Genomic DNA, 56,337 nt, shown 5'->3' on the forward strand with positions numbered 1-56,337 from the left:
TGGTCGGAGTGAGAGGATTCGAACCTCCGGCCTCTACGTCCCGAACGTAGCGCTCTACCAGGCTAAGCTACACTCCGTTTTACTGCCTTCAGCGCCAAGCGCCGAGGAGCAGAAATTTACTACATCCAATGCTTTCTGACAAGCTTTTTCTAATTGACTGGTCGGAGTGAGAGGATTCGAACCTCCGGCCTCTACGTCCCGAACGTAGCGCTCTACCAGGCTAAGCTACACTCCGACGACCATCTTCAAGCTTGTCCGAAAACCACCCCGCTGCTGTCTTGGCTGCGGTACAATCTGTGGCATCAGAGGACGCGCATTATGGAACAAATATGTGGTTTAGGCAACTATCTTTTTACCGTTTGAATCAAGACGACGCCCCTAACAACGAACAGCTTTCCGCCGCGCTGGAAAAGCGTCCATTCCAGCATTGCATGGGACTGGACTGGTTCAGCGAGGGCTGGGTGCCCGCCGCCGGCCATCTGGAGGCGCCGGTCTACGCCGTGCGCGGCTGCCAGATGGTGTCTTTGCGCCGCGAGGACAAAGTGCTGCCCTCCTCGGTGATCCGCGACTTCGTCGATTTGAAAGTCGCCGAGATAGAAGACAAGGAGTTGCGCAAGGTGGGCCGCAAGGAAAAGCTGGCCCTGAAAGAGCAGATCACCGACGACCTGCTCCCGCGCGCCTTCGTGCGTAGCAGCCGGATGAGCGCCTATCTGGACACCCGCCGCGGCTGGCTGATGGTGGACTCGGCAGCCGCCAGCAAGGCGGAGGCGCTGGTCTCCAAGCTGCGCGAAGCGCTGCCGCCCTTCCCCGCCGCGCTGCCGCGCACCAAGATCGCCCCGCACACCGCGATGACGGACTGGCTGGCGGCAGGCGAGGCGCCGGCCGGCTTTGAGCTGGATTCCGATTGCGAGCTCAAGGACAGCGGCGAAAACGGCGCGGTAGTGCGTTGCGCGCGCATCGACCTGACCGCGGACGAGATCCGCCAGCACATCGCCACCGGCAAGCAAGTGACCCGGGTTGGCCTGATCTGGCAGGAAAAGATCCGCTTCCAGCTGACCGATATGCTGCAGCTGAAGCGGCTGCAGTTCCTGGACCTGCTGCAAGACGAAGCCAGCCAGGCCGGCGATGACCGTGAAAGCCTGTTCGAAGCCACCTTCACCTTGATGAGCGAAGAACTGGGCGAACTGGTGGACGCGCTGGTCGCCGCGCTGGGCGGCCTGGAAGAAGCGACCAGCCCGGCGGCTGTCGCCCCGTCGCAGGACAAGCAGCCCGCCGTCGTCGACGAAAACTCGGCGGAAGTGCCCTGGGACTAAGAGAGGGTTCGATGCTCGCCGTGCGCGCCGAGGCAAAGCACGGCGAGTGCGACATGCTCTCATGCAGCGTGCGCCGCCCAACTCTTTGACCGCAAGGCCTTGTCTCACTCTGACGAGCGAGACTTGGACCGGCTCGCCGAGCCTTCCCGCCCCCGCAAGCGCTTCACGCTTGCGGGGGCGGCTCTTCATCGCTCCGTTCGCAAGCCTCATAGCAATCAGCTAAGCAGCAAGCAAAAACAATCAATTTAACAAATACAAAGCCTTGAGCGATACTCCGCATACCTTAGCAAGGGAGATCGCAATGAAAACATTCGACTGGCAAGCGCTCTGGCTGGAAGTATGGGCCGGCTTCGCCTGGCTGCAATAGCGCGGCCAACAAAGTCCTGATACCGCCTTACGGCCCCCTGACGGAGCGAAGGATTCCGCCTTTCCCCTCCGCTCCGGCCCCCGGCTTCGACGCCCCCGTTTCAAGCCTTCCGCCACAGCGGCCGCTCCTGCGCGAGCGTTTATTTTGACATTCAAACAAGAATGATTATCATTCAAATATAGGAGCGTCAAATGACCATGTATCGACAACAGCTGAGAAGGTTGAAACGGCAGCCATTGAGCGACAGGCAGAGCAAGCGCAACTGGCGGCGCATCATGGGCGTCCTCATCTTCATTGCCGGCTGTGCCATCCTGCTTGGCGGATTGAGTTAAAACCGGAGTAGGCCGTCCCTTTGCAAGACGAGCCGCCGCATCGCCAAATTGTTTCCAACGAGTAAACAATAAAGCCAATAAACTGCGGTTTATCAGAGAATCGCCGTGGCTTAAGCTGAAGCCATCTCTTGAATGAAAGCTTCAGCCATGACTGCTCGCCTACCTGCGCTGTTCATCTCGCACGGCGCCCCCACCCTGGTGCTGGAAGACAGCCCAAGCCGCCATTTCATCGCCCAGCTGGGAACGGAGTTGCCGCGCCCGCGCGCCATCGTCATCGTTTCCGCGCACTGGGAAACCCGCGGCCTGGTGGTCAACCACAAGCCAAATCCGGAAACCATCCACGACTTCTACGGCTTTCCCGAGGCCCTGTACCAGTTGAATTACCCGGCCCGCACCGATGCGCAGCTCTGCGCGCGCCTGCACGAATTGTTCGCCGCCGCCGGACTGCCGGCGCAAAGCACCGAACAACGCGGACTGGATCACGGCGCCTGGACGCCGCTGATGCTGATGTACCCGCAGGCGGATATCCCCATCGTCAATCTGTCGCTGCCGCATCAGGCGCCGGCCGCTGAACTGATGCGCATCGGCGAGGCGCTGCGCCCGCTGCGCGACGAAGGCGTCCTGATCATCGCCTCCGGCAGCTACACCCACAATCTGCGCGCGCTGGCCCCGGAAGGCTCTGCGCCGGCGCCGTGGGCGCTGGCCTTCCGCGATTGGCTGGACCAGCAGTTGCTGAACGACGCCCGGGACACGCTGGCCGACTGGCTGCAGCAAGCGCCCTATCCGCGCCACAACCATCCCAGCGACGAACACATCGCCCCGCTGTGGGTGGCTCTGGGCGCCGGCACGCCGGGCGCGCCCGCGCTCAAGCTGCACGACGACTGGCGCATGGGCAATCTGTCCATGGCCAGCTGGCGCTTCGACTAGCCGCCCGCCGCCGGCGGCGCCTTGTCGTCGTCGTCCTCGTCTTCGTCGTCCCAACCCAAGGGCTTGACCCCGGGCGGCAGATCCGGCGGCGGCTCGCGCCGGGACAGCCGGATCAGGATGCCCAGCGCCGTCGCCGCCGGCGCGGCGGCGATGAGAATCCAGAACAGGGTGGAATGCATCAAATCCATGTCCGCTCCCATGCAAAACGCCCCGGCCTTAGCCGGGGCGCGATGGCTTGTCCGCCTGCGCTCAGCGTTGGCGCAGCAAACGCGCCGCGTCCAGCGCGAAATAGGTCAGGATGCCGTCCGCTCCGGCGCGCTTGAACGCGATCAGGCTTTCCAGCATGCACTTTTCCTCGTTCAGCCAGCCGTTCTGGAAGGCGGCCTTCAACATCGCGTACTCGCCGGACACCTGATAGGCGAAGGTCGGCACCCGGAACGTGTCTTTCACTCGACGGATCACGTCCAGATAGGGCATGCCCGGCTTGATCATCACCGCGTCGGCGCCCTCTTCCAGATCCTGCGCCACTTCCTGAATCGCTTCGTCCAGATTGGCCGGGTCCATCTGGTAGTTGTTCTTGTCGGCCTTGCCCAGATTGCCGGACGAACCCAAAGCGTCGCGGAAGGGGCCGTAGAAGCCGGACGCGTACTTGGCCGAATACGCCAGAATCTTGGTGTGGATGAAGCCCTCCTCCTCGAAAGCCTCGCGGATCGCGCCGATGCGTCCGTCCATCATGTCGGACGGGCCGAACATGTCCACGCCGGCCTCCGCGTGACAGAGGCCTTGCTTGATCAGGATTTCGGTGGTTTCGTCGTTGAGCACATAGCCGCTCTCGTCCATCACCCCGTCCTGGCCGTGAATGGTGTACGGGTCCAGCGCGCCGTCGGTCATCACGCCCAGCTCGGGGAAGCGTTTTTTCAATTCGCGGACCACGGTCGGCACCAGGCCTTCGGGGTTGTAGGCCTCTTGCGCGCTATTGTCCTTGCCCGATTCGATCACCGGGAACAGCGACAGCATCGGGATGCCCAGTTCCAGCGCCTGTTCGGCGGTGTATAGCAGCTTGTCCAGCGTTTGGCGCGGCGCGCCCGGCATCGACGGCACTTCCACCACCCGGTTCTGCCCTTCCATCACGAATACCGGATAGATCAGATCGTTGGCAGTCAGCACGTTTTCACGCATCAGGCGGCGGGAGAATTCATCTTTGCGCATGCGACGCATGCGGGTGGCGGGAAAATAGCGATTGGCGAAAATCATGACAATTCCATTAGAAGGATTAGCCCGGCCATTGTACGCCTGTTGCCGCCGACCCGCAGCGGATGCCGGCCGGCAAAACAGAGTGTTCTGGATTTTGCACGCCGGCTTTGCGGACAGCGCCGGAAACCGGCCGCCGTCCGCGTTCTCCTGAGCTCAGCGCTTGCGCGGCGCCAGCTCGCCTTCCTCCGCGGCCTTGCCGGCCTGCGCCGCCAATTCCGCGGCCAGATTGTCCTCCGCGCGCCGTCCTTCCCAGTAGGCGGCGTTGACGATGCCCAGCGCTTCCGGATGGAACACCGGGTCCAGGCCGCGCGCTTTCTGCGCCTCATAGTCCCGCAGGCAGGCCAGCGCCGGTTTTTGCATCAAGACGATGGCGATGATGTTGAGCCAGGCCATCAGGCCGACGCCGATATCGCCCAGACCCCAGGCCAGATCCGCGGTCTTGACCGTGCCGTACACCGTTGCCGCCATCAAGGCGATCTTCAACACAAAGCTCAGCCAGGGCAGCTGAATCTTGCGGTTGATGTAGGCGATATTGGTTTCGGCGATGTAGTAGTAGGCGACGATGGTGGTGAAGGCGAAAAAGAACAGCGCCAGCGCCACGAAGATGGAGCCGAAGCCCGGCATGATGCTTTCCATCGCGATCTGCACATAACCCGGCCCCGCCGCCACGCCGGCGATGCCGGTGTACATGGCCTGGCCTTCCGGACCCTGCACATTGTATTGGCCGGTGATCAGCAGCATGAAGGCGGTGGCGGAGCAAACGAACAAGGTGTCGATATAGACCGAAAAGGCTTGCACCAGGCCCTGTTTGGCCGGATGCGACACCGCCGCGGCGCTGGAGGCGTGCGGGCCGGTGCCCTGGCCGGCTTCATTGGAATACACGCCGCGCTTCACCCCCCACTGGATGGCCAGGCCGAGAATGGCGCCGAAACCGGCCTCCATGCCAAACGCGCTTTTCAGCACCAGCGCCATCACGCCGGGCAGCTGCTCGATGTTCAAGGCGATGATTACGCAGGCCACGATGATGTAGCCCAAGGCCATGAAGGGCACCACCGCGCCGGCGAACAGCGCGATGCGCTTGACCCCGCCGAAGATGATGAAGCCCAGAATGATGGCCAGCACCGCCGCGGTGACGGTGGGCGCGATGCCGAAGGCGGTGTTCAGCGAGGCGGCGATGGAATTGGCCTGCACGCCCGGCAACAACACGCCGGTGGCGACGATGGTGGTGATGGCGAACAGCCAGGCGTACCACTTCAAGCCCAGACCCTTCTCGATGTAGAAAGCCGGTCCGCCGCGATACTGGCCGTCGATCTTTTCCTTGTAGACCTGGCCCAGCGTCGATTCGACGAAGGCCGAACTGGCGCCGAGGAAGGCCACCATCCACATCCAGAAGATGGCGCCCGGGCCGCCGAAAGTGATCGCGGTGGCGACGCCGGCGATATTGCCGGTGCCGACGCGGCCGGCCAGCGTCATCGCCAGCGCCTGGAACGAGGACACGCCGCTGGCGCTGCTCTCGGTATTGAACATCAGGCGCAGCATTTCCCGGAAGTGGCGCAATTGCAGGAAACGCGTGCGCACGGACAAGTAAAGACCCACGCCCAGACATAGGTAAATCAGCGCCGGGCTCCAGATGACGCCGTTGACGGCGTTGACCAAATCTTCCATGACATTCTCCTTTGAGCGAAGCCAAGCTCACCGCGCTGATGCAGGGTGGCCCGGATAATTTTTATGTTTTCGCTCCGGAGCGGGGTTCCGGAGCCCCACCAAGATAAGGCCGGATACCGGAACCCTCCAGATAATTCATTTTAAAAAATCGCTCATTACAACAAGTTACTCAAAAATAGTTGACCACCAAAAATATTTATGTTCCAACAAAAAAACGGCAAGCGCGTGCTTGCCGTTTTGTCGTCCGCGACCGCGAGGGTCGCTGAGAGACGTCTTAACCGAAGAAATCCTTCAACTTGTCCATGAAGGACTTGGAGCGCGGATTGTGAGTGGCCACGTCGCCCTGGCTGATGGCGTCGAATTCGCGCAGCAGCTCTTTCTGACGTTCGGTCAGCTTGACCGGAGTTTCCACCACCACATGGCAATGCAGATCGCCGTAATCGGTGCCACGCACCGCTTTCACGCCCTTGCCGCGCAAGCGGTAGACGCGCCCGCTCTGGGTTTCCCCCGCGATCTTGACCTTGGCCATGCCGTCCAGCGTCGGGATTTCCACTTCGCCGCCCAGCGCCGCGGTGGAGAAGGAGATCGGCATCTCGCAATGCAGGTCCATGCCGTCGCGCTGGAACACCGCGTGCGGCTTGATGTGGGTGACCACGTAAAGGTCGCCGGACGGTCCGCCGTTCTGGCCCGGCTCGCCTTCACCGGACAGACGGATGCGGTCGCCCTCGTCCACGCCGGGCGGAATCTTCACGTTCAGCGTTTTGTTGGTCTTTTTCTGGCCCGCGCCGTGGCAGCTGGTGCAGGGATCGGTAATCTGCTTGCCGGTGCCGTGGCAGGTGGGGCAAGTCTGCTGAATGGAGAAGAAGCCCTGGCTCATCCTCACCTGGCCGTGGCCGCCGCAGGTGGAGCAGGTCTTGGGCTGGGTGCCGGGCTTGGCGCCGCTGCCGTGGCAGACTTCGCATTCTTCGTGCGAAGGGATGCGGATCTGCTTCTCGCAGCCGCGGGCCGCCTCTTCCAGCGAGATTTCCATGTTGTAGCGCAGGTCCGCGCCGCGATAGACGTTGGAACGCCCGCCTCCGCCGCCGCCGGAGCGGCCACCGCCGAAGATATCGCTGAAAATGTCGGCGAAGTCGCCGAAACCGCCAAAGCCCGCGCCGCCGCCGGCGCCGGCCTGCGGATCCACGCCGGCATGGCCGAACTGGTCGTAAGCGCCTCGCTTCTGGCTGTCGGACAGAATCTCGTAGGCTTCCTTGACCTCTTTGAACTTCTCTTCCGCTTCCTTGCTGTCCGGATTACGGTCCGGGTGATACTTCATCGCCAGCTTGCGGTAAGCCTTTTTGATGTCGTCGTCGGAGGCGTCGCGGTTGACGCCCAACACATCGTAGTAATCTTTCTTGGACATGTTCCTGTCTCTCTCAAATTCAGTCGGCTCGGGAAGCAAGCCCCCTAGCGCGGCCGGCCACCATACGCCAATGACCGGTCCGGGCCGCGGAACACTCCGGCGGGCCCGGCCCGGTCATCAGGCGTCAAGACATCGGCTGGCGATTAAGCCTTGTCTTTCTTCACTTCTTCGAACTCGGCGTCGACGACGTTGCCGTCTTCCTGCTTGCCGGCCTGAGCGTCCGCGCCGCCCTGCTGGGCACCGGCTTCAGCCTGCTGAGCCTGGGCGTACATGATTTCGCCCAGTTTCTGGCTGGCCTTGGCCAGTTCTTCGGTCTTGGCTTCGATCTCGGCCTTGTCTTCGCTCTTGGCCACTTCCTCGGCCGCCTTCACCGCGTCTTCGATCTTGGCCTTCTCGGCGGCGTCGATCTTGTCGCCGTGCTCGGCCAGCGATTTCTTCACGCTGTGGATCAGACCTTCCGCCTGGTTGCGGGCGGTCACCAGCTCGTGCAGCTTCTTGTCTTCCTCGGCGTTGGCCTCGGCGTCCTTCACCATTTGCTGGATCTCGGCTTCGGACAAACCCGAGGAAGCCTGGATGGTGATGTTGGCCTGCTTGCCGGAAGCCTTGTCCTTGGCCGACACGTGCAGAATGCCGTTGGCGTCGATGTTGAATTCCACTTCGATCTGCGGAATGCCGCGCGGCGCCGGCGGAATGTCGCCCAGATTGAACTGGCCCAGGCTCTTGTTGGCGGAAGCCTTCTCGCGCTCGCCCTGCAGCACGTGGATGGTTACCGCGGTCTGGTTGTCGTCGGCGGTGGAGAACACCTGCGACGCCTTGGTCGGGATGGTGGTGTTCTTCTGGATCAGCTTGGTCATCACGCCGCCCAGGGTTTCAATGCCCAGCGACAGCGGGGTCACGTCCAAGAGCAGCACGTCCTTGCGGTCGCCGGACAGCACCGAACCCTGGATCGCGGCGCCCACGGCCACGGCTTCGTCCGGGTTCACGTCCTTGCGCGGCTCCTTGCCGAAGAACTCCTTAACTTTTTCCTGCACCTTGGGCATGCGGGTCTGGCCGCCGACCAGGATCACGTCGGAGATTTCGTTGACCGACAGGCCGGCATCCTTCAGCGCCACGCGGCACGGCTCGATGGAGCGCTCGACCAGGTCTTCCACCAGGCTTTCGAACTTGGCGCGGGTGATCTTCATCGCCAAGTGTTTCGGGCCGGTGGCGTCCATGGTGATGTAGGGCAGGTTCACTTCGGTCTGAGTCGCGCTGGACAGCTCGATCTTGGCCTTTTCCGCCGCTTCCTTCAGACGCTGCAGCGCCATCACGTCGTTCTTCAGGTCCACGCCCTGTTCGCGCTTGAACTCGGTCACGATGTAGTCGATCACGCGCTGGTCGAAATCTTCGCCGCCCAGGAAGGTGTCGCCGTTGGTCGACAGCACTTCGAACTGGTGCTCGCCGTCCACGTCGGCGATTTCAATGATGGACACGTCGAAAGTGCCGCCGCCCAGGTCGTACACCGCGATCTTGCGGTCGCCTTCCTGCTTGGACAGGCCGAAAGCCAGCGCCGCGGCGGTCGGTTCGTTGATGATGCGCTTCACTTCCAGACCGGCGATGCGGCCGGCGTCCTTGGTGGCCTGACGCTGGCTGTCGTTGAAGTAGGCCGGCACGGTGATCACCGCCTCGGTCACTTCCTCGCCCAGATAGTCTTCCGCGGCCTTCTTCATCTTGCGCAGCACTTCGGCGGAGAGTTGCGGCGGAGCCAGTTCCTGGTCGCGCACTTTGACCCAGGCGTCGCCGTTCTTGGCTTTCAGGATTTCGAAAGGCATCAGGTCGATGTCTTTCTGCACTTCCTTGTCTTCGAAGCGGCGGCCGATCAGGCGCTTGGCGGCGTAAATGGTGTTGCGCGGGTTGGTCACCGCCTGGCGTTTGGCCGGCGCGCCGACCAGGATTTCGCCATCGTCCATGTAGGCGATGATGGACGGAGTGGTGCGAGCGCCTTCGGCGTTCTCGATCACTTTGGGCGCGCCGCCCTCCACGACCGATACGCAGGAGTTGGTGGTGCCCAAGTCGATGCCAATGATTTTACCCATGTCGAAGTTCCTTTATCTCAATTCGTTTCAGCGGCCATTTGTTCGATAGCGACCGCCTGTTGTCTCAATAGGTATTGGCTATGCCCATTATTTCAAGAGGAGCACGCCGCCCTTTTTTATGCTTTTGCCTTGGCGACCACGACCATGGCCGGACGCAATACGCGATCGGAGATCTGGTAGCCTTTTTGCATCACGCGCACGATGGTGTTGGGTTCGGCGTCGGCCTCTTCCGCGCTCATCGCCTGGTGCTGATGCGGGTCCAGCTTGTCGCCGGTCTGGGGAGCGATGTCCTTGATCTGCGCCTTGTCGAAGGCGGACACCAATTGCTTCAGCGTCATGTCCACGCCCATCTTCAGGGTGTCGATCTGGCCGCTCTGGTCCAGCAGCGCCATTTCCAGATAGTCCTTCACCGACACCAGCTCGCCGGCGAACTTGGAGATTGCGTATTTGTGCGCGGCGGCCACGTCTTCCTGCCCGCGGCGGCGCTGGTTTTCCAGATCGGCGCGGGCGCGCAGCAGCGCGTCCTTCAGTTCGGCCACTTCCGCGTCCAGCGCGGCGATGCGTTGCTCCGCGCTCAGCTCTTGCTCTACGGCCTGCTCCGCCACCGTCGCGTCGATATTGTCATTGTCCACGGCGTCTGCCGCGATGTTTTGCTTGTCCTGCATGGCGATTCCTCGGATTTGGATTCAGCGGTACGAATAGTCCCGACTCAAGGTAGGGGCTTCGTCGCGGAATTCAAGCCCTGAGAACGACTGAACGGCTTCAGACCGTCATCCTAGGCGTCCCAAACCCCGATGTGCGTTTGCGGACTTTTATTTTCTAAAAGCAAACGCTTGAGCGAGTCGCAATATTCGTTTTAGGAAAGTTGCTGTTAGCTTTTGAAAATCAAACATTTTCTTTGTGCTGCACTGCACACAAGCGTTTTTATTTGTGCTAATAATTGAGCCACACCCGCAAGTGCTCCGCCCGAACAGCCGCTATCCGCAAGGCTGACACGGCGGACATGCCGAGCCGGCCCCATGAGGGCCGACCGCAAGAAAATCCGGAAAACCGGATAGCCAGATCGCTTAATGAGGACGCCGGCGTCTGCCGGCGCGCACAGAAACGTATCGAGAAGGGTTTTAGCATGACGACTCGCGAACAACGCATTGCAGCCATCCAGAAAGACTGGAACGAGAATCCCCGCTGGAAAGGCATCAAGCGCGGCTACAGCGCCGCCGATGTGGAGCGCCTGCGCGGCTCGTTGCAGATTGAGTACTCCTTGGCGCGCAACGGCGCGGACAAGCTGTGGGGCCTGCTCCACAGCGAGCCGTACATCAACTGTCTGGGCGCGCTGACCGGCGGTCAGGCCATGCAGCAGGTCAAGGCCGGCGTCAAGGCCATCTATCTGTCCGGCTGGCAAGTGGCCGCAGACAACAATGAATACTCGGCGATGTATCCGGACCAGTCGCTTTATCCGGTTGACTCGGTGCCCAAGGTGGTGGAACGCATCAACAACGCCTTCACCCGCGCCGACGAAATCCAGCATTCCAAGGGCGTGGCCCAGGGCGACGCCGGCTTCATAGACTACTTCGCCCCCATCGTGGCGGACGCCGAAGCCGGCTTCGGCGGCGTGCTGAACGCCTATGAGCTGATGAAGGCGATGATACGCGCCGGCGCCGGCGGCGTGCACTTCGAGGACCAGCTGGCCTCGGTGAAGAAGTGCGGCCACATGGGCGGCAAAGTGCTGGTGCCCACTCAGGAAGCGGTGCAGAAGCTGATCGCCGCGCGCCTGGCCGCCGACGTCTACGGCGTGCCCACCCTGGTGATCGCCCGCACCGACGCCGAAGCCGCCGATCTCTTGACCAGCGATTGCGACGAGCGCGACCGCCCCTTCCTGACCGGCGAGCGCACCGCCGAAGGCTTCTACAAGACCAAGAAGGGTCTGGAGCAGGCGATCAGCCGCGCCATCGCCTACGCCGACTACGCCGATCTGGTCTGGTGCGAGACCGGCACTCCGGATCTGGAGTTCGCGCGCAAGTTCGCCGAAGCGGTGCACGCCAAGCATCCGGGCAAGCTGCTGGCCTACAACTGCTCACCGTCCTTCAACTGGAAGAAGAATCTGGACGACGCCACCATCGCCAAATTCCAGCGCGAGCTGGGCGCGATGGGCTATAAGTACCAGTTCATCACTTTGGCCGGCATCCACAATATGTGGTACAACATGTACGACTTGGCGCAAGATTACGTTGCCCGCGGCATGTCCGCCTATGTCGAGAAAGTGCAGGAGCCGGAGTTCGCCGCTCGCGAGCGCGGCTACACCTTCGTGTCCCACCAGCAGGAAGTGGGCACCGGCTACTTCGACGACGTCACCACCGTGATCCAGGGCGGCCAGTCCAGCGTCACCGCGCTGACCGGTTCCACCGAGGAAGAGCAGTTCCACTAAACCGCCGCCGTTCACGCCGGGAAAACGCCCACATCCGTGGGCGTTTTTATTTGCCAGCTGCTGCGCTGCAAAAAAGCCACAGCCATTTCTACAATAAGTAGAATAAAATCACTCAAACACTGCAAAAATAGACGTATCGTCCAGTATTTTCCTAGAAATATTAGACCACTGCATTACAAACCCCGCTATAACAGACTTTATGTCAGCATGATTTTGAAAAGCGTCACGATGCGCCCTACCAAGAAGGAGCTTTCATGCTGATAGATCCCAGTACCCGCTATACGGCCTTTCAATCCTGGCCCCTGCCCAACCGGCAATGGCCCAACCGCCAAACCAAGCAGGCTCCGATCTGGCTCAGCACCGATCTGAGAGACGGCAATCAAGCGCTGGCAGAGCCGATGTCCATCCGGCAGAAGTTAGGCTTCTTTCATTTATTGCTGCGCTGTGGCTTCAAAGAGATTGAAGTCGCCTTCCCCGCCGCCTCGCAAACCGAATTCGACTTCGTTCGCCTGCTGATCGAAGACGGCCATGTCCCGGACGATGTCACCCTGCAGGTCATCACCCAATCCCGGCCAGACTTGATCGACCGCACCATGGCGTCCTTGCGCGGCGCTCGGCGCGCCATCGTCCATCTCTACAACGCCAGCGCGCCGATCTGGCGCGAGCAGGTCTTCGGCCTGGAACAAGAGGGGGTTATCCGCTTGGCGGTGGACGGCTGCCTTCAGATCAAGGCCTTGTGCGCGGCAAGGCCGGAAACCGAGTGGCTTTTCCAGTATTCGCCGGAAACCTTCTCCGCCACCGAACCCGACTTTGCACTGGAGATTTGCTGTGCGGTCATCGACGCCTGGCAGCCAAGTCCACAGGCCAAGATGATTCTTAACCTGCCGGCCACGGTTGAAATGTCCACGCCCAACACTTATGCAGACCAGATCGAGTGGATGAGCCGCCGTTTACCCCACCGGGACAGCTTGATTCTCAGCGTGCATCCACACAACGACCGTGGCACCGGGGTTGCCGCAGCCGAACTGGCGCTGCTGGCCGGAGCCGAGCGGGTCGAAGGCTGTTTGTTCGGCAACGGGGAGCGTACCGGCAATGTCGACCTTTTGACGCTTGCGCTCAATCTTTACAGCCAGGGCATTGCACCCCGGCTGGATTTTTCGGATATAGACAGCGTGCGTCGGCAAGTGGAGGACTTCCTCCAATTAGCCGTGCACCCTCGTCATCCTTACGCTGGCGAATTGGTCTACACCGCCTTTTCCGGCTCCCATCAGGACGCCATCAAGAAAGGATTCGCCCGGCAGCGGGCCGAAGCGCCATGGCGCGTACCCTATCTGCCTCTGGATCCAGCTGACGTCGGACGCAGCTACGAGGCGGTGATTCGCGTCAACAGCCAGTCAGGCAAGGGAGGAATCAGTTGGTTGTTGGAACGCCATTACGGTTTGCAACTGCCGCGCGCGCTGCAGCAGGACTTCAGTCAACTGGCGCAAGAAGCCGCCGACAGCAGCGGCAAAGAACTGGCTCCTCAGCAGCTTTATCGCCTGTTCCGCCAAACCTACCTCCCATCGGAACAAAGCTGGCGCTATCTGAGCCACCAATTGGAAAGCGAGTCTTCCGGCCTGGTCCGGCTCAAACTGGAGGCCGTGCATCAAGGCAAATCCTTGCGTTTGGAGGGCAGCGGCAATGGCGTGATCAGCGCCCTGCTCGCCGCCTTGCCCGAAACGCTGCAAGTACAGGACTACCATGAGCATGCTCTCGGCGCGGGAGCCAACGCCAGCGCCATTTGTTATATCCGGCTCATGTTCCAAGATGGATTCAGTCTATACGCGGCAGCCGAGGACAACGATGTGCCCCGCGCCGCCATCCGTGCGGTCATGGCCGGCCTTAACCGGGCAACGCTGAGGACAGGCCAAGCCGATGGGATTGTTTAATTCAACTAAATAATTAATTCATCCGGCGGCGCTTTTTCAATTCTTCATCATCGCCAATACTGGGCAAAGGCCTGCCGCGCGGCAGGCCTTTCTTAATTCACGGCAATATGAAAGGCCCGTCATGGCAAAAGTCGTCGTCGTTTATCACTCCGGTTACGGTCACACCCAGCAAGTGGCCCAGCATGTCGCCGCCGGCGCCAGTGCGCAGTTGCTGGCCATCGACACCGAGGGCAATCTACCCGCCGGCGCCTGGGATCTGCTGAACAGCGCCGACGCCATCATCTTCGGCTCGCCCACCTATATGGGCAGCCCGAGCTGGCAGTTCAAGAAATTCGCCGACGCCAGTTCCAAGGTCTGGTTCACCCGCGGCTGGCAGGACAAGGTGTTCGGGGGCTTCACCAATAGCGCCAGCCTGAACGGCGACAAGCAGGTTTCGCTGATCTATCTGCAAACCCTGGCGTCCCAGCACGGCGGTCTGTGGGTCAGCCTGGGCCTGCTGCCCAGCAACGCCAAGAACGCCAGCCGCGAGGACATCAACAATCTGGGCGGCTCGGTGGGCCTGCTGGTGCAATCCCCGTCCGACGCCAGCGTCGACGAAATCCCGCAAGGCGATCTGGACACCGCCAAGGCCTACGGCCAGCGCGTGGCCGGCATCGCCGCCAAATTGCGCGGTTAAGAGCTCGTTCAGACAAGTCAAAGGGGGCCAAGCGGCCCCCTTTTTTCTTGCCCGCGCCCCACGCTCAGCCGCACGCGGCCAGTTGCTCCAGCAGCTTCTGGTGAATGCCGCCGAAGCCGCCGTTGCTCATCACCAGCACATGGTCGCCGGGGCGGGCCGCGGCGGCCACCGCTTGCAGCAACGCGTCGAAATCGTTGAAGGTCTGCGCGCGCTCGCCCAGCTCGGCCAAGGCCTCGCCGGGATTCCAGCCCAGATTGGCGGCGGAGCAGAACACCAGATCGGCGTCGGCCAGAGAGGCCGGCAGCGCCGCCTTCATCGTGCCCAGCTTCATGGTGTTGGAGCGCGGCTCCAGCACCGCCAAGATGCGCTCGCCGCCCACCTTGTGACGCAAGCCGGCCAGGGTGGTGGCGATGGCGGTGGGATGATGGGCGAAGTCGTCGTACACCGTGACGCCGGCCGCCACGCCGCGCACTTCCATACGCCGCTTGACGTTCTGGAAGCGCGACAGCGCGTCGATGGCGCTGCTCACCGCCACGCCGACATGGCGGGCGGCGGCAATCGCCGCCAGCGCGTTCAGACGATTGTGTTCGCCCATCAGATCCCAGCGCACCCGGCCCTGAAGCCGGCCGTCGAGCAGCACGTCGAAGTGGCCGTTGGCCTCCGCCACGCCCAGCTGCCAGCCGGCGTCCGCGCCGAAGCGCTCCACCGGCGTCCAGCAGCCGCGCTCCAGCACTCGATCCAGGCTGGCCTCGCGGCCGTTGCTGACGATCAGGCCCTGGCCCGGCACCGTGCGCACCAGGTGATGAAACTGGGTTTCTATCGCCGCCAGGTCGGCGAAGATGTCGGCGTGGTCGAACTCCAGATTGTTCAGCACCGCGGTGCGCGGCCGGTAATGAACGAATTTGGAGCGCTTGTCGAAGAAGGCGGTATCGTATTCGTCGGCCTCGATCACAAAGAAGGGGCTGACGCTGGCCGCGTCCTGGCGCGGCGCGCCGGGCAGGCGCGCCGACACGCCGAAGTTCTGCGGAATACCGCCGATCAAGAAGCCCGGCGCCAGGCCGGCATCCTCCAGTATCCAGGCCAGCATCGAGCTGGTGGTGGTCTTGCCGTGAGTGCCGGCCACCGCCAGCACCCACAAATCCTTGAGCACGTTTTCCGCCAGCCACTGCGGGCCGGAAATATACGGCAGCCCGCGGTTGAGGATTTCCTCCATCAGCGGCTTGCCGCGCGTCACCACATTGCCCACCACGAAGATGTCCGCGCCGATATCGGCCTGCTCCGCGCCGAAGCCCTGAATCAGCTCGATGCCAATGGCTTCCAGCTGGGTGCTCATCGGCGGGTAAACATTGGCGTCGCAGCCGGTGACCTTGTGACCGGCCTGTTTGGCGATAGCGGCGATGCCCCCCATGAAGGTGCCGCAAATGCCCAGGATATGGATGTGCATAGTTCGGTTCAGCGTATTGAAACGGCAAAACGGCAAGCATACCGGAAAGCGGCCGCCGCCGACATCCAGGCTCGCCAGCCGGGGCGCGGCCGGCCGCGCCTGTCCTTCGGATCAGGCCCGTCCGACAAAACATGACATTCAGCTTAAACGGCGTCAATCTAGAACTAGGCTGAATTGGCCGCCCTGCAACTGTTCATGGGCAAACACGCCAATTCGGAGACCAAGATGAATATGCTCAAAGCTCGCTTCGCTCCCTTTCCGCTGGGCCTCGCCGCGCTGCTGCTCGCGGCGCCCGGCCATGGCGAAGACCTCCCGCAGATAGACAACCCGCCGCGGCTGCTGGCTATCCCGACCGCTCAGCCCGCCGGCGCGCTCAATACCGCCGCCCTGCTCCGCGCGCCGCTGGAGCTTGACCAGCCGCAGGCCGCCCCGCGCGAAGTCGCCTACGATCTGGACATCCGCTATCGCTACGGCTGGATTCGCAATCCTTCGCTGGAACGCCCCGGGCAGATCCATTACGACAAGGTCGCACTGCGCAGCTACCTGCCCGGCGCGCTCAGCCCGGTCGCAACGCCGGCATCCTCTCAGCCCAGCGCCACGCCCTTCATCGCCCCGCTGATCGAGGTCTACCCCGGACAAACCGTGCGCATCGGCCTGAACAACAAGCTGAACCGCGACGCCGACGGCAAACCCATCCGCGACCCCAGCTGTACCGACCAGGGCGGCAGCGGCAACCAGCCCCATTGTTTCAACGGCACCAATCTGCATACCCACGGGCTCTGGATCAATCCGGCGGGCAATAGCGACAATGTGCTGATCTCCATCAATCCCGGCGTCAGCTTCCAGTACGAGTACAACATTCCGCCCGATCACCCGGCCGGCACCTTCTGGTATCACACCCATCGCCACGGCTCCACCGCGCTGCAAGTGTCCAGCGGCATGGCCGGCGCGCTGATCGTACGCGGCACGCGGCAACCCACCCAGCAACAGAACGGCGACATCGACACCCTGCTGCGGCCCTATGCCGGGGTCAACTTCCGCGAACGGGTGCTGGTGTTTCAGCAGATCCAGTACGCCTGCCGCTTCAAGACCGGACAATACAAGGGCATGATCAAGACCTACGGCAACACCGCCACCCCGCCCAATGAGGAGGACCAACGCTATCGCTGCGACGGCGACGACGTGGGCGGCATAGAAGGCTACGACCAGTTCGGCCCCAAGACCTGGCAAGAGTCCGGCCGCTACACCAGCATCAACGGCGTGGTCTTGGGCAAGATGGCCCAGGCGCGGGCCGGCGACGTGGAACGCTGGAGAATGGTGCACGCCGGCGTGCGCGACACCATCAACCTGAAACTGCGCCGCCTCAGCGACAATGCGCCGCCGCTGGCCGGCCTGTTCGCCAGGCAGATGGACGATTACGTCGCCCGCTATTGCAGCAGCGGCACGGAGCTGGACCTGCCCTTGATCGCCGCAGACGGCCTGACCATGGGCAAGGTGCAAACCCGCAAGAGCGTGGTGTTCCAGCCCGGCTATCGCTGGGACGCTCTGGTGTCCTTCCCCAACGCCGGCAAATACTGCCTGATCAACGACGTCAAGGTCAGCAGCACCATAGACCGCTCGGCGCCGTCGGCCCGCTTGCTGGGCGTGGTGGACGTTGCGCCCGGCCAGGCTTCGCGTCCGTTGCAGGAGGTGTTGATCGGCGCCGCCCGCGCCCACTTCCCGCCCGCCGTCGCCACCAAGGTCAGCGCGGAACTGCGCAACGGGATGAAGCTGAGCAGCTTTGTGCCGCATCCGGACATAAGCCCTCAGGAAGTGACGGGAACCCAGACGCTGACGTTCAACATCGACGTATCCCAACCCGGCGCCGCCTTCTTCCAGGTGGACGGCAAACCCTATGCCGGCGAACGCATAGACCGCACCCTGAAGCTGGGCGGCGTGGACGAGTGGACGCTGCGCTCCGACTTCGTCAGCCACCCCTACCATATCCACGTCAACCCGTTCCAGATCGTCAAGATAGTAGACCCCAAGGGCAAGGACATTAGCGCGGAAGGCGCGCCGGATTCGATGGACCCGGGCGATACGCAATACAGCGGCCTGAGAAACGTCTGGAAAGACACTTTATGGGTGAAAAACATCGAAGCCAGCAATGATCCGAAAATTGCCGCGGCCGGCCGCTACACCATCACCATCCGCACCCGCTATCAGCGCTATATCGGCGACTTCGTGCTGCATTGCCATATCCTGGATCACGAGGACCAGGGCATGATGCAGAATATTCGCATCGCGCTGCCGGACGGCAGGGGCGGCACCGCCCTCGGCCATCATTGACCGGCCCGCCATGAAAAAAGCCCGCGACAGCGGGCTTTTTTACCGAAGGACGGCCGACTCAGAAGAAAATCAGCGTCATCAGCACGAACAGCGGCAGCAAGATGACGCAGGACCAACCCAGATAGCCGAAGAAGCTCGGCATCTTCACATGGCGGTGCTCGGCGATGGCCTTGACCATGAAGTTGGGCGCATTGCCGATATAGGTGTTGGCGCCCATGAACACCGCGCCCATGGAGATCGCCAGCAGAGTGTCCGCCATCGGCCCCATCAGCACTTGGGCGTCGCCGTGGGCCAGGTTGAAGAACACCAGATAGGTGGGCGCATTGTCCAGGAAGCTGGACAGGATGCCGGTCATCCAGAAATACATCGCGTTGACCGGCTGGCCGTTGGCGTCGGACACCATGTGCACCAGGCCGGCCAGGTGGCCGTCGGCGCCGGCTCGCAGGATGGCGATCACCGGACCGATGGTGATGAAGATGCCGGCGAACAGCTTGCCCACTTCCAGGATGGGATCCCAGTTGAATTCATTGCCGGCGCGCACCTGCTTGGGCGTGATCCACAGCGAAGCGAAGGCCAGGCCGATCAGCGCCAGATCGCGGACGATGTTCTGCAACTCCACAGGGGTGCCCATGATGTCGAACACCACGCCCGGCTTCCAGACGCCGGACATCAGCACCGCGCCGACGATGCCGGCCAGCAGGAAGAGATTGCGCTTGCCGTGCAGCTTGATCGGCTTGTCCTTGGAACGGTCGATTTCCGGCAGCGCGCCCGCCTGCGCTTCCTTCTTGAAGAAATAGCTGTCCAGCGCGTAGAAAATGGCCAGCAGCGCCAGCGACAACACCAACACCGGCAGCGCCATATGCTGCACCGTCCAGCCGAAGCTGACGCCTTTGAGGAAGCCCAGGAACAGCGGCGGGTCGCCCAGCGGGGTCAGACCGCCGCCGATATTGGCCACCAGGAAGATGAAGAACACCACCACGTGCACATTGTGCTTGCGCTTCTCGTTGGCGCGCAGCAGGGGGCGGATCAGCAGCATCGCCGCGCCGGTGGTGCCCATGATGGAGGCCAGCGCCGTGCCTATCGCCAGAATGGCGGTGTTGAGTTTGGGCGAACCGTGCAAGGAGCCCCACACCAGGATGCCGCCGGACACGGTGTACAGCGAGAACAGCAGCACGATGAAGGGTATGTATTCGCCGAACAGCGCGTGGACGATCAGCGCCGTCGAAGTGCCCAGGCCGTAAGACACGGCGAAGGGCGCCAGGAACAGCACGGTCCACACCGCGGTGATCTTGCCGAAGTGATGGTGCCAGATGCCTGGCGCGAATATGGGGAACAGCGCGATGGACAGCAGAATGCCGGCGAACGGCAGCCCCCAGGCCAGGCTCAGCGTGGCGCCGTCCAGTTCGGCGGCTTGCGCCAGCGCCGGCAGCAGGGCCAGCGCGGCGGCGCTCAAGAGTGTTTTGGTCATTTATCTTCCCGAGGGCATGACGCCCATTGATAAAAGCGCCATCGCCTGCTTCAAGACGAGCTTGGACAGGCTATGCAAAGTATGGATTCCGGCGATATTGTTGAAGCGCAAGAGCAGCCGGATGCCCTTGCGCTGACGCTTCCCAGTCAGGCCGGCATGCATCCGCGCGGCGCGGAAGCGGCGCGCTTGATTTAGGCCCAAACGGTTACAAAGCGTTACATCGTCCCATAACTCGGGCAGTCCGGACAAGGAAAACCGGTATCGGAAGCAAGTGTTTTTGCGCGATTGCCACGCTAATTAAGCATTTGATGAAACAAGGCCGGCGGCGCTACGCCGTCGGCCTTGTCTGCGGAGACGAACGCCTCAGCGCTGGATGAATTCGATCTTGTAGCCGTCCGGGTCTTCGACGAAGGCGATCACCGTGGTGCCGTGCTTCATCGGACCGGCTTCGCGCGTCACCTTGCCGCCCTTGGCGCGCACCATGTCACAGGCGGCGTAAGCGTCCGGCACTTCGATGGCGATGTGGCCGTAAGCGTTGCCCAACTCGTAGGAGTCGGTGTCCCAGTTGTGGGTCAGCTCCAGCACTGTCTGCTCTTCTTCCGCGCCGTAGCCGACAAAGGCCAGGGTGAAGCGGCCGTCCGGATAATCCTGGCGACGCAGCAATTTCATATCGAGCACTTCCTGGTAAAACGCCAGCGAGCGCTCCAGATTGCCCACTCGCAGCATGGTGTGCAGTAAACGCATCATCACTCTCCTTAATTCATCAATCAAAATGGAACAGCCCGGCGCCGTGCAGCTTCAACCAGCGCCGCGCCGCCTGCCAGTCCGGGTACAGGCGCGCGGTCTCCGCCCAGAACGCCGGTGAATGGTTCATGTGTTCCAGATGGGCCAGCTCATGGGCGATCACGTAATCCAGCACCGCCGGCGGCGCCTGCAGCAAGCGCCAGTTCAGCCGGATCACCCCGGCCGCGGTGCAACTGCCCCAGCGCGTGCGCGCCGATGACAGCTGCAGGCCGCTGGGCCGGCGCCGGCAGGCGCGCGCCAGTGCCTCCATCCGCGCCGGAAAACGCAAGGCCGCCTCACGTTTGAAGAAACGGCATACCGCCAGCTTCAAAGCGGCCGCGTCGCCCTCGACGATACCGGTAACAATCAAGCCCTCCGCCGACAGCCTGGCCGTGCGCCGCACGCCGGCCGCCAGCACGATGGGCAGAGCCTGGCCCTGCCAACTCAGTTGGCTGAGATCCTCGGCTTGTCGCCGCGCCTGCCTTTGCCGCGCCACATGGCCGGCGATCCAGTCGCGGCGCTCCAACAGCACTTCGCGCAGGCGGGCGGCGCTGACCGCCGGATGCGCGACCAGCTCCACCCTGCCCGCGCTGACCCGTATGCCCACGCTTTTGCGCGGGCGCCGGGTCAGCACCACGTCCACCTCGCCGTCAGGCAGCGGCAGACGCAGCCAGACGTTTGCGCTTTTCATCCGCGTCCGCGAACGGGCCGACGCCGCCGATCTCGCGCTGGCGCGCCTCGATCCACTGCTCGGCTTCCTTCATCATCGCCTCGGGCCCCAGCTCTTCGCTCGGCACGATGGGCTTGCCCACCACCACGGTGATCTCGCCGGGGTATTTCAGGAAGGCGTTGCGCGGCCAGAATTCGCCGGCGTTGTGCGCCACCGGCACCAGCGGCATGTCGAACTGCTTGGCCATGCGCGCCGCGCCCAGCTTGTATTTGCCCGCCACGCCCGGCTTGGTGCGGGTGCCTTCCGGGAATACCGTGATCCAGAAGCGGTGGCGTTTGCGCTCCAGCCCCTGCTCCAGCAGGCGCTGGTTGGCGTTGGCGCGGTCGGAGCGGTTGATGATGATGGGGTTCATCAGCACCAGGCCCCAGCCGAACACCGGAATCCAGGTCAATTCGCGCTTGGCCACGTACACCTGCCACGGAAAGATCTTCTGCAAGGCCAGCGTTTCCCAGCCGGACTGGTGCTTGGAACAGATCACCGACGGCTGCTCAGGCAGGTTGTCCGCGCCCAGCACCTTGTATTTCAGGCCGATCACGTGCTCCAGCATCCACAGCAGGCTCAAGGCCCAGCTGACGCCGAACACATGGCGCGCGCGGCGCGGCAGCGGCGCGGACAGCAGCAGCAGGAAGAAGAAGAGCGGCGTGACGATCATCAGCACCAGCCAGTACAGCAGGTTACGAAGCCATAAACTCAGCATGCTTGGAACACTATCCTTTTCTGAAATCAACGTTCGCGGGAATCGATCAGATATTCCGCGGCGTCGTACAAATCGTCGAACACCAGGGTGCCGGCCGGCAGTTCGCCGTCGGCCAGCGTCTTGGCGCCCTTGCCGGTCTTGACCAGGATGGGCAGGCCGCCCACCGCCGCCACCGACTCCAGATCGCGCCGGCTGTCGCCGATCAGCGGCAAACCGTCCAGCTTCACATTGAAGCGCTCCGCGATCTCCAACACCATGCCCGGCAGCGGCTTGCGACAGTCGCAGCCAGCGCTGGGGCCGTGCGGACAGAACAGCACCGCGTCGATGCGGCCGCCGGCCTGGCCCACCAGCCTATGCATCTTCTCGTGCATGGCGTTGAGCGCCTGCATGTCGAACAGGCCGCGGCCGATGCCGGATTGATTGGTGGCCACCACCACGCGCCAACCGGACTGGGTCAGATTGGCGATCGCCTCCAGGCTGTGTTCGATCGGCACCCATTCCGCCGGCGATTTGACGAAATCGTCGCGGTCTTCGTTGATCACGCCGTCGCGGTCGAGTATCACTAGTTTCACGGTTTTCCCCGTCCAGAGCGCCGGGGCGGCCACGGCCGCCCCATCGGATTACTCCGCCAGCAGCGAGATGTCCGCCACGCGGTTGAACAAGCCGGCCAGACGCGCCAGCAAGGCGATGCGGTTGTTGCGCACCGCGGCGTCGTCCGCCATCACCATCACGCCGTCGAAGAAGGCGTCCACCGGCGCGCGCAGCGAGGCCAGCTGAGTCAGCGCGGCGGCGAAGTCGCGGGCGGCGAACTTATCGTCCACCTGCGGCGCCAACTGCTCGACGGCGGCGAACAACGCCTGCTCGGCCGCTTCGCCCAACAGCGCCGGATTCACCGCGCCCACTTCGCCTTCCACCTTCTTCAGGATGTTCTTCACCCGTTTGTTGGCGGCGGCCAGCGCGGCCGCTTCCGGCAGCGCTTTGAAAGCGGCCACGGCGGACAAGACCGCGCGCACTTCCGCCAGCCGGCTGGGCGATAGCGCCAGCACCGCGTCGATCTCGTCGCCCTTGTAATCGGCGGCGAGGAAGTTCTTCAGGCGGTCCATCATGAAGCCGAACACCTCGTCGGCCACGCTGGCGGACAGCTTGCCGGCCGGGAAGGCCGCGGCGACGATGTTCAGCAGCGCCTTCAGGTCCAAATCCGCGTCCAGCGCCATGCGCACCACGCCCAGAGCGGCGCGGCGCAGGGCGAACGGATCCTTGTCGCCGGTGGGGATCAGGCCTATGCCCCAGATGCCGACGATGGTTTCCAGCTTGTCCGCCAACGCCACCGCGGTGGCGATCTTGCCTTCCGGCAGCGTGTCGCCGGCGAAACGCGGGTGGTAATGGCCTTCGATGGCGGCGGCCACTTCGGCGTGCTCGCCGTCGAACTGGGCGTAATACATGCCCATCACGCCCTGCAGCTCGGGGAATTCGCCCACCATGCCGGACACCAGGTCGGCCTTGGCCAGATAGGCGGCGCGGGCGGCCAGCGCGGCGTCGGCGCCCAGCTCATGGGCGATGGCGCCGGCGATGCTCTGCAAGCGCTCCACGCGCTCCAGCTGCGAACCGATCTTATTGTGGTAGACCACATTGGCCAGACGCGGCAGCCGGCTGTCCAGCCGCGCCTTCTGGTCCTGTTCGAAGAAGAACTTGGCGTCGGACAGGCGCGCGCGCAGCACGCGCTCGTTGCCGCCGACGATGAAGGACGGATCCGCGGTTTCCAGATTGGACACCAGCAGGAAGCGGTTCATCAGCTTGCCGGACGCGTCCAGCAGCGGGAAGTATTTCTGGTTCTGCTGCATGGTCAGGATCAGGCATTCCTGCGGCACACGCAGGAATTCGGCCTCGAAGCCGGCTTCCAGCACCACCGGCCATTCCACCAGGCCGGTCACCTCGTCGAACAAGGCCTCCGGCGCGGCGATGGTGGCGTTCAGGCGGGCGGCGGCCTCGGCCAGCTTGTGGCGGATCAGTTCGCGGCGCGCGTCGAAGCTGGCCACCACCTTGCCGGACTCATGCAGGGTGCGGGCGTAGGCGTCGGCGTTGGCCACGGTCACTTCGCCCTCGGACAGGAAGCGATGGCCGCGGGTGCGCTGGCCGCTGTGCAGGCCCAGCACCTCGCCCGGCACCACCGCGTCGCCGTGCAGCATGATCAGGCCGTGCACCGGACGCACGAACTGCACGTCCAGGCTGCCCCAGCGCATCAGCTTGGGCGCCGGCAGCTTTTTCAGCGCCAAGGCCACCACGTCGGCCAGCACCGCGGCCAGCGGCTGACCCTGCTTGACGCTCTCGTAGACGTACACGTCCTGCTTGCCGTCGCTCATCGTGGACAGCGCGGACACGTCCACGCCGCAGGAGCGGGCGAAACCGGCCAGCGCCGGCGTGGGCTGGCCGTCTTTCATCCCGGCGGCCACGGCCGGGCCCTTGCGGCTAATCTTCTGGTCCGGCTGCAAGGCGGCCACATCGGCCAGCTGCACCGCCAGGCGGCGCGGCGAGGCGTAGACCGTCGCTTCGGCGTCGGCCGGCGCGAACTGCATCTTTTTCAGTTCGTCGCCTATGGTCTGGGCAAAGCTGGCGGCCAGCTTTTCCAACGCTTTGGGCGGCAGCTCCTCGGTGAGCAGCTCAATCAGCAATGTCTGGTTCATATTCACTCTAAAACTTAACGCTTGGCGGCCCCGGCGGCTTCGCAGATCACCTTCATCATGGCGTCGGCGACCGATCCGTTATACACGGGCTGCCATTTCCAGGCGTGACGCGGCACTGGAAACAGGGTTGAGAACAGGTGCTTGTTGTTGCGATCGAAATAATCGGAACTGACAAACACGTACTGGTACTTGCCGCAGTCGGCGTAGCCTACGCTGCGGCGGATATTGAATTTCAGCTTGTAGCTTTTCTCGTACTGGATCTTGTCGAACCGTTCCTGGTTGACGAAGTGCACCAGCCCGTCCTGCCCCAGCCACAGCGAATTGCCGTCTATCGCCAATTGCAGCGCCTTGCCGTCCTGATACGCCACCCAGTCGGCGGCGGGCTCGGCCTGCGCCGGCAGCGCCAGCGCGGCGCACAGACATGCGAAAAAGGCCTTCATGCGCATTCCCTCTGTCAAGAAACGGCCGGGGCGGCAAGCCAAGCTCAGGCCTGCCGGCACATCGGGAAACCCAGCGCTTCGCGGGCGTCGTAATACGCCTGCGCCACGCCGCGGGACAGGGTGCGGATGCGGCCGATATAGGTGGCGCGTTCGGTCACCGAGATCGCGCCGCGCGCGTCCAGCAGGTTGAAGGTGTGCCCGGCCTTGAGAATCATCTCGTAGGCCGGCAGCGGCAGGCTGGCCTCCAGCAGCGACTTGGCCTCGGCCTCGTAGTCGTTGAACTGGCGGAACAGCAGCTCGACGTTGCTGTGTTCGAACGCGTACTTGGACTGCTCCACTTCGTTCTGGAAGAACACATTGCCGTACGTGACCGGCTGGCCGTCCGGCAGATGGGTCCAGATCAGGTCGTAGACGTTCTCCACGCCCTGCAGATACATGGCCAGACGCTCCAGACCGTAGGTGATCTCGCCCAGCACCGGCTTGCAGTCCAGGCCGCCCACTTGCTGGAAGTAGGTGAACTGGGTCACTTCCATACCGTTCAGCCACACTTCCCAGCCCAGGCCCCAGGCGCCCAGGGTCGGGTTTTCCCAGTCGTCCTCGACGAAGCGGATATCCTGCACCGTCGGATCCAGGCCCAGCTCCTTCAAGGAACCCAGATACAGTTCCTGGATATTGGACGGAGCCGGCTTCAGCACCACCTGGAATTGATGATGCTGGAACAGGCGGTTGGGGTTCTCGCCGTAACGACCGTCCGCGGGTCGACGCGACGGCTGCACATAGGCCGCGTTCCACGGCTCCGGCCCCAGCGCCCGCAGAAAGGTGGCGGTGTGGGAAGTCCCCGCGCCCACTTCGGTGTCGTAAGGCTGCAGCAAGGCGCAGCCCTGGCGGTTCCAATAGTGCTGGAGCGTGAGGATGATTTCCTGGAAGGTAAGCATAGAGGTGGCAAGCAAAGTGAAAAGTCAAAGGCAGATTCTACCGCCTAGCGCCCCCCGCGCAAAGCCAAGCCGTTGGCGGCAAATCAAAAAGGCCGGCGAAACGCCCTCGCGCCGGCCCGCCTCGCGCAGCGGCGCCCTCATTTGCCCGCCGCCGGCACCATATCCCGGAACTTGCGCTGGGTGTATTTGGCGTAGATGCGCTCCACGCTGCCGTCGCGGATCAGATCGCCTATCGTCGCGTCCAGCCTGGCCGCCAGCGCCGCCTGCCGGGCGCTGAAATTGGGCGACAGATCGGTGCGGTCTATCACCGGCTGCAAGATCTCCACGTTCGGCCGCAGGGAGGCGCCCCACACATCGCACAAGACGAACCGACGATGGCCGCCGGTCAGCATCGCGTACAGCTGATCCTCGTCGTTGCTCGGCTCCAGCTTCCAGTTGGGATAGTTCAGAATCTTCGGCGTATAGGTGTAACCGCGCACCATGCCCACCGCCTGGCCTTGCACCAGTTTCCAGTCGAAGGATTTGACCGGCGAGCCGCGCTTGACGCACAAGGCCACCGGATAGCTGGAATAGACGTTCTTGAAACGCGGCGTCTGAGCGGCCACTTCATTGTCTATCACCGCGTCGTAATCGCCGGTCTTGACGCCGCGCAGGCAACGCTCCCAAGGCGCGGCCTCCATCGTCACCGGCACCTTCATCCGGCGGAAGGCCTCTTGCAGCACGTCGTGGCTGATGCCGGAATCCACCTTGCCGTTCTTCACATAGCTGAACGGCTGCCACTCCACCCCGCACAGTTTGATCGGGGCCTGCGCCGCCGCGCCCGCCGCCAGCAGACAGGCCCCGGCAGCCGTCATCCCTAGACTCGCCCGCATCGGCCTCTCCTCTCGTCCCGCTGTCCGCGACGATTTGTTATATGCCGGATCCGCGGCAATGCAAAGCCTGCGCCGCCAGCCGATCTGCCAGCGCCCGCCCCTTGGCCAGACAGTCCGGCAGCGACACCCCGTCCAGCCAGTTGGCGCAGACATGCAGGCCGCGCTCGCTCGCGGCCGCCGCCAGCGGCCGCAAGGCCGCCATCGCCGCCGTGCCCTGCGGCAGCGCCTGCGGCCAACGCACGATGCGCTGGCTCAAGGGTTCGCCCTCCAGCCCGAACAGGCGCGCCAGCTCCAGGTTCAAGCGCCGCAACAAGGCCTGATCCGGCAAAGCGGCCAACTCCGGCTGGCGACGGCCGCCGATGAAGCTGGTCAACAAGCGCGAGCCGGGCGCCGCCGTATGCGGATAAATCCGGCTGGACATCAAATGCCCCAAGGCCAAAGCCTGCTCGCTGGCCGGATGCAAGCCGCCAAAACCCTCCAGCGGCCGGCGCAGCGTCCGCTCCGCCGCCACGGTGGCCACCACGGTCAGCGGCGCATAGGGCAGCGCCGCGCAGGCCCGCGCCCATTCCGGCTCGCAGGGTTCCAGCAGCCGCGCCGCCTGCGGCGCCGGCAAAGCCAGCACCACCGCGCTGGCCGGCTGCGGCCCCTGCGGCGTCCACAAACGCCAGCCCTCGCCCGCGCGTTCCAGCGCCAGCGCCGGACAGCCCAGCCTCACGTCCAGATCTCTCGCCAGCCGCTCCGCCAGGCTGGACAGCCCGCCCGCCAGCGTGCACATCCGCTTGCGCCGGGTCTCGCCGCGCCGCCAGCGCCGCCACATGCCCAAGGCCAGCGATCCCGCCTCCCGCTCCGCCGCCGCCAATGCGGGCAGGCATTCCCTCATCAGCAATTCTTCCGGATCGCCGGCGAACACGCCGCCGATGAACGGGTCCACCAGGGTGGCCAGCACCTCCTCGCCCAAGCGGCGCCGAAAAAAGGCCGCCACCGTTTCCGACGCGTCCGGCTCGGCGGGGCGGCGCCAAGGCTCGCTCAACAGCCGCCATTTGGCGCCCGGGCTGAAATAGCCGCCGGCCAACAGGGAGGCGGGACCGTCGGGCAAGGCGCGGTAATGGCCGTGCCGCAGCACGAAGCGCCGCTGCGGCCCCGCCGCCGGCGCCAAGGGCGTCAGTCCCAGCTCCAGCAGCCATTGCCACAAGGCCTCATCCGCCAGCAAAGTATTGGGCCCCGCCTCCATCAAGCCCGGCGCCAGGTCCAGACTCAGCACCTTGCCGCCCACCCGGTCGGACGCCTCGTACACCACCGCGTCCACGCCTCGCCGGCGCAACTGCCAGGCGCAGGCCAGGCCGGACATTCCCGCGCCGATCACCGCAATCATTTCCCGTCCCCCTCAAAGCCAAAAGGCCGCCCAGCGGCGGCCCTCGATGGAAGACAGTATGCGGCAAGACGCCGGCCGGCCAATTGATCCGCCGCAAGCCGACGCGCCGGCCTAGCCCTCCGGCGGGAACACGCCGCGTTGCTCGGCCTGCTCCAAGGCCTGTTCCAGCCATCCGGCCGCGGCGCGGCAGCCCTGCCTGACCCCCGGCATCACGCGCTCCAGCACCTGGGACTTGCGCACCTGCTGCTCCTTCCAGCCCTTGCCGTCGGAGTGCAGGTTCAACAAGGCCGGCGCCAGCCGGTCTATCGCATTGGCGAAACGCGCCTCCGCGGTAAAGCCTTGTTCGAACTCGTCCCACAAGGCCAACATTTCCTCCGCCTGCGCCTGCGGCAGCAGGTTGAACACCTGAGCCGCGCCGGCGCGTTCGGCCTCTTTCTCCTCAGGGCCTTCTCCTCGGTCGAATACGCTGACGTCGCCGGCGACGATTTCGCCGACATCGTGCACCAGCAAGAGCCTGACCACTCGGTCCAGCGCCACCGGCTCGTTGGCGTGCGGCTGCAAGGCCATGGCGAGCATCGCCACCTGCCAGCTGTGCTCGGCGGAGTTTTCCCGCCTCTGCTGCGAAGCGATCCAGTTTTTGCGGATCACTTCTTTCAATTTATCCAGTTCAAGGAAAAACTGGATGCTCTGGCTTAAGGCGGCATTACTCGTCATCACGGCTCCTGTGGATGCGGCGGCTCGCGTTCCGGCTCAGCGCCAGGGTCGGCCCGACAATGCCAAAACGATCAAAACCATTTCAATTCTACTCTATTTTCATAAACATCCATCAGGAACCGCTGACGCTCGAAGCCAGGGCCGCCTTGCCCGCCACGGGGTTGCCATCGTCGCCCACCAACAAAAAACGGACTTCCGCCTGCTCGACGGCGCAGGACGGGGACGAATCCAAGGCCAGCGTCTCCGCCGTTAAGGGCGCCACCATCTCCGCCGCCAATGGCTGCGCCGGCGCCCCGGCGCAGGCCAGCTCCAGCGCGCGGAAGGTGGCGTAATAAGGGCTGGCGTTGTCGATGCGCACACGCGGACCGTCCGTCCGCTGCTCCAGGGTGAAACGCAGTTGCTCCGGCAAGTCCTCAACCGAGACGGGCAGCTTGGCCGGCCGCATCAAAACCTTCATCTGAGTCCGCAGCGTGACGGTCAGCGTCTGCGCATCCGCCGGCAAATCCGTCCTCGCCGGAGGGATTTCGTACAGGTTCAACCAGAACAGCGACTCGCGATCCACGGGCAAGGGCACGCCGGTGGCGAGCAGGCGCAGACTGATCTGTCCCTTCGGGTTCAAGCGGAAGATAGGCGGAATGGGCATCACCGCCGCGCCCGCCGCTCCGGCCGCGTCCGGGCCGGACTCCAAATGACCGTCGTCGACCCAGGCCTGCACCACCACCGGATAGGGGTTGAGATTGACCAGTTGCAGCGATTGCTCGGCGCCGCCGGCCTCGAACACCACCCGTGTCGACTCCGCCATCAGCCCGGCCCAACTGCTGCCGCACAATAGGCACAACAGACCGCCCGCGCTCCAGCGCGCCCATGCGCTACTGGACACGGACCACCACTTGCGCGGTCGCGTTCAAGGAACCCGGCTTGACCTTCTTGCCCGGCAGGCGGATCAGCGTCGCGCTCATCCGGGCACGGTAATGGGTCAGACCGCTCTGGTTACTCGTCGCTTCCGCGTCCTGCAACACCGGATACCAGCCGTCTGGGGCTCCGCCGCCGGTGATCAGCTCATTGCTCAACAGGTTCAAGCGCTGGCCGCCCGGCCGGCTCAAGGCCACGCCCACGCCGGTGGCCACGGCGGGGTTGACCCCGTAACCGTCGGACAGCAGATGCGTGACCCCACTACCGCCGGGGGCGCCCAAGCCTTCTTTCAAGGCCGCTTGGTAATTGTCGGCTTGCACCAACACCCCCATCGCCGTCTGTCCCGTTCTGGTTCCGCTTTGAAAACCGGACAGGCCGATATTGGCCGGCGAGCCCGTCTGGCATTGCAGGTTGATCTCGATCGGCAGCGTACGTTGCCCGCCCTTCTCCATCTCAACCGCGCTGATGGACGGGAAAAGCACCACCGGCGTCACCATTTCCACCCGACAGCTGGCGGTTCTGCGGATCTTGACGGTGTTATACGGGTTGATGGCGCCGGGCCAGGCGTTGTAGAAACCGGACCAATTGTTTATGTGATCGGCGCCTATAAACAAACCTGGCGACCAGCCGCCGCCTTGAAACGCGCTGTAAGCTATCGGCTGGCTATTTACCCAGCTCTGGCCAAGCTCGCTATCCTGCCAGACTATATCCGGATAGCCCTTCGCCTCGCTGTATTTGAAAAACTCCACCTTGTAGTTGCTGAAATGCTTGACCTTGATCAGAAGCCACTTCTGTGAATCGATGTCTTCAGCCGTCAGTTTCAATGCTCGGCGTTTCCACTTCCGCGTCGCATGCTCTCCGGTATTCAGATTGGTCACTCGCGAAATCAGCCCGCGCTGCATCGTACGGTAAGAATCCGCCAGCCCGATGGCGCTGCCCACCTCATCCCTGCCGGCCCATTCGTTGTCGCCATTGGTCGAGTAGTATTCAAACAGTTTTCCCTCTTCTTCTTTCGTGCAACGGAATAGCACTTGTTCCGGCGTATAGCCGCCGATATTGCCGAAACCCAAGTCGTAAATGCTCAACACCTTGCTGCCCAACAAGGTGCCGTCAGGCTGGAATATCTCGTTATTGATATTGAGGGTCATCGCCATCGCCTGCTGCCCTGCATCGTCTCGCGCGCCCTCCCACAACCGTACCACCCCCTTGCCCGGTTCAACATAATCCACATCGTTGGGATTGGTCGACGGCGTGGGGCGCGACACGCGATAGCACGCGGCCTCCGCCTGCGCGCTCCACAGCCCACCCAGCAGCACGGCCAATAAGGCCGCCGCGCCATGCCTCCGCGCCGCGGCGTCAGTTTGAAATTTCATCTTGGTCCTCATTGTTTGAGCGGCGGCGCGCACTCCGCCTCCAGGCGGATAATCGGCCGGCTTGGCGCGTCGTCGGCCAGTTCATACGGCAGCGCGCACTGCCTGTCCGCCTCTTTGCCCCACTTCACCAGCAGGCGCGCCTTGCGGGAGGCCACCCGCGCATAGGCCTGCCCGCCCTGGCCCACCATGCCGATATTGGAGCCGTCTTCCGCGTACACCATCGCGCCCATGGGCAGGGCCTGGCCGTTTGCCAGCCGCCCCTTGATCAACAGCGCCTGGCCGCGGCGGGTGGCGAACTTCAGCCTGACCGCCGCGCCGGCGTAAGGCGCGGTGCGCAATTGGTCGCCTTGCAGCTCCACGCCATCGGCCAGGCCCTTGCTGTCCAGCGACACGTCGTTGTAACGGTAAGGGGTCAGCGACGGGATCAGCGCGTAACCGGCGCGGTCCACCTTGGCGCCCATGCCGTAGCGCACTTCCGCGCCTTTGGCGCCCGGCGCTTCCACCAGGCCGAAGGTTTCGCTCAGATAGGGGCCGAAGGTCACGCCGCCGCGGTGCACCGCCACTGCGCCGCGCGCGCTGGCGCCGGTTTGGGTGAAATTGCGTCCGCGCGAATAACTGCCGCCCACGGTGACCAGCGGGAAGCGCTTTTGCACATTGCCGCCCAATGCGGTGGCGCTGTTTTGCGAGGTCTGCGACACGTTGACGCCGTAGCTGACCGTCTGCGCCTCGTCCGCGGTGCCGCTCAAGGACAGTTGCAGATTGTTTTCACCGTCGCTGCGGCTGGTCGAGGCCGCCAACATCGGCGCGCGCCGGACCTTCCCCAAGGGCATGGATAGATTGAACATCACCGTATTGCGCACCCGTCCGCTGTCCAGCGGCTGAAATCTGGAGCCGCCGTCTTGCGACTGCCCCATGCGCTGGCGCGCCACCGATACCCCGTAACTGATGGAACGGAACTGGTTCTGATAGCTGAGTTGCAGCTGGATGTCCCGCTCCTTGCCGTTGTAGTAATCGCTGATCGCGGCGGACAGTCCCAGGCTGCCGTAATCGCCCAGCCGCTGGTTGACGCTGACGGTGAACTGGTTGCGCTGCTGGAAGCTGCCGGAGTTCCAGGTCCGGCCCTGCTTATAGGCCTCGCGCGCGCCCAGCGCGTCGACCAGATCGCGGTAGCCGCGAGTGGAGTAGCGATAGCCCGCCAAAGTAATGGACGTGGCGGTGGGCTGGATGGTGTGGCTGTAAGTCAGTGCCGCGCGCCAGCCGTGGATCTGGCTGCCGTCGCTGTCGCGGGAGCGCGACAAGGTGGCGTCCGCGCCCAAGGCGCCGTAGCGAGACCCCCACACCGCCCCGCCCAGCAGCGCGGCGTAATCGGACGCCGCCCGCGCGCCCATATTGGCGGTCAAGGCGTTGCTGACGCCGCGCTGATAAGTGAAATCGGCGAACACCGGCTTGTCTTCCAGCGTATTGCGCAGCTGGCCCACCGTCAGGCTGTAACGCGTCTGGCCCGGCCGCATCGATCCCGGCACCGCGGCAAACGGCACGGTGAAACGCTTCACCTGTCCGTCCGCCTCCGTCACCTCCACCTCCAGGTCGCCCTGATAGCTGGTGGGGAACAGATCGTCGATCACGAAGGGCCCGGGCGCCACCACGGTCTGATAAATTTCCTGCTTGCCCTGACGCACCACCACCCTGGCGTTGGTGTCCGCCACGCCGCGCACCACCGGCGCGTAGCCGCGCACGGCTTCCGGCAGCATCCGGTCGTCGCTGCGTAGCTGCACGCCGCGATAGCTGAGCCCGCTCAGCAGGCTGCCGCCGGTGGAGCTGTCTCCCAGCGTCAGCTCGCTCTGCAGGGCGGGCAAGGCGCGCTGCACATAGCTGCGGATATGATTCCAACGCCCGCCTCCGGCCATGCCGCTGCTGTAGTTGGATTGCTGGCGCAAACGCCACAGACCCAGGTTCACCCCGGCGTCGGCGGAAACGTAGTGATAGGTGTTGCTGATATCGCCGGTGCTGGAGCGGTAGCTGTTGGCGTCGTAGTTGAGGAAGCCGATGGCCGCGCCGACGTCCAGATCCTCTTCCGCCACGTAGCCGCGCGGCAGCCGTTTCATCGCCGCCTGCGGCACCGACAGATTCAGACGCAGCCGCGGCAGGTCGAACTCGCTGCCGGCGCCGGGAATGCGCAGCGCCAGCGGCCAGCACGCCGCCGCGTCCTCCTCGTCCGGCGGCAAGCTTTCGGGCAAGACTCCGGCCTTGATCAGGAAAGCCCGATCCAGACAAGCGGACGTGGGGTGGTCTTCCTCGCGCCGGAAGCTCACGGTTTGGCGAGAGTAAAACGTATTGTTGACGAAAACATCCACCAGGTACTCGCCGGGGTCTACCTGGCTGGGTTTGTTGAAGCGCTCGATGTCGTCCGCCAGCGAGTTGCCTTGCAGCAGCCGCTTGTCGAAACGGTAAGCCAAGAGCGCCGGCGCGGCCTCGGCCGTACCCGGCTCGGCCCAGACCAAGCCAGGCGACAGGCAGACCGCGCCGGCGGCCAGCATGGGGGGAAGACCAGGAAGCCACTGGCCGCGATAGGAAGTTGAAGTCATATCCGGGGAATCACTCCGCTGCCACGGCGGCGGACTCGACTTCGTTCACGCCGCCGTAATCATTGACATGCTTGTAACGCACGGAGAGCGGCGCGCTGGTCTGCGTCAGCCCCGATACCGGCCAACTGGCTCGGGAAAACGGCGCCAGCATGTCCGCCTTGAAAGCGTGGGCCTTGCCGCCGCTCATCACCTCGCCGCCCATCAGCGTCAGGTAGTAGCCGCTGCGGTTGTCCGCAACCAATTGCCATGCGCGGCCCTGACGCTGCAAGGAGAAACGCAGTTGCTCCGGCGCCTGCTCAACCCGGCCCTGAATGCCCGCCGGGCGATAAAACAGCTTGAGCCGGCTGCGCAGCATCACCAGCATCTGGTTTTGCTCCGAGAACTCGCCGGTAACCGACGGGATCTGCAGCATGTTGAAGTAGTAGACCGACTCCCTGTCCTGCGGCAGCTCGCTGCCGTCGAACACCAACCGCACGGTCTGACCCGCCTTAGGTTCCATGCGGAACACCGACGGCATGGCGGCGAACGGCGCCGAAGCGGACTCCGGCGTGGAGTCCACGTCGCCGGAATCCAGCCAGACCTGGACCACATTGGGCGTGGCGTCTTCGTTGCTCAGTTGGATGCTGCTCTCGCGAGCCTGGCCGGGATAAACGATGCGGGTGTTGTTCAGCACCACGCTGGCCCAGGCCGCCGGCCACGCCGTCAGCAGAATCAGTCCCGGCAGCAGCGCGCGCCGGAGCGCGGCGGCGCTAAACGCGCCGCGCTCCGGCTGACTGCCGCTAGGTTTACAAGTAGGAAACCGCATACTGCACGCTGCCCAGCACCGACCCTACGGTGGCGGCGCCTTCGGCGTAGTAGCGGACGGCGAACTTGTGCTCAGCCGTGGTTTTGCCTGCTTCCAATACCAGGCCGGACGCCTTGTAGCCGCCGGCCAGGTCGAACGGATTAGCCGGAGCAGCCGGGTCCAGCAATTGCAGGGCAACGTTCTTGGCGGTGCCGGTGTTAACGATATTGCCGTCCTTAGTCAGGCTATTGGCGACGAACACGGTCTTGATCTCGGTGCCGCCGGTGGGCGCCGCTTCACAACCGGTCAGACGGATGGTGAAATCGGTTTGCCCCGCCGCCGCGCCCGCCGCGCTCAGGCTGGTCGTCGGCACCGTAGGCAACAGAACCACCGGGTTGCTGTCATTGCCGTTGATATCCACCTTGCAAGTTTGCGAGGACACTTCGCCCTGGAAGTTAATGGTGTTGCCCGCCAGCGCTAAAGTCGGCAGAAATAAACTGGCCAAAACGACGATCTTTTTCATGAAACGACTCTCCATTGATATTTAAATATCTTCAATTTCAAACTCGCCGAAAATCCTTTTAATCGAGCCCAAAATAAAAGACAGGCCGATTGTACTTAGCTCCCCTAAACAGACAAATAGGATTTTTCCTAAAAAAATCATGGCGACACAAAAAACGCAAACGCATTTACCAAAAATTAATTTACAATAATGATAAAATTAATATGTTTATAACAAGCGTTATATTCTCAAAAATTACATAATGGATCTATTTATAGATAACCAAAACCACCAAAACAGCCCCCTGCTTACATGGATGCCATCCAGGCAATATGCGCCGTCCGCTCAGCCAACATTACCATATCATGCGCCACATCAGCGTTTTCCAACCGAGCTTGAATCTGACATCTCCTAGGCCTCAAGCGCCCCCTCCTAATGAATTCATCTCAGACAGTGTTATGTTTTAATACTATCCTTAACAGCTAACACCCTATCCATTTCACAAAAATAACCTATCAAAACTTCAGAGAACATCATGTCAAGCGCCACGCCTGGCAGGAGAGTTTATAAAAACAAAAAACCCCTTGTCCCGCCAAGAGGACAAGGGGCCATGCCAGACGGCTAATCCTAGCTGTCTACAACAGCAAGACAACCATCAAGCAAGCTGACATTACATGTCGAACCGGTTCACGATCTCACGCGCAAGAGCGAGACAAAACCTTGCGGCTGAGAAATTTGGACAGGCTCTTAAAACGACGACAAGGCCATCGCTCTGGCCACCGCTTCACTAAGCTTGGTGCCATCAGGCAATACCGCGCTATTCAACAAGCGCTCATGAATGAGCCTGGCTTGTTCGGCCTGGCCCGCGGACTGCAATAACAAGCTCTGCGCATATTGGCCGGGGAAGCTGTCGGGGTTCAGTCCCAAAGCCCGTCTGGCGGACTGCTGGGCTTCTTGCAAATGCCCCTCCATGATCGCGACGATGGCGAGGCCGCCATGGGTATCGGCAAAGTTCCGATCCAGCCGCAAGGCTTCCAGCAAAGCCTCCTTGGCCTGCGCAGGTCGATTGCTCAAGATTCGACACCAGGCCAGCACATGCCAACTGCCCACATGCCCCGGCATCGAACGCAGCGCTTGAGCCACGCTGGACTCCGCCTCATCCAGTTTGCCTTCCAGCATGGAAACCAGACCCAGCCCCATCTGCGCCCGGCCTGAATTCGGCTTACTGGCGCAGGCCTGCCGCAACAAGGGGCTTGCGACGGTCAGGTCCTGCTTGCTTAAGGCCAACATGCCCAACACTGTCGCCGCATCCGGATCGGAAGGCGAAAGCTCCAAGACTTGACGAGCGATGCGTTCCGCAGCGGCCAGATTCTCTTGATCCAGATATAAGGTCGCCAACAAACCATACAGACTCAGGTGCTCAGGAAACTGCCGCAAAGCCGTTTCCGCCGCTACAACCGCATCCTCCAGCCGGCCTAAAAAGTGCAAGGCGCGGACATGCAAGGGGCCGGCTTGAGGCAAGAGCGCCAAACTCTTGGACGCTCTGGCGGCTTGGGGCTCCGCCTCCTCATAACGCCCTTGCAACATCAGCGCGTAGGCCAGGTTGTAGAATAAGGCGGGCTCCTCCCAAGCTTCGTCCCGCAAGGCCTGGAACACCGCCACCGCCTCGTCAAGACGTCCCTGCCGCATCAAGGCGACGCCCTGCAAGGAGCGGCCGCCAAAGTGTCCCGGCGCCGCCGCGAACAATTGCCGCAGAGCGGCTTCATGCTCATGCAGGCTGCCGGCCTGCAAATGGAGATCGGCCAGTTCGAGCAGCAAATGAGGATTGGCCGGATCGGCCGCTAGATAAGCCTGTAATTGGCTTAATCGCTGATTGGGTTCGGTCATCATGCTTGCTTATGGGATTGTTGCAATTGCTGCCGCAAGTACGCGGCCAGCTTTTCATATTGGGGGTGCTGACGAAGGGCCGCAGCCACATCCGCCACCAAGCCGCCGAAAGCCGGATCCGTTGCCGCGCCGGCGCCAAACTCTTCCGCAAGCAAAGCGCGCACATGCACTTCCAGCACGCGCGACTCCGCATCGGGCCAGCTTGGATCGATCGCCCGCAGCTGCTTGGCAATCTGTCGACGCACGTCGGCGCTACCAGCAGCCTTGGCCGTGCCGGCCGCCGGCGCGGATTTTGATCCGGCCGGCCTTTGGCCCTCTACCGATCGGTTTCTGGCCAACAAGCGCTGTAAAATACTGGCTTTGTCTATCGGCTCCATCGGTTCAATTCCAGCCAAACACCTGCATCAATGTAGCTTATCGTCTCCGCTGGAGGCGTACCCTCGCAGCAGCAAGTTGCCTGCCGAGGCGCCCGCGGCCGGCTCGGCCTCCACCATCGGCGCCTCAGAGCCGGCGCCCTGCTGGGCATCGATCTGCGCCAGAATCCGCCGCATGTCCTCGTTCAGCATGGGCGCGGCCTGGTTGGCCGCGATGCCTCGCGTCAAGTGCTCCCGGCAATCGGCAAACTCATCCCGGATCAGATGCAGCAGGCCTTGGCGAAACAGTTGCAGCGGATGATCCTCCGCCAACTCGCCCAGCCCTTGCCACGCTTGCTCGGCCCGGTCCGGCTGCCCCTGGGTCAGATGCAACAGGCCCAACTGGAAAACCGCCATCACCAGCCCCGGCTGCAAAGCCACCGCCTGCTCCATTTCGACCACAGCGCGGTCAAACAAGCCGATCTGCGCATACTCCGCTCCCAGCAAGTAACGCAGGCGGGCATCTTCGCCATCGTTTCTCACCCCCTGCTTCAGCAGCGCCACCGCTTCCGCATGTTGCTGGCTTTCCATCGCTTGCAAAGCCAACTGAAAAAGCTCTTCCTGATCCAATATCGCGTAATCCATTAGTACTCCATTTCAACACATCGCCGCATCAGAACGGCAGCACGCTCATGAAAAAACGAGTCAGCCAGCCGGGCTTGGCGAACAAGCTCTGATTACCGGCGGTCTGCTGCTCCAATCGAACATCCGTGACCTTGGTGGAGGACACTAGGTTGCCAGGCAGGATGTCGCGAGGATTGACTGTTCCGGACAGCCGGATCTGCTCGCTATCCTCGTTTATCTGGACCTGCTTCTCCCCGCTCACCCGCAAATATCCGTTCGCCAGAATCCCCACCACGGTCACTGAGATGGAACTGGTAAAACTGCTGCTGTTGTTGCGGCTGCCTCGGCCATCCATCTTCTCGCCGCCGGAGGCGCTCAGTTCGCCGGACAAGGACTTCTTTCCCGGGGACCAGCCAAACATCCGGTTGATTGCGGGAGCGTCCATTTCCACTCCGATCTCGTTGCCTAGCCGAGTATCCCGGCTGCCTCTGGCCTCTTCGGACAAGCTGGAACTGGCGCGCTCCTGAATCACCACCGTCAGGCTGTCGCCAACGCGGGACGGCACATCGTCGCGGAAATAGGAACGATAACGGCCAGGCTGATACAGACTGCCGGGGGTGGTCTGCGCCATGGGAACAGGCGCGGGATCCGCGCTGGTCGGCCCGGAAACCAATGGCTTGGGCGTTGCTACACATCCGCCCAGCGCGGACAAGACGGTAAACAACAACATTATTCTGGCACAACAAGACATAATCGGTCTTTCAATTGGACGGCAGTCCATCCGCAGCAAGCGAAACCAAGGGCTCGTCTCTACCGCTCGACAGCACACGCCTGTAACAGTCTTATCTCGTCCGCGGCGGAAAAGTTTAGGCGCCTCACGCATCTTTTCAGGCCTCCCTCTCTTTCGCCGAAGATAGGCTGGCGCGCAAGGCGGCCAAGCCTTCCTTGTGCAACTGCGAAACCCGCCCCTTGCTCAGCCCTATCAGCTGAGCGATCTCGGAAAACGGCACCCCGTTCAGATAGTGCAGTCGCAGCACTTTTTGCGCTTTGTCCGGCACCCCGCTCAAGCCGGCCAACAAGTCCCGCTTCGTTTCCTTCAACTCCAGCGAACGGTAGGCCAGATCCTCGGACGCCGGTTCCGGCTCGGCCAAATACATCCCGCTGTCCTCCAGCATGAAACCGATGGCCAGCCCCACCGACAGCTCCCGCAAAATATCGAAGGGTTCCGCCGCATCCGGCTCCATCGCCTCAACCCGTTCCTGCAAGGCTTTCCGGCGCGCGGACGCTTGGCTCGCCACTTCCGACGTTCGCGCCAGCTGATCCAAGATCGCCCCCCTAATCCGATATTCGGCATAGGTCTTGAACGCCACGCCGCATTCGGGACGATAACGGTCAATCGCCTCCAGCAGCCCTATCACCCCCCAATGGAACACATCGTGAAACTCGTAACTGTCCCCCACCCGCCGCGCATAAATCCGCGCCGCCAGAATGCGCACCAAGGGCTGATGAGCCTCCACCAATGCGGCTCGGGCTTCGGCTGAGGCGGCGGCGGCTTGGAGCACATCGCGCGCCTCAGCATCCAAGGACGAATTCAGGGCGGGCATCGCGGATCATGAGCCGCCGGACAACACCGCCCTGGCCACCAGCGTCCAACCGTCGATCAATACAAACATCAGCACCTTGATCGGCAAAGCGATGGAAACCGGAGGCACCATCATCATCCCCATCGCCATCAAAACGCTGGAAACGATGATGTCCACTAGAAGGAAAGGCAGGAAGATCACGAAACCGATTTGGAAGGCCAGCCTAAGTTCGCTCAACAGAAAGGCAGGCACCACATGCACCAGACTGATGGATTCGGCATTGTCGGGCATGTCCTTGCCCGCGCTGCTCAGCACAAAGCTCATATCCTGCTCGCGAGTCCGGCCTATCATGTATTCCTTCATGATGACCCCTCCTTGCCGCAGAGCGGACGAAGCCGGCAAACGTTGCTGGTACAAGGGCGTCACCACCTGCTGATCCAGCTTCTCGAAGGTGGGCCCCATGGACAGCAAGGTCAGGAACGCGGCCAGCATGATCAACACCACATTGGGCGGGGTTTCCTGCATGCCCATCGCGTGCCGCAACATGGACAGCACGATCACGATGCGGGTAAACGAAGTCATCGCCACCATCATGCCCGGCAGCAAGGCCACCAAGGTCAACGCCAGCACGATGTTGACCGCCTGACTGACGCCTGCGCCGTTCAGCGCCACGTCCACCATTTGCGTTTGGGCGTTGGCCGCCAGGGGCAGCCAGCAAAGCGCCCAAATCCATTGCTGCATTTTTCTCATGCTCTGGACTCATCCCTGAGCACCGTGACGCCATGCTCGCTTTCCGCCAACATGATTTCACGGTCGCGGTGCTGGACCACATACACCGTTGATTTAGCGGACAAGCGGCATTTGTCCACCACCCGCAGACTATCCGCGCCGGTCCCGGCTTGGCCAAGGCGCGGACGACGCAATCGCCACCAACACGCCGCAGCGCCGATCAGCGCCAAGCCGCCCAATATTTCATAAGGGCCAAGCAGACCGCCGCTGCTTGCCGGCGGATCACGACGAAACTGCAGCGGAGCCCGCGCCGGTTCGGATGCCGAAACCGCGCAAGCAGGCGCGGAAGTCCCGCTTGCGCACACACCGGCAAGCGCGCTCGCGCCTTGGACGCACACTATCAGGGCAAACGCGTATTTCATCTTCATCATGCCGTTCACGCGGAAAAACGCGCCACCTGCTCAATGCGGACGCCAAGATGGTCGCCCGCCACCACCAGGGCGCCGCGCGCGACCACCTGACCGCCCAGCAGGATCTCCACCGGGTCCCCCGGCGTCTTGTCCAGGGCCAGCACCTCGCCCTCCTTCAGCGCGTCCAGTGCGGCGATGCTCAATTGGCAGCGGCCAATCCGGGTATCCAACCGAACTTCCACGTCTTTCAGCAATTCAAGACGGCCCCCCAGCAAACCCTGCGCCGCCGCATCCGCCTTGGCGTCCAAAGGGGCTGGATTGAAAATTTCAACTTCCTTGCTCATGTTTCACTCTTTTTGATGGGCCGTGCCGGTCGGACGACTTTCACCGCCAGACGTCCCTGATCCACACCGTACTTCGCCCGTCCTAAAGCCATGCCGTCAGGCAGGCAAAGCTCAAATAATCCATCCGCCTTCTGATCCAGCCGAAGCACATCCCCTGCTTGCAAGGACTCCAGGTCCGCCAAGGACAGGCGTGCCGGCGCGGCGCGCACTTCCAGCTCCACTAGCTGTTCCAGCGGCAAATCCCTCAACTTCAGCGGCTCCAACGCCGCTGGCTGCGCCCTGGCCGGCAACAAGCCCGCGGCCTGCTCCGGCGACAAGAGCACAGCCAATGTCTGGCCCGCCGCGCTCAGTTGCAGACACAGCGCGCCAAGCACGGAATACAGGGGCAACAACTCCGCCGCGCTCACCGCTTTGTCCCGGTAAAGGCTAGCGTCGTCTCCTGCGGTCAGCTGACGGCCCAAGGCCAGACGGGCGGCGTCCAGCACCGGGCCGGCCAGGCTCGACGCGTCCAGCGCAGCGCGGCTTTTTTTCACGCCAAGGCATAAGGCAGAGAAAAAACCATCCGCTTCCGCATCGTTCGCCATCGCCGGCAGCGCTTCGCCGCCATCCAGCCACGCCAAGCCGGCCAGATCCGACAAGGCGACCGGGCGCAGCCTTAGGTCGACTTCGCCCTCCGCAATTGACCAATCCCGCAGCCAATACGAGCACCGCTCGCGCAAGCGCGACTCGATTTGCGCCAGCTCCGCGCCGGCGTACAGGCGATACGGCAGGGCAACGCTCATCGCCCCCCCTTCATCTGCAGAGCCTGCTGCATCATTTCATTGGCGGCGGAAATCAGTTGGGACGCCGCCTGATAGCCGCGCTGCGTGATCATCATGTCGCTGAATTCGGCGGACAGCTCCACATTGGACAGCTCCACCTTGCCTGCCGCGACCTTGCCGAAAACGCCGCTGCCCGCCGCCCCGTACTCGGCCGTCTGTCCCGGACGCGCGCGGTAGTAGCCGGAACCAATGCGCTCCAACTGCTGATCCGGCTGGGCGAACCAGGCCAGCGCCAGCTTGCCTGCGACCGCGGTTTGCCCATTGGAGTAACTGATCTGCGCCTTGCCGTCCTGATCGAAACTCAGCTTGGTCAACGCGCCCGACGCATAGCCGTCCTGGCTGGCCACGCGGATGGTGGACGAGGTGCCGCCGGACAGGCTGGTGGTGTCCGAGATGGAGCCCGGTTCGCCGAAGAACAGTTTCAGAATGCCGCCTCCGCTGCTGGGCGTGTTCAAACGGACCGAGACCTGGTTGTAGCCAAAGGACGGCGAGCCGTCCGGGTCAAAACGAATCTCGCCGCTCCCCAGCGTGCTCAAGGCCACTTTGTCCTGAACCTCCACCTTCCAATTGCGGGGCGTGCCGGTGCCGGTGAAGCTGATCTTCAACTGCCGCGCAACCCCGTCCTTGTCGAACACCGTGGTTTCGACGCTGCTGTTGGTCGCGCCGGTGGACAGGTTGTCCGCAAACTTGATGGTGGAGGTCGGCTTGGCGGCCTGGTTGCGCAAGGCGCCGATGGAGAAGTCCTGCAACTCCTTGTTGGGCCCCAGCATCTGGATTCGCGATTTGTCTTGCCGAGAACTCAGCACACCGTCCAGATCCAGTTCAAACTGTCCCACCCGGCTGTAATTGAGCTGGTTTCCGTTCTTGGAAACCAGGAAACCGGCGCCGTCCACCGAGACATCCAAAGGGTTGGCCGACGCTTGCAGCTCACCGGAGGAGAAATCCGTCACCGTGGAACCTATCTTCACGCCCACGCCGTGCTGACCGCCATTGCCGCCCTGGGTATCGTACTGGTACATCATGTCGGTGAATTGCAGCGAAGTGCGCTTGAAGCCCGGCGTGTTCAGATTGGCAACGTTATTGCCGATATTGGACAAGCCTTTCTGGAAGGTGCGCAGCCCGCTCAAGCCGACGAACATGGTATCGATCATGTCGCGCTCCCGCGCACCAGCGCCACCTGGGTCAGCGACACGCCGGTCATCAGTTCGCCGCTGGCGGACTTCACCGTCAGCATGGGCTGGCCGCCGGCAAAGGAAATAGTGGTGACCTGGCCCGGCACGTTGCCGCTCGCCGTCGCCACCTCCACCGTCTTGCCGATCAGCCCCAAGGACTGATTGGCCGCTTGCTGCGCCAGCAGGGTATCCAGCTTTTCATTGGACATCCTCGTCTGCTCTAAGGAGGAGAACTGCGCCATCTGCGCCATGAATTGCTGATTGTCGATAGGCTTCAGCGGATCCTGGAAAGTCAGTTGCGTGGAGAGAATCCGCAGAAAATCCTGCTGGGTGATTCCCCTCGTCTGCGCAACGCTGCCGCCGCTCGAAATGCCCAAACCTGTAGTTGCCATGTTCACCCCTGTTTCAAAATAGGCAAGCCGCCTGCGGCGTTTTCCTGGAAGACCACCGCGCCGTTGACGGCCAGCATCGCCAGCCGCCCTCCCTTGTCCCGGAGCTGACGAGCCAGCCGTTGCCCCAGAGCCTCGGCTTCTCCGGCGTCAAGCCTGGCATCCCTCACCCAGACCCGCACTGCGCCCTGATCGGCGAAGACCGTAATCTTGCAGGGCTTCAACCAAGTTCTCAGCGTCGCCGCCGTCTCGACGTCCAAGGCCGCCTCCGTGGCGAGCGGCGCTTCCGCGCCGTCCCCGCCGTCCGCAGCCGGCCTTACCGGCGCCGCCTGTCCACCCTCTGCCCTCGCCTTCGCCACCGCCTTCAAGCCTAAGCTCTCCATCGCGACCGGCGTTCCCGCGTCCACGACGCTTAGGCCCTTCGGGGCCGGTTCGGCGCCGCGCGGGGCGATCCAAGGCAAGGCTTCGGCCTCATTTGGCAAGGAGCCTGGCCGGCCCTCGACAGCCAATTCGGCGCTCGCGTCCATCCCATCGCCCAGCCGTATCGCCCTGCACACGCTGTGCTTGGCCAGTTCGGCCTCCAGCTGTCTTTGCCATTGCCGGCCCGCCTGCGGCTCCGGCGCCTCGCGCCGCGAACGCGCCGGCGCGCCGCCCGGCTCTCCATCCAACACGATGACGCTCATGCGCCTCCTTGCCTGCGGCGTTGCAGCCAAGCCTCGTCCTGCTCGCGGAACACTTTGCGTTGCTCCCGCTCGCGCGCGGCCAGCCGATGACGCTCTTTATGTTTTTCCACCTGCCTCAGTTCCGTGCGCGCATGCTGCAAAACGGCCCGCGCCTGCGCCCAATCCCGCTCTGCCTCGCTCACGTCCTGCGACAGCGCTTGGCAGCGCAGCCGCTGCTCCCGCAAGAAATTCAGGGCGGACAAGTACAGGGGAGGGTTGCCCGCCAACACGCCCAAGGCCTGTTCGCAAACGCGCATGTCCTCCTGCGCCCGACTCAGAATCTGACGAGCGGCCTCCAGACGGCTCTCGACCGCCGACAAGGCCTGACGCGCCAGTTGCAATGATGACTGGCGAAAGCCCAGCAAGGGTTCCAGGCGGTAAGGAAAACCCGTCATTTAGCCTCCTTGCAGCACAGCGGCCAAACTCGTCAGCGCCGCCGCTCTGCCCTCGCGCTGCCGAGTATCCTGTTGCAAAAAAGCCTCCAAGCCGCTTTTGCGCTCCAAAGCCTGATCCAGCTCCGGATTGCCGCCAGGACGATAGGCGCCCAACTCCAACAAGTCCTTGCTCGCCGCCAGCACGCTCAGCGTTTTGCGGCAAGCCTTCATAACGTCTTGCTCGTCCTCCGAGGTCAGCGCCGACGACAGACGGCTGACGCTGCCCAACACGTCGATCGCCGGAAAATGTCCGGTATTGGCCAGTTCGCGCGACAGCACGATGTGGCCGTCCACAATGCCGCGGACGCTATCGGCCACCGGATCGTGAATATCGTCGCCCTCCACCAAAACGGTGAACAAGCCGGTGATCGAGCCGCCCTCCTTGCGCGTGCCGCAGCGCTCCAGCATGCCGGCCAGCTCGGAGAACACCGACGGGGTGTAACCGCGCGAGGTGGCTGGTTCGCCAATGGCCAGGCCCACTTCCCGGCGGGCCATCGCATAGCGGGTCAGCGAGTCCACGATCAACAACACCGAGCGGCCCTGATCGCGAAAATGCTCGGCCACCGTCACCGCGCTCAAGGCCGCCGCCTCGCGCACTAGCGCGGGCTCGTCGGCGGTGGCGACCACCAGCACCGAACGCGCCAGCCCGGACTCACCCAGGCTTTCCTCGATAAACTCCAGCACTTCGCGGCCGCGCTCGCCAATCAGGCCCACCACCACCACGTCGGCCGCGCAATTGCGAACCAGCATGCCCAGCAGCGTGCTTTTGCCCACGCCGCTGCCCGCCATGATGGAAAGCCGCTGCCCGTAGCCTATGGTCAGCATGCTGTCTATCGCCCGGACGCCGGTTTCCATCACCCGGTTGATCCGGCTGCGGCCCAACGCCGGAATCGGCGCGCTGCGCACCGGCCTTCGCCCGGCAAACTCGATCTCTCCCTTGCCGTCCAGCGGCCGGCAAAACGCATCCACCACCCGCCCCAGCAGCGCATCGCCCACCGGCACCGAAAACGCGTGTCCGGCGGACACCACTCGAGCGCCCAGCAGCAGGCCGTCCACCGGGCCGTAGGGCAGCAACTGCAAGCGGTCCCGATCCAGGCCGGCCACTTCGGCCAACACCGCCGGTCTGTCGCCGGCCAGCTCGATATGGCACAGATCGCCCAAGCCAATGCCGGCGGGTCCGCAAGACTCCACCAACAGACCGACTTTACGGCTGACGTAGCCCACGCGTTCCACCAGATCGGAGGCGTGGATCGCCGCTCGCAATTGCTCAAGTCCGGGCGTCATCGCGCTCTGGCCTCTTGCAGACTCCGGCGCAAACGCTCCATCTGCGTGGTCATGCGTGCGTCGATATCGCCATGCAGGGTTTCAACGATGCAGCCGCCCCCGTCCAGACTGGCGTCCGCCACCACGCTCACCTCGCGGCCCGCCTCGCTCAACGCCGCATCGTCGCCCGCAAGCAAGGCCGCATCGGCCGGATGGAGGCGCACTCGCACCGGTTCGCGTCCCGCCGCCTCGCTCAAGGCGCTACGCACGCAGGAACGCGCCAGTTCGGCGGACAGCGGCATCTCGCCTATCATGCGCGCCAGCGCCTCCAGCAGCAGCGGCGACAGCATGCGCTCCACCTCCTCGTGCACCGCTTCGCGGACGCCGCCCAAGGCGGCCAGCAAGGCCTTGCCCTGAGCGCCCAGCGCCTCGCGCACACGGAGCGATTCGGCCTCGGCCTGCGCCATGCCCTCTCGATACCCTTTCTGGCGCGCCGCGGCGCGCAGCTCTTCGCACTCGGCCTGGCATTTGGCGCGCGCGGCGTCGATTTCCGCCGTCGCGCGCTCCCGCATGGCCTGGATCTCTTCTAGCGCCGGCTGCCGAGCCGCCTGGGAAGGCGCCGAATCCGCACGCGGCCGCTCAGGGGCGGCGGCCGAATCCGCGCTTTCTCGAATGCCGGGATTACGGAGGATCTCACTCATGGCGCAGCCTCCCCAACCAGGCCCGCAGCCTCAAACCCAAGCCGGTCGGAGCCTGCTCCATGCCGGCCGGACGCACCGAAGGCCGCTCCGGCACCGCCGCCGTCAACGCTTGCAAGCGCTCCCGCATGGCTTCACGCAAAGCCGGCGCCGCTTGCGTCTCTCCGCCGGACCACTCACGGCGCAGGCTGTCAATGCGCCCGCGCCAGGCTTCCGCATCCTGAGCCGCGTTCAGAAGCTTGCCGCGCTGCTCCGCGCCCAGCGCATGCCCAAGCGCCGCCAGCATCCACACCGGCTCGGCCAGCAGAACCTCCAGCAAGGGCTCCGCGCCGCGGTTCAACAGATCCGCGCCGGCAGAAGACGCCGGCGGCTCCAGTCTATCCGCCTGTTCGGTCAACGGCCTATCGTCCAATTGCTCCAGCGCCTGGCCGAGCAAAACGCGCTCCTCCTCCGTCAACCGGGATTCGAGCCAAGTCCGCTCTTCGGGCCGCAGCGCGGACACCGCCAAGGCGGCCCGCAAACTCTCCTGCCCCATCACTTGCCGCCTCCGGCCTGCTCCGCCGCCAGCCAGCGCTGCACCTGCCGCAGCAAGCGTTCGCGCTCGGACTCCGTCAGTGTGCGCGCAGTCGTTCTGCGTCGCAGCAAACCGCCGCCGATCAAGCCCAGCGCCAACAGTATGGCCGCGCCGCCCCACAAGACCCATTCGCCGACGCCTTGCTCTTTTTGGCGGGCGGGCGAAGCCGGCACGGCCTCCGCCGCCTGCGTCGCCGCCACCGGGGTCACATTGTCCATCACGGAAAAAGCGATGCCGTCGCCGCGGCCGCTATCCAGTCCCACCGCCATGGAGATCACTTCGCGCAGCCGCTCCACCGTGGCGTCGGACAAGCTGGTATTGGTCACGATGCCGACGCTGATATGCTTGACCGCCCCGCCGCCGCTGCTGGTCTGCCGCAACTCGCGGCCAACCTGGTATTCCGCGTCCAGGGATTTATTGCCCCCGGCCGACGACGGCGCCAGCCGCGAAGCATCGCCGTCCTGCCATTGCTCTTTCCGGCGAACCAGGATGCCCTTGTCCGAACCATCGCCGATCACCGACTCGCGCGTCAGCTTGTGCGAGGAGAGATCCAAGGCCACATCCACGCTGACCGCCGCCTGGTTCTGCCCAAGCGCCGTATCCAGAATGCGGCTCACTTTGTCGGCCAAATAAGCTTCGGTTTCCTTTTTCAACTGCAAGCCAGCGTCTATGCCCGCCACGCCTTCTTCGTCCTGCGCGCGCGCCGACAAGGCCACGCCGCGCTGGTCCAGCACCGTCACCGCGGCGGCGTCCAGGTCCGGCACCGAAGCCGCGACCAGCCGCTGGATGCCGCTGACCTGCTCCTGCTGCAGGCTCTTGCCGCCTTTCAGCGTCACCCAGACCGAAGACTTGGCCTTGGCGCCGCGCTTGCGCAACATTCCGCCCTCCGGCAACACCAGGTGAACGCGCGCGTTCTGAACTTCGTCGAAGCCCATGATGGTGCGCGCCAACTCGCCCTGCAGCGCGCGCAGATAATTGATCTTTTGCGCAAACTCGGTCACGCCGAACTCCGCATTGTTGAACAGCTCGAAGCCCACCGAGCTCTTCAGATCCAGGCCGCCGCCCAGCAGCTTCATCCGGGTCTTGTACAACAAATCCTTTTCCACCTGGACGGTCTTGCCTTCATCCGTCAGCTGATAGGGCGTTTTCTGCTTTTCCAGCGCAGCCACCACGCTGGCCGCGTCGCGCGCGTCCAGATCGGCAAACAACACCTGGTAGTCAACGCGCCCGGACCACCAGAACGCGCCGGCCGGCAACGCCACCGCCGCCAGGGCGCCCGCCACCAGGAGGGCGCGCCCCGCGCCCGAAGAGCGCTGCCACAGCGCCTTGAAAAAATCGACCATCTCTCGCCTATCCAATCAAATATCCACATCGCTGTTTACGATCTCGCGAACTTGAGCGAGACCAGGCGAAAACAGCAGAGGAAGCGGAGTTGCCATCAAATCAATGAACACTCCGAAGATGTATTCACCGCGCAACGTTAAGACGACGCGCAGTAGATCGTATCGGTCCTAAACCGCTCGTCACACCTGCATCCTCATCACTTCCTGATAAGCGTCCAGCACCTTGTTGCGCGCCTGCATGAACAGCTCGAACTGCATGCGGGTCTCCTCCATCCGCAACATCACCTGGTGCAAGCTGCCCGCCTGGCCGGTCGCCACATCGTTGAGCAAGCCGCCCAGGCTGTTTTCGGACTTCTCCAGCTGGGTCAGCACTTTTTCAAATCCGGTCGGCGCCAAGGGCTTGGCCGTCGCGACGGACAGAGAATCCGCCAGCGCGCTGCCGGCAATGGCCTCAATCATTGTTTGCCTCCAATTTCCAGCGCCTTCTGCATCATCGAGCGCCCCGCGTTGAACGCGGTCACGTTCGCTTCATAAGACCGAACCGCCATGGTCAGCGCAAACATCTCTTCCAAAGTGTTCACGCCGGCGTATTGCACATAGCCTTGCGCGTCGGCCAGGGGGCTGGACGGCTCCAACACCTTGCGGGCCGGCGCGTCGGACTCCACCACCACGGCGCGGATGCCCCCAGGCGGAGGCAAGCCGGCCTCCGCCCGCGCCAGCGCCTGGCCAAACTGCGCGCCCACCGGCTGGGTCATCACCCGCAAGGGCTTGGCCAGCGGCGCGCCCGGCGCCGCCGCCACATTGGCGTTGGCGATATTGCGCGCGGCCACTTCCGCCCGCAGCTGCTCCACGTCCATGCCGCTCTGGCTGATCGCCAGTGACTCCCAAAGCCCGGCCACTTAGCGCCTCCCGTCCGAAATCGCCAACTGCATGATGGCCAGCTGCTTATTGATGCCCTTGATCAGGGTCTGGTAACGCAGTGTGGTATCCGCCAGCTGCGACACCTGGTGGCTCAACTCCGCGGCGGAACCAGCCGCTCCGGGAGCAATTGCGGGACGCCGATCCGGCAGAATGCGCGGCCCGGCGCCCTCCACGCCTTGCAAGGCGGATTCGAAGTCCACGCGCAGCGGCGTATAACCGGGGGTATTGAGATTCGCGATGTTCTGCGCGATGACCTGCTGCCGCAGCACCAGGCCGTCCAGTGAGCGCGAGACGGTTTCGCCAAGCGAAGCGATTTGCATTGCCCCTTCCTCCCTTATTGAATGACCAGTTCCGCGCGCAGCGCGCCGGCGGTTCTGACCGCCTGCAACACCGCGATCACGTCGCGCGGACTGGCTTGAATGCGATTGAGCGCCGCAACCAGATCGGCGATGGTGGAATTGCCTTTCAGGCTGATCCCCGGCAAGGGCTTTTCCTGGACCGCGACGCGGGTCTGCGGCACCACCGTTGTCCGCACGTCGCGCGCGGAGCCAAACAGCGAAGGCGGTTGCGACACCAGATAATCGGTTTCCACCGATATTTTCAAGTCGCCATGTACCACGGTGACGGCGGAGAGCATCACATTGCCGCCCGCCACCACAGTGCCGGTGCGTTCGTTCACCACCACCCGCGCGCGGTCGTCCGGCGTCACCTCGATCGCTTCGATCCGGCTCAAAAGGCTGGTCGTGCCCGCCGCCGAGGCCGCGTCCACCCGAATCCCCACCTTGCCGGCCCCCAGCGGGCTGGCGAGATTGCCGCCCAGCTTCTGATTGATCGCCCGCGCAATGCGCTCGGCCGTGGTGAAGTCCGGCGCGGACAGCAGAAATTCGGCCATGCCGTTGCGGAGGAAGTGGGTGGCCACAGCCTGCTCCACAATGCCGCCGGCGGGAATCTGTCCTACCGTGGGATGGTTTTTCTGCACCCGGTTGCCATTGCTGTCGTAACGGTAGCCGCCAACCGACAGCGCCCCCTGCGCCAGCACGTAGACCTGGCCATCGCCGCCCTTCAGCGGCGTCTGCAGCAAACTGCCGCCCAATAAGCTGCGGGCATCGCCGATGGACGTCACGGTGACGTCCACTCGCGCCCCGGGCTCCAGCAAGGGCGGCATATTGGCGGTGACCATCACCGCCGCCGCGTTGCGGCTATTGACCTGGTCCGGCCCTAAATTGACCTCGAACTGCTTGAGCAGGTTGGCCAGCGATTGCTGGGTCATCTGGCTGCGCGCGCTGTCGCCGCTCCCCGCCAGGCCCGTCACCAGGCCATAGCCGATCAACTGGTTGTCACGCCAGCCATTGAAGCGGCCCAAGTCCTTGATACGCTCGCCCGCCTGGGCCAGCGCAACGGTCAGCGCCAGCAATGCGCCGCCTTGCAACACCCGCAAGCACCATGTTCTCTTATTCATTTCCGCTCGACCCTGCCAGGCCGCCTGTTGTCACAACACATCCACCACGCCGTCAGCCACGACGATGGCCTTGAACACGGATTGATCCCGCTCCCGTCTGACGTAAACCAGCTGCCCGATGGCGCCGTCGCCCAAGGCTTCCGCGCCCACTTCCAAACGGATCGCCCCGCTGCTCAAACGAGCCAACACCCGCTCTCCCTTGCGCACCCGCGCCGCCGGCCTGGCGTCCGCCAGCCGCAGCACCGTTCCCGCTGCCAGGTCCCTGGCGGCGGCCATGCCCTGCAAAGAGGACAGCGGCCTTGCTTCCGTCCAGTCCGCCAGCGTTTGCTCGGCATTGGCCGCGGACAAGGCTTCGCCTTTCGCCACCGCCCGGCTGGCGCGATACACCGGCCGCAAACAACTCACCTGCAACCAAACCGGCCAACTGCCGTACAACTCGGGTCCTTCAAACACATCCAGCCACACCGCCATCCGTCTCGCCAGAGCGGGCGCGGCGGGCAAACGCGCCGCTAGGCGGACGCCTTGAGCCGGCAGCTGCGCTTTGATCTCGTTCCGCTCAGGCTGAAGCTCCAAACGCTCGCACTCGCCGGCCAACCCGGCGCGCAAAGCCTGCTCCGCCTCCTTGGCCAGCGCAGGCGCCGCCGGTTCTCCGCCCGCGCGCGTAACCGTCAGCCGCTCGGGCAACCGTACCGGCCAGCGCTCCGCCTCCACTCCCAGCGCCATCCGCCACGCGCTCAACAACTGCGCGCGCCCCAGCGTCCGGGTTTCTCCGGCCTTCAGGCCGGTGGCCAGCGGCCGCGCCTCCAGCGCGCGCCGCAACGCGGCGGGAACCTCCCCCTCCAACGCCTGAGCCAGGTTGACGCTGCGGCCCTCCACTTCAAGCGCGCTCCGCGCCGTTAGCGGCTGAGCCGGAATCGACGCCGCCCACACCGCCAGCAGCGCGGCTCGCTTCATCAGCCGCGCCGCAAATTGTTGACGATGGACTGCATCTCGTCCGCGGCCTGGATAATGCGGGAATTGGCTTCAAACGCGCGCTGGGCCAGCATCATGCTGACCAGTTCGTCCGCCATCTTCACATTGGAGCCTTCCAGGTATTTCTGCGCCAACTTGCCGCGCCCCTCTTCCCCGGCCAGCCCCATCTGCGCGGCGCCGGACTGCTCGGTCGCCTGATACAGGCCCTCTCCCACCGGCTTGAGCCCGGCCGGATTATTGAACATGGCCAACTCGATCCGGCCGACGTCCAGCGTCTTACCGTCCTCGGTCAACGCGGAAACCCGGCCGTCCTCGGCCACCCGCAGGCCGCGGGCGTCTCGCGGCAGCGTAATGGCGGGCTCCAACGGCTGACCGCTGCGCAGCTGCAACAAACCGTCCTCGCCCACCCGCAACGAACCCAAGCGGCTGAACAGCTGGCTGCCGTCCGGGTTGCCGACGGCGACAAAACCCTCGCCATTGAGCGCAACGTCGAACTCCGACTCCGACGGCCGCAAATCCCCCTGGCTGAACACTTTTTCCACCGCGCTCAGCCGCGTGCCCAGGCCCAAATAGGCCGCGCCGGCGGTTTCGCCCTGAGCCGGCGTCTGCCGCGCGGATTCGCGGTAGACCAGATCCTCGAACACCGCTTGCGAACGCTTGTAAGCCGGCGTGTTCATATTGGCCAGATTATTGGCCACCGCCTCCAAACCGCCTTGCTGCGCCGCCATGCCGGTGGCGCCCACATACAATGCATCAATCACGATTCCGTCCTCGTCTTAAAACTCGCCCAAGCTGCGCAGCGCCTTGTCCCACACCGCGTCCATGCCTTGCACCGCCTTCTGCACCGATTCGAAATGGCGGGTCGCCTCCATCAACTCCACCATTTCCCGCGTGGAGTTCACATTGGACATTTCCAGAAAACCCTGTCGCAAACGGCCCGGGCCGCCCAAGTCCTTGGGATCGACCATGGCTCCGCTGACCCGGTACAAGCCGTTGCCGGCGGCCTCCAGCCGCGCGTCCTTGGCCGGGTAAACCAGCTTGATGCGGGCCACCGCCAGCTCCTTCTGGAAAACCTGACCATCGTCAGCCACGCGAAAAGCGCCCGGCTGCAGAAAGATCTCCCCCTGCTCCCCCTCCAGCGGCATGCCGGATTGGGCCAGCACCAGCCTGCCTCGGCTGTCCAGCCGCAACGCGCCGCCGCGGCTGAGGTAAGCGCCACCGTTATCCTGCGCGGAGAAATAACCGGGACCCTCTATCGCCAGATCCAAATCGGAACCCGTACGGCTCATCGCGCCTTGCCGCCCATCCGCCAGCGCGCCGGCCTGGACGTCCCCGCCCAGGGTGAACAAGCGCTTGTAACCCGTCGTATTGCTGTTGGCGATGTTGTGGGCCACGGTATTGACCCGGTTCATATCGGCTTGCATCGAAGCCGCCATCGCGTTCAATAACTCGCTCATCCGAGCCCTCCGTCAAAACGTCACTGCGGCGAAGGCCTTCAAGCCCACGCCCGGCGGCACTTCGTTCAAGGCCAGCACATGCAGGTGCGGCATCATCCGCGCGGTCAGCTTGCGCAAATTGGCGCGCACCTCCGGCGCGCACAACAGCACCGGCATATGATTGGCGCCGGCCATCCTTTCGGACTCGGCCAACATCTTCTTCAGCAGTTGCTCGGCAAACCGCGGGTCCAGCGCCAGCGAAGCGGCGCCGCCCTCGCTGCGGCGCAAGCCGTCGTACAAGGTTTGCTCGATGCCGCCGTCCAAGGTGATCACGTGCAAGGCGCCGTCGCCATCCAGCAGCGGCGCGCAAATCACGCTGCCCAGACGCTGACGCACGCGCGTGGTCAATTCGTCCACGTCCTTGCTGGCGCGCGCCGCGTCCACCAGCACCTCCAGAATCGTGTCCATGCGCCGGATAGACACCTTCTCCTGCAACAAGGCCTGCAGCACCTTCTGGATTTCGCTGAGCGTCATCACATTGGGCAGCAGCTCGTCCAACAGGCTGGCCTGGGTTTGGCGCAAATGCTGCGCCAGGCGCTCCACTTCCTCGCGGGTCAGCAAGTCCGCGGAGTGTCGCTTCACGATTTCGGAAAAATGCGTCATGAACACCGTGGCGGCGTCCACCACGGTGTAGCCCAGCTCGCGCGCGCGCGGCCGCTGCGCGTCCTGAATCCAGATGGCGGGCAGGTTGTAGGCGGGATCGGTAGTGGGCGTGCCTTCCAGCTTGCCGCGCTCGCCGCCGGGATGGATCGCCAACCAGGCTCCGGGCTCCAAACGCCCCTCGCCCGCCTTGTCGCCCTGCAAACGGATCTGGTAAGCGCCGTCGCGCAAGCTCTTGCTTTCCCTCACCTTCACCTTGGGCAGCACCAGACCGGAATCCAGCATGTATTGCTTGCGGAATAGAGCGATGCGCTCCAACAGCAGGCTGCCGTCCTGCCCCATCAGCGGCATCAGATCCGGCGCCAGCTCGATGGACAACAGATCCACCCTCAGTTCGTCGTACAGCGAGGCGTCGGCCGCCTCCGTCTCCGCGGCGGCCTCATCCACCAGGCCGCCGTCTTCGGCGCCGCCCCGCAAACGGCGCAGCGCCAGGCCGCCGCCGGCGAACAAAGCGGCCAGCATCAAGGCAGGCAAGGCCGGCAAGCCGGGCAGCAGCGCGGCCAGCGCCAACGCGCCCGCCACCATCAGCAAAATATTGGGATAGGCGGTGAACTGACCCAGCACCTCGCTGCTCAGCCTGTCGTCCGACGCCGAGCGCGTGATAATGATGCCGGTGCCCACCGAAATCACCAGCGCTGGCACCTGGGTCACGATGCCGTCGCCAATGGTCAGCAAGGTGTAAGTCTGCAAGGCCTCCTGCCACGGCATACCGTGCTGGGCCACCCCCACCGCGAAACCGCCCACGATATTGATCAGCATGATGATGATGCCGGCGATGGCGTCGCCCTTGACGAACTTGCTGGCGCCGTCCATCGCGCCATAGAAGCCCGCCTCTTTCTCCAGCTCCTTGCGTCTACGCTGCGCCTCCGTCTGATCGATGAAGCCCATGTTCAGATCGGCGTCGATGCTCATCTGCTGACCGGGCATGCTGTCCAGCGTAAACCGCGCCGCCACCTCCGCCACCCGCTGCGCGCCGCTGGTCACCACCACGTACTGCACCACCACCAGGATCAGGAACACGATCACCCCGATCACATAGTTGCCGCCCACCACATAGGAACCAATGGCGCCGATCACCCGGCCGGCGTCGCCGTCGGACAGGATCAGCCGGGTGGCGGACACGTTCAGCGCCAGACGCAGCAAAGTGGCGATCAGCAACACCGACGGGAAGGTGGAAAAATCCACCGGCTTGCGCACATAGAAGGTCAGCAACAGCACAAACAGCGCCAAACTGAAATTGCCCAGCAACAGCGCATCCAGCACTCGGGCCGAAACCGGAGTGAACAAGACGAACAAAATGCCGACCATCAGCAGGATGATCGACACGTTCGCCCCTTCTTTGAACAACTTGAGCAAGCTACTCATCTAAAACGCCATCGCAACACCGCCTGTCTCCGGCAGTTCAGCCCTTCTTGACCCGAAACGCCCAAACCAGCGCCTTGGCCACATCGCTGAAATAAGCATCGGGAATCCATTCATCCACATCCACATCGCGAAACAAACCGCGCGCCAACGGCCGGTTCTCCAGAATCGGCACGCCATGCCGCCTGGCGGTCTCTTTCATCTTCAAAGCCATCTCGCCGGCCCCCTTGGCCAGCAGCATCGGCGCCGCCATCTTGCCGCGCTGGTACTGGATCGCCAGCGCCAGATGGCGGGGGTTCACCACCAGCACATCCGCCTCAGGCACCCGCGACGCGGCGCGCGTCTTTTGCAAAAACTGCTGGCGGATCTCCTTCAGCTTGGACTTGATCCGCGGGTCGCCCTCCCGCCGCTTGTACTCTTCCTTCACCTCGCGCTTGGACATCCGCAGCTTCTTGCTGAGCGTGCGCTTCACAAACAGCCAATCCACCACCGCCGCCAACAACATGACCAAGGCCATATAACGCAGCACTTGCAGCAGGGCGTTGCCGGTGGCCGCAGCCACCCGGCCCGGCCCCGCGCCGGTCAACAACAGCCAGTCCGGCAGCATCTCCCGGATGATCCAGTACAGCACCAGAGAGAAAGCCAGAAACTTGATGCTGGACTTCACCGCCTCAAACACGGATCTCAAGGTGAACAAGCGCTTGAGACCCTCCATCGGATTGAGCTTCTGCCAATCCGGCTTCAAGGGCTCCGTGGAGAACAGCAGCCCCACCTGAGCGGCTCCGGCCACGCCCGCCGTCAGCGCCAACAACAGCCATAAGGGAAGCAGGGTCTGAAACAACTCCAGCGCCAATTGCCGCATCCACACCGACAAGGCCTGCTGCGCAAACGACCACTCCCCCGCATGCGACAACAACAGAGAGAACAGGCCAAGACAATGCCGCGCCATGCCGGGACCCAAGGCCATCAGCGCCAGCAACAGGGTCAGGGCCGACACCACGCCCAAGACATCCTGACTGCGCGCCACCGACCCCTTCTTGCGGGCCTCCTCGCGCTTATGCGGCGTCGCCTCTTCCGACCGGTCCTGCTCTTGCTCCGCCACCTAGCTCCCCTGGAAGCTCGCCAGATAATTCAATA

At 63.6% G+C, this 56,337-nt stretch carries 58 protein-coding genes and 2 tRNA genes (1 of these 60 only partly in view); 7 read left to right on the forward strand and 53 right to left on the reverse strand.

Annotated features, from left to right (window positions below; all coding sequences use genetic code 11):
* Together NK214_RS09105 and NK214_RS09110 are read right to left on the reverse strand one after the other, a co-directional pair.
* Positions 1-77 (reverse strand) — tRNA-Pro (locus tag NK214_RS09105).
* 81 nt (positions 78-158) lie between these two features.
* Positions 159-235 (reverse strand) — tRNA-Pro (locus tag NK214_RS09110).
* 94 nt (positions 236-329) lie between these two features.
* On the opposite strand from NK214_RS09110, the gene NK214_RS09115 reads away from it, so the two are divergent.
* The 3 genes from NK214_RS09115 to NK214_RS09125 all read left to right on the forward strand — a co-directional run bounded on the left by NK214_RS09115 (position 330) and on the right by NK214_RS09125 (position 2,939).
* Positions 330-1,313 (forward strand): recombination-associated protein RdgC, encoded by a 984-nt coding sequence (locus tag NK214_RS09115; protein ID WP_107798314.1) that lies wholly within the window; start codon positions 330-332, stop codon positions 1,311-1,313.
* 558 nt (positions 1,314-1,871) lie between these two features.
* Positions 1,872-2,012, forward strand: a complete 141-nt coding sequence (locus NK214_RS09120) for a hypothetical protein (protein WP_158274229.1) — start codon at positions 1,872-1,874, stop codon at positions 2,010-2,012.
* A gap of 147 nt (positions 2,013-2,159) precedes the next feature.
* On the forward strand, positions 2,160-2,939 hold the full coding sequence (locus NK214_RS09125) for a class III extradiol ring-cleavage dioxygenase (protein ID WP_227107143.1): 780 nt from the start codon (positions 2,160-2,162) through the stop codon (positions 2,937-2,939).
* Here NK214_RS09125 and NK214_RS09130 read toward each other — a convergent pair.
* The 6 genes from NK214_RS09130 to grpE form a co-directional block, all read right to left on the reverse strand.
* Positions 2,936-3,127 (reverse strand): hypothetical protein, encoded by a 192-nt coding sequence (locus NK214_RS09130; protein WP_253314285.1) that lies wholly within the window; start codon positions 3,125-3,127, stop codon positions 2,936-2,938. The genes NK214_RS09125 and NK214_RS09130 overlap by 4 nt on opposite strands.
* Positions 3,128-3,188: 61 nt before the next feature.
* Entirely contained in the window at positions 3,189-4,193 is a 1,005-nt protein-coding gene (gene hemB, locus NK214_RS09135) for a porphobilinogen synthase (protein WP_107798311.1), read from the reverse strand.
* A 153-nt stretch (positions 4,194-4,346) separates the two neighbouring features.
* Entirely contained in the window at positions 4,347-5,858 is a 1,512-nt protein-coding gene (locus NK214_RS09140) for a sodium:alanine symporter family protein (protein WP_107798310.1), read from the reverse strand.
* Positions 5,859-6,132: 274 nt separating this feature from the next.
* Positions 6,133-7,260 carry a molecular chaperone DnaJ gene (gene dnaJ, locus NK214_RS09145; RefSeq protein ID WP_107798309.1) on the reverse strand — a complete coding sequence of 376 codons (1,128 nt, stop codon included), beginning with the start codon at positions 7,258-7,260 and terminating at the stop codon, positions 6,133-6,135.
* A gap of 143 nt (positions 7,261-7,403) precedes the next feature.
* On the reverse strand, positions 7,404-9,335 hold the full coding sequence (gene dnaK / locus NK214_RS09150) for a molecular chaperone DnaK (RefSeq protein WP_107798308.1): 1,932 nt from the start codon (positions 9,333-9,335) through the stop codon (positions 7,404-7,406).
* Between the two features lie 116 nt (positions 9,336-9,451).
* Positions 9,452-10,000, reverse strand: a complete 549-nt coding sequence (grpE, locus tag NK214_RS09155) for a nucleotide exchange factor GrpE (protein WP_253314286.1) — start codon at positions 9,998-10,000, stop codon at positions 9,452-9,454.
* Positions 10,001-10,461: 461 nt separating this feature from the next.
* Here grpE and aceA point away from each other — a divergent pair, with 461 nt between their 5' ends.
* The 3 genes from aceA to NK214_RS09170 all read left to right on the forward strand — a co-directional run bounded on the left by aceA (position 10,462) and on the right by NK214_RS09170 (position 14,364).
* Positions 10,462-11,760 (forward strand): isocitrate lyase, encoded by a 1,299-nt coding sequence (aceA, locus tag NK214_RS09160; protein WP_019101049.1) that lies wholly within the window; start codon positions 10,462-10,464, stop codon positions 11,758-11,760.
* Between the two features lie 254 nt (positions 11,761-12,014).
* The gene (gene leuA, locus NK214_RS09165; RefSeq protein ID WP_253314287.1) at positions 12,015-13,688 is read left to right on the forward strand and encodes a 2-isopropylmalate synthase; all 1,674 of its coding nucleotides are present in this window, start codon (positions 12,015-12,017) and stop codon (positions 13,686-13,688) included.
* A gap of 121 nt (positions 13,689-13,809) precedes the next feature.
* On the forward strand, positions 13,810-14,364 hold the full coding sequence (locus tag NK214_RS09170) for a flavodoxin family protein (protein WP_253314288.1): 555 nt from the start codon (positions 13,810-13,812) through the stop codon (positions 14,362-14,364).
* A 64-nt stretch (positions 14,365-14,428) separates the two neighbouring features.
* On the opposite strand, the gene mpl is transcribed toward NK214_RS09170, so the two are convergent.
* On the reverse strand, positions 14,429-15,808 hold the full coding sequence (gene mpl, locus NK214_RS09175) for a UDP-N-acetylmuramate:L-alanyl-gamma-D-glutamyl-meso-diaminopimelate ligase (RefSeq protein WP_253314289.1): 1,380 nt from the start codon (positions 15,806-15,808) through the stop codon (positions 14,429-14,431).
* A gap of 225 nt (positions 15,809-16,033) precedes the next feature.
* On the opposite strand from mpl, the gene NK214_RS09180 reads away from it, so the two are divergent.
* Complete coding sequence (locus tag NK214_RS09180) at positions 16,034-18,136, forward strand: multicopper oxidase family protein (RefSeq protein WP_253314290.1); 2,103 nt, start codon at positions 16,034-16,036, stop codon at positions 18,134-18,136.
* 58 nt (positions 18,137-18,194) lie between these two features.
* On the opposite strand, the gene NK214_RS09185 is transcribed toward NK214_RS09180, so the two are convergent.
* The 44 genes from NK214_RS09185 to NK214_RS09400 all read right to left on the reverse strand — a co-directional run.
* Positions 18,195-19,604, reverse strand: a complete 1,410-nt coding sequence (locus NK214_RS09185; protein WP_107798304.1) for a sodium:proton antiporter — start codon at positions 19,602-19,604, stop codon at positions 18,195-18,197.
* Complete coding sequence (locus NK214_RS09190; protein ID WP_253314291.1) at positions 19,605-19,853, reverse strand: hypothetical protein; 249 nt, start codon at positions 19,851-19,853, stop codon at positions 19,605-19,607.
* 114 nt (positions 19,854-19,967) lie between these two features.
* On the reverse strand, positions 19,968-20,348 hold the full coding sequence (gene gloA / locus NK214_RS09195) for a lactoylglutathione lyase (RefSeq protein WP_227108547.1): 381 nt from the start codon (positions 20,346-20,348) through the stop codon (positions 19,968-19,970).
* A 19-nt stretch (positions 20,349-20,367) separates the two neighbouring features.
* Entirely contained in the window at positions 20,368-21,078 is a 711-nt protein-coding gene (locus tag NK214_RS09200) for a M48 family metallopeptidase (RefSeq protein ID WP_253314292.1), read from the reverse strand.
* Positions 21,038-21,814, reverse strand: a complete 777-nt coding sequence (locus NK214_RS09205; protein WP_235084178.1) for a 1-acyl-sn-glycerol-3-phosphate acyltransferase — start codon at positions 21,812-21,814, stop codon at positions 21,038-21,040. The genes NK214_RS09200 and NK214_RS09205 overlap by 41 nt, the downstream gene beginning before the upstream one ends.
* 26 nt (positions 21,815-21,840) lie before the next feature.
* The gene (gmhB, locus tag NK214_RS09210) at positions 21,841-22,386 is read right to left on the reverse strand and encodes a D-glycero-beta-D-manno-heptose 1,7-bisphosphate 7-phosphatase (RefSeq protein WP_019103520.1); all 546 of its coding nucleotides are present in this window, start codon (positions 22,384-22,386) and stop codon (positions 21,841-21,843) included.
* A gap of 48 nt (positions 22,387-22,434) precedes the next feature.
* A complete protein-coding gene (gene glyS / locus NK214_RS09215) occupies positions 22,435-24,495 on the reverse strand; it encodes a glycine--tRNA ligase subunit beta (protein ID WP_253314293.1) in 2,061 nt (686 codons plus the stop codon).
* A gap of 14 nt (positions 24,496-24,509) precedes the next feature.
* Positions 24,510-24,935: a surface-adhesin E family protein gene (locus tag NK214_RS09220; RefSeq protein WP_227107127.1), complete on the reverse strand. Its 426-nt coding sequence runs from the start codon at positions 24,933-24,935 to the stop codon at positions 24,510-24,512.
* Positions 24,936-24,979: 44 nt separating this feature from the next.
* Complete coding sequence (gene glyQ / locus NK214_RS09225) at positions 24,980-25,870, reverse strand: glycine--tRNA ligase subunit alpha (protein WP_107798300.1); 891 nt, start codon at positions 25,868-25,870, stop codon at positions 24,980-24,982.
* 137 nt (positions 25,871-26,007) lie between these two features.
* A complete protein-coding gene (locus NK214_RS09230) occupies positions 26,008-26,742 on the reverse strand; it encodes an ABC transporter substrate-binding protein (RefSeq protein WP_158274228.1) in 735 nt (244 codons plus the stop codon).
* 37 nt (positions 26,743-26,779) lie between these two features.
* Positions 26,780-28,114, reverse strand: coding sequence for a protoporphyrinogen oxidase (gene hemG, locus NK214_RS09235; RefSeq protein ID WP_305883551.1), 1,335 nt, complete (start codon positions 28,112-28,114; stop codon positions 26,780-26,782).
* Positions 28,115-28,225: 111 nt separating this feature from the next.
* Positions 28,226-28,828, reverse strand: coding sequence for an HD family hydrolase (locus NK214_RS09240; protein ID WP_107798297.1), 603 nt, complete (start codon positions 28,826-28,828; stop codon positions 28,226-28,228).
* A gap of 112 nt (positions 28,829-28,940) precedes the next feature.
* Complete coding sequence (locus NK214_RS09245; protein ID WP_253314294.1) at positions 28,941-29,708, reverse strand: fimbria/pilus periplasmic chaperone; 768 nt, start codon at positions 29,706-29,708, stop codon at positions 28,941-28,943.
* Positions 29,698-31,146: a fimbrial protein gene (locus NK214_RS25160; protein WP_253314295.1), complete on the reverse strand. Its 1,449-nt coding sequence runs from the start codon at positions 31,144-31,146 to the stop codon at positions 29,698-29,700. Before NK214_RS25160 ends, NK214_RS09245 begins: the two co-directional genes overlap by 11 nt.
* On the reverse strand, positions 31,122-33,698 hold the full coding sequence (locus tag NK214_RS09255; protein ID WP_253314296.1) for a fimbria/pilus outer membrane usher protein: 2,577 nt from the start codon (positions 33,696-33,698) through the stop codon (positions 31,122-31,124). The genes NK214_RS25160 and NK214_RS09255 overlap by 25 nt, the downstream gene beginning before the upstream one ends.
* A 10-nt stretch (positions 33,699-33,708) precedes the next feature.
* On the reverse strand, positions 33,709-34,503 hold the full coding sequence (locus NK214_RS09260) for a molecular chaperone (protein WP_227107118.1): 795 nt from the start codon (positions 34,501-34,503) through the stop codon (positions 33,709-33,711).
* Positions 34,484-35,005 carry a fimbrial protein gene (locus tag NK214_RS09265; RefSeq protein WP_253314297.1) on the reverse strand — a complete coding sequence of 174 codons (522 nt, stop codon included), beginning with the start codon at positions 35,003-35,005 and terminating at the stop codon, positions 34,484-34,486. Before NK214_RS09265 ends, NK214_RS09260 begins: the two co-directional genes overlap by 20 nt.
* A 726-nt stretch (positions 35,006-35,731) precedes the next feature.
* On the reverse strand, positions 35,732-36,871 hold the full coding sequence (locus NK214_RS09270) for a lipopolysaccharide assembly protein LapB (RefSeq protein ID WP_253314298.1): 1,140 nt from the start codon (positions 36,869-36,871) through the stop codon (positions 35,732-35,734).
* Positions 36,871-37,248 (reverse strand): hypothetical protein, encoded by a 378-nt coding sequence (locus NK214_RS09275; protein WP_166451287.1) that lies wholly within the window; start codon positions 37,246-37,248, stop codon positions 36,871-36,873. The genes NK214_RS09270 and NK214_RS09275 overlap by 1 nt, the downstream gene beginning before the upstream one ends.
* Before the next feature lie 27 nt (positions 37,249-37,275).
* A complete protein-coding gene (locus NK214_RS09280) occupies positions 37,276-37,869 on the reverse strand; it encodes a hypothetical protein (protein ID WP_253314299.1) in 594 nt (197 codons plus the stop codon).
* 28 nt (positions 37,870-37,897) lie between these two features.
* On the reverse strand, positions 37,898-38,572 hold the full coding sequence (locus NK214_RS09285; RefSeq protein ID WP_253314300.1) for a flagellar basal body L-ring protein FlgH: 675 nt from the start codon (positions 38,570-38,572) through the stop codon (positions 37,898-37,900).
* Positions 38,573-38,735: 163 nt separating this feature from the next.
* Positions 38,736-39,452, reverse strand: a complete 717-nt coding sequence (locus tag NK214_RS09290; RefSeq protein ID WP_253314301.1) for a sigma-70 family RNA polymerase sigma factor — start codon at positions 39,450-39,452, stop codon at positions 38,736-38,738.
* Positions 39,453-39,458: 6 nt separating this feature from the next.
* On the reverse strand, positions 39,459-40,181 hold the full coding sequence (gene fliP / locus NK214_RS09295) for a flagellar type III secretion system pore protein FliP (RefSeq protein WP_253314302.1): 723 nt from the start codon (positions 40,179-40,181) through the stop codon (positions 39,459-39,461).
* Positions 40,178-40,591 carry a flagellar biosynthetic protein FliO gene (locus tag NK214_RS09300; protein WP_235084192.1) on the reverse strand — a complete coding sequence of 138 codons (414 nt, stop codon included), beginning with the start codon at positions 40,589-40,591 and terminating at the stop codon, positions 40,178-40,180. The genes fliP and NK214_RS09300 overlap by 4 nt, the downstream gene beginning before the upstream one ends.
* Positions 40,592-40,596: 5 nt before the next feature.
* Positions 40,597-40,914: a FliM/FliN family flagellar motor switch protein gene (locus NK214_RS09305; protein WP_253314303.1), complete on the reverse strand. Its 318-nt coding sequence runs from the start codon at positions 40,912-40,914 to the stop codon at positions 40,597-40,599.
* Positions 40,911-41,696, reverse strand: coding sequence for a FliM/FliN family flagellar motor C-terminal domain-containing protein (locus tag NK214_RS09310; protein ID WP_253314304.1), 786 nt, complete (start codon positions 41,694-41,696; stop codon positions 40,911-40,913). The genes NK214_RS09305 and NK214_RS09310 overlap by 4 nt, the downstream gene beginning before the upstream one ends.
* A complete protein-coding gene (locus NK214_RS09315) occupies positions 41,693-42,886 on the reverse strand; it encodes a flagellar hook-basal body complex protein (RefSeq protein ID WP_253314305.1) in 1,194 nt (397 codons plus the stop codon). The genes NK214_RS09310 and NK214_RS09315 overlap by 4 nt, the downstream gene beginning before the upstream one ends.
* Entirely contained in the window at positions 42,883-43,299 is a 417-nt protein-coding gene (locus tag NK214_RS09320) for a flagellar hook assembly protein FlgD (RefSeq protein ID WP_166451295.1), read from the reverse strand. The genes NK214_RS09315 and NK214_RS09320 overlap by 4 nt, the downstream gene beginning before the upstream one ends.
* Before the next feature lie 2 nt (positions 43,300-43,301).
* The gene (locus NK214_RS09325) at positions 43,302-43,979 is read right to left on the reverse strand and encodes a hypothetical protein (protein ID WP_253314306.1); all 678 of its coding nucleotides are present in this window, start codon (positions 43,977-43,979) and stop codon (positions 43,302-43,304) included.
* The gene (locus tag NK214_RS09330) at positions 43,976-44,413 is read right to left on the reverse strand and encodes a hypothetical protein (protein WP_253314307.1); all 438 of its coding nucleotides are present in this window, start codon (positions 44,411-44,413) and stop codon (positions 43,976-43,978) included. Before NK214_RS09330 ends, NK214_RS09325 begins: the two co-directional genes overlap by 4 nt.
* Entirely contained in the window at positions 44,414-45,736 is a 1,323-nt protein-coding gene (locus NK214_RS09335; protein WP_253314308.1) for a FliI/YscN family ATPase, read from the reverse strand.
* The gene (locus NK214_RS09340; protein ID WP_253314309.1) at positions 45,733-46,416 is read right to left on the reverse strand and encodes a FliH/SctL family protein; all 684 of its coding nucleotides are present in this window, start codon (positions 46,414-46,416) and stop codon (positions 45,733-45,735) included. The genes NK214_RS09335 and NK214_RS09340 overlap by 4 nt, the downstream gene beginning before the upstream one ends.
* Positions 46,409-46,948 carry a hypothetical protein gene (locus NK214_RS09345; RefSeq protein ID WP_253314310.1) on the reverse strand — a complete coding sequence of 180 codons (540 nt, stop codon included), beginning with the start codon at positions 46,946-46,948 and terminating at the stop codon, positions 46,409-46,411. Before NK214_RS09345 ends, NK214_RS09340 begins: the two co-directional genes overlap by 8 nt.
* Complete coding sequence (gene fliF / locus NK214_RS09350; RefSeq protein WP_253314311.1) at positions 46,948-48,330, reverse strand: flagellar basal-body MS-ring/collar protein FliF; 1,383 nt, start codon at positions 48,328-48,330, stop codon at positions 46,948-46,950. Before fliF ends, NK214_RS09345 begins: the two co-directional genes overlap by 1 nt.
* Before the next feature lie 180 nt (positions 48,331-48,510).
* Complete coding sequence (locus NK214_RS09355) at positions 48,511-48,789, reverse strand: flagellar hook-basal body complex protein FliE (protein WP_235084201.1); 279 nt, start codon at positions 48,787-48,789, stop codon at positions 48,511-48,513.
* A complete protein-coding gene (locus NK214_RS09360; protein WP_166451303.1) occupies positions 48,786-49,229 on the reverse strand; it encodes a flagellar basal body rod protein FlgC in 444 nt (147 codons plus the stop codon). Before NK214_RS09360 ends, NK214_RS09355 begins: the two co-directional genes overlap by 4 nt.
* Entirely contained in the window at positions 49,230-49,571 is a 342-nt protein-coding gene (locus NK214_RS09365) for a flagellar basal body protein (protein WP_253314312.1), read from the reverse strand.
* A 14-nt stretch (positions 49,572-49,585) separates the two neighbouring features.
* Positions 49,586-50,710: a flagellar basal body P-ring protein FlgI gene (locus NK214_RS09370; RefSeq protein WP_253314313.1), complete on the reverse strand. Its 1,125-nt coding sequence runs from the start codon at positions 50,708-50,710 to the stop codon at positions 49,586-49,588.
* A gap of 30 nt (positions 50,711-50,740) precedes the next feature.
* Positions 50,741-51,664 (reverse strand): flagellar basal body P-ring formation chaperone FlgA, encoded by a 924-nt coding sequence (flgA, locus tag NK214_RS09375; RefSeq protein ID WP_253314314.1) that lies wholly within the window; start codon positions 51,662-51,664, stop codon positions 50,741-50,743.
* A complete protein-coding gene (gene flgG / locus NK214_RS09380) occupies positions 51,664-52,443 on the reverse strand; it encodes a flagellar basal-body rod protein FlgG (RefSeq protein WP_166451307.1) in 780 nt (259 codons plus the stop codon). The genes flgA and flgG overlap by 1 nt, the downstream gene beginning before the upstream one ends.
* Positions 52,444-52,458: 15 nt before the next feature.
* Positions 52,459-53,139 carry a flagellar hook-basal body protein gene (locus tag NK214_RS09385; protein WP_166451308.1) on the reverse strand — a complete coding sequence of 227 codons (681 nt, stop codon included), beginning with the start codon at positions 53,137-53,139 and terminating at the stop codon, positions 52,459-52,461.
* Positions 53,140-53,151: 12 nt separating this feature from the next.
* On the reverse strand, positions 53,152-55,203 hold the full coding sequence (gene flhA / locus NK214_RS09390) for a flagellar biosynthesis protein FlhA (protein ID WP_253314315.1): 2,052 nt from the start codon (positions 55,201-55,203) through the stop codon (positions 53,152-53,154).
* 37 nt (positions 55,204-55,240) lie between these two features.
* Positions 55,241-56,302, reverse strand: a complete 1,062-nt coding sequence (locus tag NK214_RS09395; RefSeq protein WP_253314316.1) for an EscU/YscU/HrcU family type III secretion system export apparatus switch protein — start codon at positions 56,300-56,302, stop codon at positions 55,241-55,243.
* On the reverse strand, positions 56,303-56,337 hold the 3' end of the coding sequence (locus tag NK214_RS09400; protein WP_253314317.1) for a flagellar biosynthetic protein FliR. The gene runs 730 nt beyond the window's last position; only the last 35 of its 765 coding nucleotides appear in the window; its start codon lies off the right edge, out of view; its stop codon occupies positions 56,303-56,305.

Origin of the sequence: Chromobacterium sp. S0633, assembly GCF_024158805.1 — a bacterium.
Lineage (GTDB): Bacteria > Pseudomonadota > Gammaproteobacteria > Burkholderiales > Chromobacteriaceae > Chromobacterium.

Bases quoted from the DNA above. Each gene is read 5' to 3' on its own strand.
- NK214_RS09115 (WP_107798314.1), top strand. From the start codon at position 330: ATGTGGTTTAGGCAACTATCTTTTTACCGTTTGAATCAAGACGACGCC.
- NK214_RS09120 (WP_158274229.1), top strand. From the start codon at position 1,872: ATGACCATGTATCGACAACAGCTGAGAAGGTTGAAACGGCAGCCATTG.
- NK214_RS09125 (WP_227107143.1), top strand. From the start codon at position 2,160: ATGACTGCTCGCCTACCTGCGCTGTTCATCTCGCACGGCGCCCCCACC.
- NK214_RS09130 (WP_253314285.1), bottom strand. From the start codon at position 3,127: ATGGATTTGATGCATTCCACCCTGTTCTGGATTCTCATCGCCGCCGCG.
- hemB (WP_107798311.1), bottom strand. From the start codon at position 4,193: ATGATTTTCGCCAATCGCTATTTTCCCGCCACCCGCATGCGTCGCATG.
- NK214_RS09140 (WP_107798310.1), bottom strand. From the start codon at position 5,858: ATGGAAGATTTGGTCAACGCCGTCAACGGCGTCATCTGGAGCCCGGCG.
- dnaJ (WP_107798309.1), bottom strand. From the start codon at position 7,260: ATGTCCAAGAAAGATTACTACGATGTGTTGGGCGTCAACCGCGACGCC.
- dnaK (WP_107798308.1), bottom strand. From the start codon at position 9,335: ATGGGTAAAATCATTGGCATCGACTTGGGCACCACCAACTCCTGCGTA.
- grpE (WP_253314286.1), bottom strand. From the start codon at position 10,000: ATGCAGGACAAGCAAAACATCGCGGCAGACGCCGTGGACAATGACAAT.
- aceA (WP_019101049.1), top strand. From the start codon at position 10,462: ATGACGACTCGCGAACAACGCATTGCAGCCATCCAGAAAGACTGGAAC.
- leuA (WP_253314287.1), top strand. From the start codon at position 12,015: ATGCTGATAGATCCCAGTACCCGCTATACGGCCTTTCAATCCTGGCCC.
- NK214_RS09170 (WP_253314288.1), top strand. From the start codon at position 13,810: ATGGCAAAAGTCGTCGTCGTTTATCACTCCGGTTACGGTCACACCCAG.
- mpl (WP_253314289.1), bottom strand. From the start codon at position 15,808: ATGCACATCCATATCCTGGGCATTTGCGGCACCTTCATGGGGGGCATC.
- NK214_RS09180 (WP_253314290.1), top strand. From the start codon at position 16,034: ATGAATATGCTCAAAGCTCGCTTCGCTCCCTTTCCGCTGGGCCTCGCC.
- NK214_RS09185 (WP_107798304.1), bottom strand. From the start codon at position 19,604: ATGACCAAAACACTCTTGAGCGCCGCCGCGCTGGCCCTGCTGCCGGCG.
- gloA (WP_227108547.1), bottom strand. From the start codon at position 20,348: ATGCGTTTACTGCACACCATGCTGCGAGTGGGCAATCTGGAGCGCTCG.
- NK214_RS09200 (WP_253314292.1), bottom strand. From the start codon at position 21,078: ATGAAAAGCGCAAACGTCTGGCTGCGTCTGCCGCTGCCTGACGGCGAG.
- NK214_RS09205 (WP_235084178.1), bottom strand. From the start codon at position 21,814: ATGCTGAGTTTATGGCTTCGTAACCTGCTGTACTGGCTGGTGCTGATG.
- glyS (WP_253314293.1), bottom strand. From the start codon at position 24,495: ATGAACCAGACATTGCTGATTGAGCTGCTCACCGAGGAGCTGCCGCCC.
- NK214_RS09220 (WP_227107127.1), bottom strand. From the start codon at position 24,935: ATGAAGGCCTTTTTCGCATGTCTGTGCGCCGCGCTGGCGCTGCCGGCG.
- glyQ (WP_107798300.1), bottom strand. From the start codon at position 25,870: ATGCTTACCTTCCAGGAAATCATCCTCACGCTCCAGCACTATTGGAAC.
- NK214_RS09230 (WP_158274228.1), bottom strand. From the start codon at position 26,742: ATGCGGGCGAGTCTAGGGATGACGGCTGCCGGGGCCTGTCTGCTGGCG.
- hemG (WP_305883551.1), bottom strand. From the start codon at position 28,114: ATGATTGCGGTGATCGGCGCGGGAATGTCCGGCCTGGCCTGCGCCTGG.
- NK214_RS09240 (WP_107798297.1), bottom strand. From the start codon at position 28,828: ATGACGAGTAATGCCGCCTTAAGCCAGAGCATCCAGTTTTTCCTTGAA.
- NK214_RS09255 (WP_253314296.1), bottom strand. From the start codon at position 33,698: ATGACTTCAACTTCCTATCGCGGCCAGTGGCTTCCTGGTCTTCCCCCC.
- NK214_RS09260 (WP_227107118.1), bottom strand. From the start codon at position 34,503: ATGCGGTTTCCTACTTGTAAACCTAGCGGCAGTCAGCCGGAGCGCGGC.
- NK214_RS09265 (WP_253314297.1), bottom strand. From the start codon at position 35,005: ATGAAAAAGATCGTCGTTTTGGCCAGTTTATTTCTGCCGACTTTAGCG.
- NK214_RS09270 (WP_253314298.1), bottom strand. From the start codon at position 36,871: ATGACCGAACCCAATCAGCGATTAAGCCAATTACAGGCTTATCTAGCG.
- NK214_RS09275 (WP_166451287.1), bottom strand. From the start codon at position 37,248: ATGGAGCCGATAGACAAAGCCAGTATTTTACAGCGCTTGTTGGCCAGA.
- NK214_RS09280 (WP_253314299.1), bottom strand. From the start codon at position 37,869: ATGGATTACGCGATATTGGATCAGGAAGAGCTTTTTCAGTTGGCTTTG.
- NK214_RS09290 (WP_253314301.1), bottom strand. From the start codon at position 39,452: ATGCCCGCCCTGAATTCGTCCTTGGATGCTGAGGCGCGCGATGTGCTC.
- fliP (WP_253314302.1), bottom strand. From the start codon at position 40,181: ATGAGAAAAATGCAGCAATGGATTTGGGCGCTTTGCTGGCTGCCCCTG.
- NK214_RS09300 (WP_235084192.1), bottom strand. From the start codon at position 40,591: ATGATGAAGATGAAATACGCGTTTGCCCTGATAGTGTGCGTCCAAGGC.
- NK214_RS09305 (WP_253314303.1), bottom strand. From the start codon at position 40,914: ATGAGCAAGGAAGTTGAAATTTTCAATCCAGCCCCTTTGGACGCCAAG.
- NK214_RS09310 (WP_253314304.1), bottom strand. From the start codon at position 41,696: ATGAGCGTTGCCCTGCCGTATCGCCTGTACGCCGGCGCGGAGCTGGCG.
- NK214_RS09315 (WP_253314305.1), bottom strand. From the start codon at position 42,886: ATGATCGATACCATGTTCGTCGGCTTGAGCGGGCTGCGCACCTTCCAG.
- NK214_RS09320 (WP_166451295.1), bottom strand. From the start codon at position 43,299: ATGGCAACTACAGGTTTGGGCATTTCGAGCGGCGGCAGCGTTGCGCAG.
- NK214_RS09325 (WP_253314306.1), bottom strand. From the start codon at position 43,979: ATGAGCGTCATCGTGTTGGATGGAGAGCCGGGCGGCGCGCCGGCGCGT.
- NK214_RS09330 (WP_253314307.1), bottom strand. From the start codon at position 44,413: ATGACGGGTTTTCCTTACCGCCTGGAACCCTTGCTGGGCTTTCGCCAG.
- NK214_RS09335 (WP_253314308.1), bottom strand. From the start codon at position 45,736: ATGACGCCCGGACTTGAGCAATTGCGAGCGGCGATCCACGCCTCCGAT.
- NK214_RS09340 (WP_253314309.1), bottom strand. From the start codon at position 46,416: ATGAGTGAGATCCTCCGTAATCCCGGCATTCGAGAAAGCGCGGATTCG.
- NK214_RS09345 (WP_253314310.1), bottom strand. From the start codon at position 46,948: ATGGGGCAGGAGAGTTTGCGGGCCGCCTTGGCGGTGTCCGCGCTGCGG.
- fliF (WP_253314311.1), bottom strand. From the start codon at position 48,330: ATGGTCGATTTTTTCAAGGCGCTGTGGCAGCGCTCTTCGGGCGCGGGG.
- NK214_RS09355 (WP_235084201.1), bottom strand. From the start codon at position 48,789: ATGATTGAGGCCATTGCCGGCAGCGCGCTGGCGGATTCTCTGTCCGTC.
- NK214_RS09365 (WP_253314312.1), bottom strand. From the start codon at position 49,571: ATGCAAATCGCTTCGCTTGGCGAAACCGTCTCGCGCTCACTGGACGGC.
- NK214_RS09370 (WP_253314313.1), bottom strand. From the start codon at position 50,710: ATGAATAAGAGAACATGGTGCTTGCGGGTGTTGCAAGGCGGCGCATTG.
- flgA (WP_253314314.1), bottom strand. From the start codon at position 51,664: ATGAAGCGAGCCGCGCTGCTGGCGGTGTGGGCGGCGTCGATTCCGGCT.
- NK214_RS09385 (WP_166451308.1), bottom strand. From the start codon at position 53,139: ATGAGCGAGTTATTGAACGCGATGGCGGCTTCGATGCAAGCCGATATG.
- flhA (WP_253314315.1), bottom strand. From the start codon at position 55,203: ATGAGTAGCTTGCTCAAGTTGTTCAAAGAAGGGGCGAACGTGTCGATC.